The organism is Micromonospora sp. CA-240977 (genome assembly GCF_050942285.1).
Taxonomy (GTDB): domain Bacteria; phylum Actinomycetota; class Actinomycetes; order Mycobacteriales; family Micromonosporaceae; genus Micromonospora.
The window spans coordinates 4,318,711-4,376,381 of the sequence record NZ_CP192055.1 but is presented as its reverse complement, the minus strand read 5'-3'; the positions used below and the strand labels follow the sequence as shown (position 1 = coordinate 4,376,381).

At 70.9% G+C, this 57,671-nt stretch carries 49 protein-coding genes and 1 pseudogene (2 of these 50 only partly in view); 27 read left to right on the top strand and 23 right to left on the bottom strand.

Going from position 1 to position 57,671, the window contains the following annotated elements; translation table 11 throughout:
- Together ACQPWW_RS20195 and ACQPWW_RS20190 are read left to right on the top strand one after the other, a co-directional pair.
- Positions 1-2,666: the 3' portion of a S8 family peptidase gene (locus ACQPWW_RS20195; RefSeq protein WP_433124668.1), read on the top strand. Its footprint begins 688 nt before the window's first position; only the last 2,666 of its 3,354 coding nucleotides appear in the window; the start codon falls outside the window, past its left edge; it ends in the stop codon at positions 2,664-2,666.
- 133 nt (positions 2,667-2,799) lie between these two features.
- A pseudogene (locus ACQPWW_RS20190) lies at positions 2,800-3,216 on the top strand (DUF998 domain-containing protein); the annotation flags it as partial.
- Between the two features lie 262 nt (positions 3,217-3,478).
- On the opposite strand, the gene ACQPWW_RS20185 reads toward ACQPWW_RS20190, so the two are convergent.
- From ACQPWW_RS20185 to ACQPWW_RS20165, 5 genes are all read right to left on the bottom strand, one after another.
- Positions 3,479-3,979 carry a DUF2231 domain-containing protein gene (locus tag ACQPWW_RS20185; RefSeq protein WP_433124666.1) on the bottom strand — a complete coding sequence of 167 codons (501 nt, stop codon included), beginning with the start codon at positions 3,977-3,979 and terminating at the stop codon, positions 3,479-3,481.
- A 154-nt stretch (positions 3,980-4,133) separates the two neighbouring features.
- Entirely contained in the window at positions 4,134-5,405 is a 1,272-nt protein-coding gene (locus tag ACQPWW_RS20180) for an SGNH/GDSL hydrolase family protein (RefSeq protein WP_433124665.1), read from the bottom strand.
- Positions 5,406-5,430: 25 nt separating this feature from the next.
- Positions 5,431-6,180 (bottom strand): hypothetical protein, encoded by a 750-nt coding sequence (locus ACQPWW_RS20175; protein WP_433124664.1) that lies wholly within the window; start codon positions 6,178-6,180, stop codon positions 5,431-5,433.
- A gap of 43 nt (positions 6,181-6,223) precedes the next feature.
- Entirely contained in the window at positions 6,224-7,264 is a 1,041-nt protein-coding gene (locus tag ACQPWW_RS20170) for an SEC-C domain-containing protein (protein WP_433124663.1), read from the bottom strand.
- A 76-nt stretch (positions 7,265-7,340) separates the two neighbouring features.
- Complete coding sequence (locus ACQPWW_RS20165) at positions 7,341-8,171, bottom strand: NAD(P)H-binding protein (RefSeq protein WP_433124662.1); 831 nt, start codon at positions 8,169-8,171, stop codon at positions 7,341-7,343.
- 103 nt (positions 8,172-8,274) lie between these two features.
- On the opposite strand from ACQPWW_RS20165, the gene ACQPWW_RS20160 reads away from it, so the two are divergent.
- On the top strand, positions 8,275-9,195 hold the full coding sequence (locus ACQPWW_RS20160) for an AraC family transcriptional regulator (protein ID WP_433124660.1): 921 nt from the start codon (positions 8,275-8,277) through the stop codon (positions 9,193-9,195).
- A 79-nt stretch (positions 9,196-9,274) separates the two neighbouring features.
- Complete coding sequence (locus tag ACQPWW_RS20155) at positions 9,275-11,344, top strand: phosphocholine-specific phospholipase C (RefSeq protein ID WP_433124659.1); 2,070 nt, start codon at positions 9,275-9,277, stop codon at positions 11,342-11,344.
- A gap of 103 nt (positions 11,345-11,447) precedes the next feature.
- On the opposite strand, the gene ACQPWW_RS20150 is transcribed toward ACQPWW_RS20155, so the two are convergent.
- The 6 genes from ACQPWW_RS20150 to ACQPWW_RS20125 form a co-directional block, all read right to left on the bottom strand.
- Entirely contained in the window at positions 11,448-12,284 is an 837-nt protein-coding gene (locus tag ACQPWW_RS20150; RefSeq protein WP_433124658.1) for an aldo/keto reductase, read from the bottom strand.
- Between the two features lie 57 nt (positions 12,285-12,341).
- Complete coding sequence (locus ACQPWW_RS20145) at positions 12,342-14,141, bottom strand: glycoside hydrolase family 15 protein (RefSeq protein WP_433124657.1); 1,800 nt, start codon at positions 14,139-14,141, stop codon at positions 12,342-12,344.
- Between the two features lie 27 nt (positions 14,142-14,168).
- Positions 14,169-14,645, bottom strand: a complete 477-nt coding sequence (locus ACQPWW_RS20140) for a hypothetical protein (RefSeq protein WP_433124656.1) — start codon at positions 14,643-14,645, stop codon at positions 14,169-14,171.
- Positions 14,646-14,878: 233 nt separating this feature from the next.
- A complete protein-coding gene (locus ACQPWW_RS20135) occupies positions 14,879-15,226 on the bottom strand; it encodes a nucleotide pyrophosphohydrolase (protein WP_433124655.1) in 348 nt (115 codons plus the stop codon).
- Positions 15,227-15,259: 33 nt separating this feature from the next.
- Positions 15,260-15,466, bottom strand: coding sequence for a DUF397 domain-containing protein (locus tag ACQPWW_RS20130; RefSeq protein ID WP_433124653.1), 207 nt, complete (start codon positions 15,464-15,466; stop codon positions 15,260-15,262).
- The gene (locus ACQPWW_RS20125) at positions 15,459-16,346 is read right to left on the bottom strand and encodes a helix-turn-helix domain-containing protein (RefSeq protein WP_433124652.1); all 888 of its coding nucleotides are present in this window, start codon (positions 16,344-16,346) and stop codon (positions 15,459-15,461) included. The genes ACQPWW_RS20130 and ACQPWW_RS20125 overlap by 8 nt, the downstream gene beginning before the upstream one ends.
- 230 nt (positions 16,347-16,576) lie before the next feature.
- On the opposite strand from ACQPWW_RS20125, the gene ACQPWW_RS20120 reads away from it, so the two are divergent.
- From ACQPWW_RS20120 to ACQPWW_RS20100, 5 genes are all read left to right on the top strand, one after another.
- On the top strand, positions 16,577-16,885 hold the full coding sequence (locus ACQPWW_RS20120) for a DivIVA domain-containing protein (RefSeq protein WP_433124651.1): 309 nt from the start codon (positions 16,577-16,579) through the stop codon (positions 16,883-16,885).
- Positions 16,882-17,133: a hypothetical protein gene (locus ACQPWW_RS20115; RefSeq protein WP_433124649.1), complete on the top strand. Its 252-nt coding sequence runs from the start codon at positions 16,882-16,884 to the stop codon at positions 17,131-17,133. The genes ACQPWW_RS20120 and ACQPWW_RS20115 overlap by 4 nt, the downstream gene beginning before the upstream one ends.
- 159 nt (positions 17,134-17,292) lie before the next feature.
- Positions 17,293-17,709 (top strand): DUF2267 domain-containing protein, encoded by a 417-nt coding sequence (locus ACQPWW_RS20110; RefSeq protein ID WP_433124647.1) that lies wholly within the window; start codon positions 17,293-17,295, stop codon positions 17,707-17,709.
- A gap of 139 nt (positions 17,710-17,848) precedes the next feature.
- Positions 17,849-18,052, top strand: coding sequence for a hypothetical protein (locus tag ACQPWW_RS20105; RefSeq protein WP_433124645.1), 204 nt, complete (start codon positions 17,849-17,851; stop codon positions 18,050-18,052).
- Positions 18,053-18,097: 45 nt separating this feature from the next.
- Complete coding sequence (locus tag ACQPWW_RS20100) at positions 18,098-24,070, top strand: DUF4011 domain-containing protein (RefSeq protein ID WP_433124644.1); 5,973 nt, start codon at positions 18,098-18,100, stop codon at positions 24,068-24,070.
- A 59-nt stretch (positions 24,071-24,129) separates the two neighbouring features.
- Here ACQPWW_RS20100 and ACQPWW_RS20095 read toward each other — a convergent pair whose 3' ends face one another.
- Positions 24,130-24,645, bottom strand: coding sequence for a Uma2 family endonuclease (locus ACQPWW_RS20095; protein ID WP_433124642.1), 516 nt, complete (start codon positions 24,643-24,645; stop codon positions 24,130-24,132).
- Between the two features lie 171 nt (positions 24,646-24,816).
- Here ACQPWW_RS20095 and ACQPWW_RS20090 point away from each other — a divergent pair, with 171 nt between their 5' ends.
- Positions 24,817-24,990, top strand: coding sequence for a hypothetical protein (locus ACQPWW_RS20090; RefSeq protein WP_433124641.1), 174 nt, complete (start codon positions 24,817-24,819; stop codon positions 24,988-24,990).
- Positions 24,991-25,069: 79 nt separating this feature from the next.
- Here the strand turns inward: ACQPWW_RS20090 and ACQPWW_RS20085 are convergent, their stop codons facing one another.
- A complete protein-coding gene (locus tag ACQPWW_RS20085) occupies positions 25,070-25,477 on the bottom strand; it encodes a hypothetical protein (RefSeq protein ID WP_433124639.1) in 408 nt (135 codons plus the stop codon).
- Between the two features lie 154 nt (positions 25,478-25,631).
- On the opposite strand from ACQPWW_RS20085, the gene ACQPWW_RS20080 reads away from it, so the two are divergent.
- Entirely contained in the window at positions 25,632-26,099 is a 468-nt protein-coding gene (locus tag ACQPWW_RS20080) for a hypothetical protein (protein ID WP_433124637.1), read from the top strand.
- 20 nt (positions 26,100-26,119) lie between these two features.
- Here the strand turns inward: ACQPWW_RS20080 and ACQPWW_RS20075 are convergent, their stop codons facing one another.
- The 4 genes from ACQPWW_RS20075 to ACQPWW_RS20060 are packed head-to-tail and all read right to left on the bottom strand — an operon-like array spanning position 26,120 to position 28,182.
- Entirely contained in the window at positions 26,120-26,317 is a 198-nt protein-coding gene (locus tag ACQPWW_RS20075) for a DUF4926 domain-containing protein (RefSeq protein WP_433124636.1), read from the bottom strand.
- A gap of 11 nt (positions 26,318-26,328) precedes the next feature.
- Positions 26,329-27,480: a WXG100 family type VII secretion target gene (locus tag ACQPWW_RS20070; RefSeq protein ID WP_433124634.1), complete on the bottom strand. Its 1,152-nt coding sequence runs from the start codon at positions 27,478-27,480 to the stop codon at positions 26,329-26,331.
- Positions 27,477-27,797, bottom strand: coding sequence for a type VII secretion target (locus ACQPWW_RS20065; protein WP_433124632.1), 321 nt, complete (start codon positions 27,795-27,797; stop codon positions 27,477-27,479). The genes ACQPWW_RS20070 and ACQPWW_RS20065 overlap by 4 nt, the downstream gene beginning before the upstream one ends.
- Entirely contained in the window at positions 27,784-28,182 is a 399-nt protein-coding gene (locus tag ACQPWW_RS20060) for a YbaB/EbfC family DNA-binding protein (protein ID WP_433124631.1), read from the bottom strand. The genes ACQPWW_RS20065 and ACQPWW_RS20060 overlap by 14 nt, the downstream gene beginning before the upstream one ends.
- A gap of 184 nt (positions 28,183-28,366) precedes the next feature.
- On the opposite strand from ACQPWW_RS20060, the gene ACQPWW_RS20055 reads away from it, so the two are divergent.
- From ACQPWW_RS20055 to ACQPWW_RS20035, 5 genes are all read left to right on the top strand, one after another.
- Entirely contained in the window at positions 28,367-30,286 is a 1,920-nt protein-coding gene (locus tag ACQPWW_RS20055; protein ID WP_433134445.1) for a Na+/H+ antiporter NhaA, read from the top strand.
- 160 nt (positions 30,287-30,446) lie between these two features.
- Entirely contained in the window at positions 30,447-34,481 is a 4,035-nt protein-coding gene (locus ACQPWW_RS20050; protein ID WP_433124630.1) for a discoidin domain-containing protein, read from the top strand.
- A 178-nt stretch (positions 34,482-34,659) separates the two neighbouring features.
- Positions 34,660-36,243: an alkaline phosphatase D family protein gene (locus ACQPWW_RS20045; protein WP_433124629.1), complete on the top strand. Its 1,584-nt coding sequence runs from the start codon at positions 34,660-34,662 to the stop codon at positions 36,241-36,243.
- 202 nt (positions 36,244-36,445) lie between these two features.
- Positions 36,446-37,663: an MFS transporter gene (locus ACQPWW_RS20040; RefSeq protein WP_433124628.1), complete on the top strand. Its 1,218-nt coding sequence runs from the start codon at positions 36,446-36,448 to the stop codon at positions 37,661-37,663.
- Positions 37,664-37,737: 74 nt separating this feature from the next.
- A complete protein-coding gene (locus tag ACQPWW_RS20035; RefSeq protein WP_433124627.1) occupies positions 37,738-39,528 on the top strand; it encodes a gamma-glutamyltransferase family protein in 1,791 nt (596 codons plus the stop codon).
- 9 nt (positions 39,529-39,537) lie between these two features.
- On the opposite strand, the gene ACQPWW_RS20030 is transcribed toward ACQPWW_RS20035, so the two are convergent.
- Genes ACQPWW_RS20030 through ACQPWW_RS20015 form a run of 4 tightly spaced genes read right to left on the bottom strand, consistent with a single transcriptional unit; the run spans position 39,538 to position 42,777 of the window.
- Positions 39,538-40,164 carry a response regulator transcription factor gene (locus ACQPWW_RS20030; RefSeq protein WP_433124625.1) on the bottom strand — a complete coding sequence of 209 codons (627 nt, stop codon included), beginning with the start codon at positions 40,162-40,164 and terminating at the stop codon, positions 39,538-39,540.
- On the bottom strand, positions 40,161-41,396 hold the full coding sequence (locus ACQPWW_RS20025) for a sensor histidine kinase (protein ID WP_433124624.1): 1,236 nt from the start codon (positions 41,394-41,396) through the stop codon (positions 40,161-40,163). The genes ACQPWW_RS20030 and ACQPWW_RS20025 overlap by 4 nt, the downstream gene beginning before the upstream one ends.
- 5 nt (positions 41,397-41,401) lie before the next feature.
- Complete coding sequence (locus ACQPWW_RS20020) at positions 41,402-41,854, bottom strand: ABA4-like family protein (RefSeq protein ID WP_433124622.1); 453 nt, start codon at positions 41,852-41,854, stop codon at positions 41,402-41,404.
- On the bottom strand, positions 41,851-42,777 hold the full coding sequence (locus ACQPWW_RS20015; protein ID WP_433124621.1) for a hypothetical protein: 927 nt from the start codon (positions 42,775-42,777) through the stop codon (positions 41,851-41,853). Before ACQPWW_RS20015 ends, ACQPWW_RS20020 begins: the two co-directional genes overlap by 4 nt.
- 168 nt (positions 42,778-42,945) lie before the next feature.
- Between ACQPWW_RS20015 and ACQPWW_RS20010 the strand changes: the two genes are divergently transcribed.
- Both ACQPWW_RS20010 and ACQPWW_RS20005 read left to right on the top strand, forming a co-directional pair.
- Complete coding sequence (locus ACQPWW_RS20010; protein ID WP_433124619.1) at positions 42,946-43,695, top strand: glyoxalase; 750 nt, start codon at positions 42,946-42,948, stop codon at positions 43,693-43,695.
- Between the two features lie 204 nt (positions 43,696-43,899).
- Complete coding sequence (locus tag ACQPWW_RS20005) at positions 43,900-45,072, top strand: lactonase family protein (RefSeq protein ID WP_433124617.1); 1,173 nt, start codon at positions 43,900-43,902, stop codon at positions 45,070-45,072.
- A 64-nt stretch (positions 45,073-45,136) separates the two neighbouring features.
- On the opposite strand, the gene ACQPWW_RS20000 is transcribed toward ACQPWW_RS20005, so the two are convergent.
- Complete coding sequence (locus ACQPWW_RS20000) at positions 45,137-45,481, bottom strand: DUF1330 domain-containing protein (protein ID WP_433124616.1); 345 nt, start codon at positions 45,479-45,481, stop codon at positions 45,137-45,139.
- Between the two features lie 121 nt (positions 45,482-45,602).
- Between ACQPWW_RS20000 and ACQPWW_RS19995 the strand changes: the two genes are divergently transcribed.
- From ACQPWW_RS19995 to ACQPWW_RS19975, 5 genes are all read left to right on the top strand, one after another.
- Positions 45,603-46,421: a helix-turn-helix domain-containing protein gene (locus ACQPWW_RS19995; RefSeq protein WP_433124615.1), complete on the top strand. Its 819-nt coding sequence runs from the start codon at positions 45,603-45,605 to the stop codon at positions 46,419-46,421.
- Between the two features lie 190 nt (positions 46,422-46,611).
- On the top strand, positions 46,612-47,409 hold the full coding sequence (locus ACQPWW_RS19990) for a CDP-alcohol phosphatidyltransferase family protein (protein WP_433124613.1): 798 nt from the start codon (positions 46,612-46,614) through the stop codon (positions 47,407-47,409).
- A 98-nt stretch (positions 47,410-47,507) separates the two neighbouring features.
- On the top strand, positions 47,508-49,157 hold the full coding sequence (locus ACQPWW_RS19985) for a sulfatase-like hydrolase/transferase (protein ID WP_433124612.1): 1,650 nt from the start codon (positions 47,508-47,510) through the stop codon (positions 49,155-49,157).
- Between the two features lie 43 nt (positions 49,158-49,200).
- Positions 49,201-49,995 (top strand): FkbM family methyltransferase, encoded by a 795-nt coding sequence (locus ACQPWW_RS19980; protein ID WP_433124611.1) that lies wholly within the window; start codon positions 49,201-49,203, stop codon positions 49,993-49,995.
- Positions 49,996-50,074: 79 nt separating this feature from the next.
- The gene (locus ACQPWW_RS19975) at positions 50,075-50,494 is read left to right on the top strand and encodes an ASCH domain-containing protein (RefSeq protein WP_433124610.1); all 420 of its coding nucleotides are present in this window, start codon (positions 50,075-50,077) and stop codon (positions 50,492-50,494) included.
- 78 nt (positions 50,495-50,572) lie between these two features.
- Here the strand turns inward: ACQPWW_RS19975 and ACQPWW_RS19970 are convergent, their stop codons facing one another.
- Entirely contained in the window at positions 50,573-51,277 is a 705-nt protein-coding gene (locus ACQPWW_RS19970) for a permease-like cell division protein FtsX (protein WP_433124609.1), read from the bottom strand.
- A 109-nt stretch (positions 51,278-51,386) separates the two neighbouring features.
- Here ACQPWW_RS19970 and ACQPWW_RS19965 point away from each other — a divergent pair, with 109 nt between their 5' ends.
- From ACQPWW_RS19965 to nrfD, 4 genes are all read left to right on the top strand, one after another.
- On the top strand, positions 51,387-52,184 hold the full coding sequence (locus tag ACQPWW_RS19965; RefSeq protein WP_433124607.1) for a PrsW family intramembrane metalloprotease: 798 nt from the start codon (positions 51,387-51,389) through the stop codon (positions 52,182-52,184).
- A 145-nt stretch (positions 52,185-52,329) separates the two neighbouring features.
- Entirely contained in the window at positions 52,330-55,605 is a 3,276-nt protein-coding gene (fdh, locus tag ACQPWW_RS19960) for a formate dehydrogenase (RefSeq protein ID WP_433124606.1), read from the top strand.
- A 3-nt stretch (positions 55,606-55,608) separates the two neighbouring features.
- Entirely contained in the window at positions 55,609-56,658 is a 1,050-nt protein-coding gene (locus ACQPWW_RS19955) for a 4Fe-4S dicluster domain-containing protein (protein WP_433124605.1), read from the top strand.
- Positions 56,655-57,671, top strand: the 5' portion of a protein-coding gene (gene nrfD / locus ACQPWW_RS19950) for an NrfD/PsrC family molybdoenzyme membrane anchor subunit (RefSeq protein WP_433124603.1). It continues 60 nt past the right edge of the window; the window shows 1,017 of its 1,077 coding nt (coding positions 1-1,017); the start codon lies at positions 56,655-56,657; the stop codon falls past the right edge of the window. Before ACQPWW_RS19955 ends, nrfD begins: the two co-directional genes overlap by 4 nt.

Below are 57,671 nucleotides of genomic sequence, written 5' to 3'. Positions count from 1 at the left end.
TCGACACCGGCGCCGACTTCACCCACCCGGACCTGGTCGGCCGGGTCGCCGACCGGTCCGACTTCACCGCCGAGGGCGGTGACGCCGTCGACCACAACGGCCACGGTACGCACGTCGCGTCGACAATCGCGGGCACCGGCGCGGCCGCACACGGCCAGCGTCGCGGCGTGGCGCCGGACGCCAAACTGGTGATCGGCAAGGTCCTCGACGACCACGGCTCGGGCGACGACTCCGGGATCATCGCGGGCATGGAGTGGGCCGCCACCCGGGCCGACGTCATCAACATGAGCCTCGGCGGCAGTGACCCGGACGACGGCAACGACCCGCTGTCGCTCGCCGTCGACGGTCTGAGCGAGCAGACCGGCGTGCTGTTCGTCATCGCCGCCGGCAACACCGGCGGGGCCATCTCCTCACCCGGCTCCGCCGCCAGCGCGCTGACCGTCGGCGCGGTCGACAGCGACGACAAGCTCGCCGACTTCTCCAGCCGCGGACCGCTTGTCACCAGCAACGTGGCAAAGCCGGAGCTGGTCGCGCCGGGCGTCGACATCGTCGCCGCGCGGGCCGCCGGCACCAACCTGCAGGACCCGATCGACAAGCACTACGAGGCGATCAGCGGCACCTCCATGGCCAGCCCACACGTCGCGGGCGCCGCCGCGCTGCTCGCCCAGCGGCACCCGGACTGGACCGGCGCGCAGCTCAAGGCCGCGCTCGTCGGCGCAGCCGACCCGCTGACCGGCGTCGACGCGTACGCCGTCGGTGCCGGCCGGCTCAACGCGGCCCGCGCCCTCGGCGGCCCGACCAGCAACCAGCCCGTGGTCAACCTCGGCACCTTCGCGTACCCGCAGTCCGGGACCAGCGAGGCGAAGCTGAGCTGGACCGGCGCATCCACGCCCGCGACGACCGTTCTCGACCTCGACGTGTCGGTGGTCAACCACGACGGCCAGCCGGTGCCGCGCGGCGCGGCGTCGCTGTCGACGAACCGGCTGACGCTCAAGCGTGGCGCCACCGCCGGGGCGACAGTGCGGGTCAACCGTGCGGCGCTGGCCGCCCGGCCGGGCTTCTACCTGGCCACCGTCACCGCCCGGACCGCCGGCCGCACGCTTGTCGCGACGACACCGGTGAGCTTCTACGTCGAGCAACCCAGCTATGACCTGACGATCCACACGAAGCCGTTGTCCGGGCTGAAGGACGGCGCGCAGAGCTGGATCAATCTCGCGATCACCAACCTCACCGACCCGGTGATCTTCTACGGCGGGGCCGGCGGTGCGCCCGGAGACGACTTCACGCTGCGGGTGCCGGCCGGCCGGTACTCGGTGCTCGGCGCCTCGGTCGCCTACTACGTCGACAACGACGTGCTGGAGACGACGCTCGTCGGCGAGACCGACCTGAACGTCACGGGCAACCGGAGCGTGACGCTCGACCCGGCGCGGGCCAAGCCGGTGACGGCGACTGTCGACGGAGTCGCCACCAGGGCCACCAAGATCGATTTAACGAACGTCCAGACGTCGGTGAACGGTCTGTCCTGGTGGAACCAGATCAGCGGGTACGGGAACGCGACCGCCGTCCGCACCTCCGCACTGCCGAAGCCCGGTGTCGGATCACTGCGCAGCTGGGCCGCCGTCAACCTCGACTCACCGGCCGGCACGGCCACGCCGTACCGCTACAACCTCGTCCACGAGTACCCGAAGGGCGTACCGGCCGATCCCGCGTACCGGGTGAACGCGGCCGAGCAGGCGGAACTCGCCCGGATCGAGGAGCGGTTCCACCAGACCGACTCGGAGGGGATGGTCACCCAGCTGGTCCGCAGCGGCTTCACGCCGGACGGGGTGTGGCTGACGGAGACCCACGAGGGGAACCTGCCGCCGTACCGCACCGACTACCTGTCGCCCGGCTACCTCTGGGCCGACGAGGGCGTCTACGGTGGCCTGTCGGCCCAGGAGGCGCCCCGCAGCTACCAGCCGGGCAGCCGGCAGTCCAAGGTCTGGGCGCGGCAGCCGCTGCACTCCGGCTGGTACGACGACCCGGCCGGCGCCGACTACAGCTGCGCCACCGCGCCGTCGCGGACCCGGGGCAACCTGCACATCGACCTGGTGACCCTCACCGACAAGCACCAGCGGGCCGACTGCCTCCAGGGTGACTCGATCGGTGTGAACCGCAAGCTGTCGTTGTACCGCGACGGCAAGCTTGTCGACGAGCGGAACCGGCCGCTCGCCGACTTCACGGTGCCGCAGCAGATGGCGGACTACCGACTGACCCTCGACGTCGACACGAGCCTGATCCTGCCGATCTCGACAAAGGTCAACACCTCCTGGACGTTCCGGTCCGCCGGGCCGGACGGAACGGAGAGCGTGCCGTTGCCGCTGCTCGCCGTGGACTACGCGCTGCCCATGGACACCGCCAACCACGTGACCGGCACGACGGCCGAGGTCGCCGTCCGGCAGGCGCACGGCGTCAAGGCGCAGAAGGTGACGTCGTTGCAGGCCTGGACCTCGACCGACGACGGCGTCACCTGGACGTCGGCCCGGGTCACCGCGAGCGGCGACAGCTACCGGGTCGCCCTGCCGAAGGCCACCACCGGGCAGGCCGTCTCGCTGCGGGTGAAGGCCGCCGCGAACGGTGGTAGCGGCATCGACCAGACCATCATCCGGGCGTACCACGCCGGCTGACGGTCACCGTGCTGGTGCGGCCCGACCGGGCCGCACCAGCACCCCGCCAGATTCGCAGCCGGGCGGTGTCGATCCGGGCTCGCCTCGTTCGTCGTGACGGGTAGAGCGTGACGCCGACCCGAGAGGTACGCCCATGACGTCCCGGACGACAGTCCCCGAGACCCACCTCCGTCGAACCGAGCTCCTGCTGCGCTGCGGCACGATAGCCGGCGTGCTCTTTCCCGCCCTGTCGTTCGGGCAGGCGTTCACCCGACCCGGGTTCGACCTGCGCCGGCACGCGGTGAGCGCACTCACCCTCGGTGACCTCGGCTGGCTGCAGTTCATCGCGTTCGTGGGCACCGGCGTGCTGGCCGTCGCGTTCGCGGTGGGCCTGTGGCGGGCACTGCGTCCGGGCCGGGCCGCGACGATGGTGCCGGTGCTGGTCGGCGTCTACGGGGTGGCGATGGTCGGCGGCGGAGTCTTCGTCCCCGATCCCGCGCTCGGCTGGCCACCCGGTGCACCGAGCGGGCTGCCCGTGCAGGCCAGCACGGGCAGCATCCTGCACACGGTGTGCGGCGCGGCCGCGTTCCTGTCGCTCATCGCGGTTCCTGTCGCTCATCGCGGCCGAACTGCTGATCGCCCGACGCTTCGCCGGCCAGGGCCGCCGGGGATGGGCGCTCTACAGCGCGGCCAGCGGTGCCGTCGCGTTCGTGCTCACCGCCCTGCCCTGGAGCGAGGAGAGTGCGAGCATCCGCTTCGCCGTCGGAGCGGTGCTCATCTCCGGCTGGCTCGTCGCGCTGTCCTGGTGGGTACGCGACGAGGTGGCCTGAGCGTCACTGCCCCTCCCAGACCGCCTTCGCGCCGGAGTCGCCGGTGCGGATCACGTAGTACACGACGATGCCGGCGGCCACCACCGACAACACCTGCAACGCCACGGTCAGCGCCCGACCGGGTCGCCCGTCGTCGGTGGTGCCCGCCTCGGCGGCCCGCGGCGGGACGAACCGGACAAGCGCCAGCGCCACGATCGCCAACCCGAGGGTCGCCCACAACGTGATGTCGCCGAAATCCTGATGCGCCTCGATCTTCGGGACGAACTCGGGGGTGACTCGGTTGGCGGCACGCATCCGCTCGAAGAAGGCATCCCCGGACAGCTTCGCCAGCAGGGCGGCGACCGGCGCGCCCACGGCGAGCAGGCCCAGCACCCAACGGGTGTGCGGCCGGATGGGCGCGACGAACGCGTAGCCCACCGTCAGGAGGGCCAGCAGCGGCACGAACACGACGGCGGCGTGCAGCACCAGAGGGTGGGCGGGGAGGCCCATGAACTCCTCGAACATCGACGGTCTCCTCCGGTGGCGTCTGGTGGACGTCAATCGTCCAGAGATGGACGGTATCGGTCCCGCCGGGGCATGTCAGCCCCCGAGATCATCAGCAGCGCCCCGCCCGGCCCACCACGCCGGCGACCGGCCTGGGCCGGGGACGCCACAGCGTTCAGCGGTCGCAGCGCAGCACGGCAAGGTCGACGGCATCCGCCATCGCCTGCATGCCCCTGTCATTCGGGTGGAGATGGTCACCGCTGTCGAAGGACGGCAGGAGCGTGCGCGGGTCGTCCGGACTGCGGGTGATCTCGTCGAAGTCGACAACGGCGTCGAACACGCCGCTGTGCCGGATCCAGTCGTTGACGCCCTGGCGCACGGCCTCACCGGCGTCGTCGTACTCGGGCCAGCCCTGGTAGGGCATGGCCGTGGCGCCGACGACGCACGTGCCCGCCGCGTGCGCCCGGTCGACCAACTGCCGGTAGCCGGCGGTCAGGTCGTCCACAGTGACGCCGGTGTGGGCCTTGATGTCGTTGATGCCCTCGTGGACGAACACCGTGTCGACACCGGAGTGGGAGAGGACGTCGCGATCGAACCGGCGCAGCGCGGCCGGTCCGGCGCCGCCGGCGAGCACCTTGTTGCCGGAGATGCCCTCGTTCGCCACTCCCCGAACCGGGTTGCCGGGCGCGGCCTGGAGTCGGCGGGACAGGTAGTCGGGCCACCGACGGTTGGTGTCCGTGCTGGAGGCGAACCCGTCGGTGATGGAGTCCCCGAGGACGACCACCGAGCTGATCGCCGTGGACGTCCGCACGCTGACGGCGTCCAACCAGTACCAGGAGGTCAGGGTCTCGGTCCAGTTGGTCGCCGCCTCCTCGACGGCGTGATCACCAGTGGTGGCGTACGACGTCTGCAGGGCCAGGAGGTGGCCGCTGCGCATGCCCAGCGCGCCGGTGACGTGGAGGCTGACGACGAGATCGCTCTCGGGGGCCACCTCGCCGGGCAGCGGGTCGCTCAGAATGATCTCGCCCGCCGGCACGGTGACCGAGGCCTGCCCGCCGAACGTCAGCGGCCGGTTGCTGCCCGGGACCAGCTCCGCACCCTGCCGCCGCAACCCCGCGTAGGCGCTGGCGAAGGTGACCGAGTGCTCGCCGAACGCGTTTGTCAGCCGGATCCGCAGGGCGTCCCCACCGACACTGGTCCGGACGACGAACCGGTAGCTGCGCTCGGCCGGCCCGGCGCCCTGCCGCTCGGCACTGGCGGCCCAGGTGACAGCGAAGTGCTGCTGGTCGTGGCTCGCCGTGGCCGCCGGGGTCCGCGGCGCCCGCGCCAGCGCCGGGGCCCTGTCGTGCCGCTCCCGCGCCAGGTGCACGACCAGGGGTACGCAGAGCGCCGTCAGCAGCGCCGCGACGGCGGACGCCGCCACGCGCCGGGCCGGCCCGGCCCGCATCAGCGGGCTCCCGGGACAGCGAGGCTCACCGAAGTCCCTTACCGAAATTGCTGCTCAGGGCGACCCGCGCGGCGCACGACAGCTCGCCCGGGGCCAACTGGGTGTGCGCCGGCCGCCACAGCTCCGCGCCGTTTCCGGTGACCCGGGCCAGGATGCAGTCGTACTGCGCCGCCCGCAGGGCCACGCCGACCCTGCCGTCCTGTGCGGTCACGTCCACAGCGATGGCAGGATCCAGCTTCAGGCCGTCGATCGCCGTACGAACCGCGGCCCCGTCCGGGTCGACGGCCTCCAGAGCGGTCTTCAGCCGGTCGTCGACCCCGTCGAGCGACGGGTCCTCGGCAACCTGGACGGGATCGTCCGGTGGGCACTCGATGTCGTCGTCGCGGCTGTCGTCGCGCGGGCCGAGCTGAAGGCGAAAGCAGATCGCCTCGTCACGTTCGTCGATGACCGAGCCGTCCGCGCCGATCTCGACGCCGTGCCCCGTCACCCGCAGCACCAACGTCACGCCGGTCTGCCAGTGCGTGTCACCGCTGACAGTGAGAACCGCGACGTCGGGGTCCTGGCTGGCCGAGTGCACGTACTTGTCGGCCTGGTAGAGGTGGTCGTACTCGAATCTGGACTGGACCCGGTCGACCTTCTTCGCGGCGTCGACCACGGCACTGTCGTGAGTCGGGTCGTCCGGTTCGTGGACATGGCGCCACAGACCGGCACCGACAAGCGCCACCACCAGCAGCGCGACCCCGCCCAAGATCCCCCGCCGTTTTCCCTTCCCCACAGACGGGATTATGTCGCAGCCGGGACCACGGCGATGCCCCCGCTTACCGGGAGCGCGGCAGGCAGTCCTTCTTGTACTTCAGACCCGAGCCGCACCAGCAGGCGTCGTTGCGCTCCGGCGGCCAGGGGATCCGCGCGCTGGGTCGTGCCTGCACCTCGGCCGCGTACCCCGCCCGGACCGGCGTGTCGGTCGGGTCGCCGTCACGTCGACCGGCGAACGCGTGCAACCCGTCCACGGTGGCGCGGAACACGCCCAGCCCGGCCTGACCGGCGCCCCTCAGCCGGACCAGTTCCGTCTCCAGCCGGCCCCGGTGCGCGTCCCAATCCGACCCGTACACCTCGCTCAGCGTCGCGTGCTCGGCAAGCAGCCGGTCGAACTCGGACCGTGGCCAGAAGAGCAGGTCCGACTCGGCGTCCCGGCGCTCTCCGGCCCGGCGCACCAACTGAGTTTCCAGCCGGTCCGCCAGGTCGTCCTGCCGATCGTGCGGCAGGTTCAGATTCCGGCGTACCCGGTGTCGCTGTTGCAACAGGAAGAAGAGGACACCCGGCGCGTCCGGCGGACCGAGATCCGCCACCGGGTCGATCGCGGTGCTCGCCGCCCCGGACGCCGCTGTCGCGCGGTCGCCCAGCACTGTGTCGACCGCCTCGCTCAGCCACGTCTCGGCGGTCGCCGAACGACCGCCCGCGTCCAGCGCGGCACTCACGTAGGCGGGCGCGTCGGGCTGCACGAGCAGCAACGGGCGCAGCGCTGTCAACTCGGCCATCGCCTCGTCGTCGCGACCGCCGGCCCGGAACAGGGCCCGGGACCGCAGCGCCCGGGCGAACCCGGCGCGCGGATCATCTCCGGACGGGTACGCCGCCAGGGCCCGCTCCGCGTACCGCAGGGCGGCCTCGGGCCTCGCCCGGATCTCGGCGATCTCGGCGGCCAGGGTCAGGGCGTCCCCGGCGTCGTCCGGATCCTCCAGCCGGCCCTGCTCGGCCGCCTCGGCGACGTCGGCGGCGACACCCAGCGGGTCGGCTGTCCCGAGCGCCGAGCGGCGCAGTTCGGCGAGGTCAGCCTTGGTGAGTACGTCTCTCGTCGGCACGTTCTCACGGTACGTCGGGGGGCTCGCGATATGCGGGCAGATCACCCGTTACGCCGCTCGTGCGCTCCCGGAGGGGCTACGCCCAGGCCCCGGCCGCCGCGGCCCGGGCGGCGTAGCTGTCGAAGTCGATCGGGTCGCGTCCGAGAACCCGACGCACCCCGTCGGCCGGCTCGGCGAGATGGCCCGCCCGCATCCCGGCGAACAGGATGTTCAGCGCGGTGGCCGCCTCCTCCGGATAGCCCTCGGCCAGCAGCTCGGCCCGGTACTGCTCCGGGGTGAGTTCCACGTAGCGCATCGAACGGCCGGACGCCGCCGCGATCGTCGCCACCGCCGCCGCGAAGGTGAGCCCGCGAGGACCGGACAGGTCGTACACCTGTTCGTGGTGACCGGGTGCCGTCAGCAGCGTCGCGGCCACGTCGGCGATGTCCTGGGCGTCGACGAACGGCTCCGGGGTGTCGTCCATCGGCAGGGCCAGCCGACCGTCGAGCAGTGGTTGGCGAAAAAGGTCCTCGCTGAAGTTCTGACTGAAGTTGTTCGGCCTGATGATCGTCCACTGGACGCCGGACTTCCGTACCGCCTCCTCGGCGGCGACCATGCCCGGGGAGAAGTCACCGACCCGGTCGATCCCGCGCCCGGACAACGCCACGAAACGACCGACGCCCGAGTCGACCGCCCGCGCCACGAAGTCGCCGGCCAGCGCCGGGTCCTCCGGTGCCAGCAGATAGACCGCCGAGACTCCCTCCACCGCCGGTCCCCAGGTGGCCTGCCGCGACCAGTCGAACCGCACCTCACCCGAGCGGGAGGCGGCCCGCACCTGCTGACCCGCCGCCCGCAGCGTCCGGACCAGCCGACGACCGGTCTTCCCGGTCCCGGCCAGAACGAGTATCGAACCTGCGTCTGTCGTCATGACAACGAGTCAACCGACCCGGTCGCGGACGGTACATGTGCCGTCGTACGCCGCGCATGTCCGATCGTCCGGGCACTGTCGTCGGCGATCTATCCTCGATGTCATGGACCCGTTCGACAGTCTGCTGCGGGGCGTGCACGCCGACGGCGCGGCCTTCGGTCGGTCGGTGCTGACGCCGCCGCGGGCGCTGCGGTTCGTCGACGGCGCCCCGCTGACGCTCTGCGTCCCCATGCGCGGCGAGGGGTGGATCTTCCATCCCGAGAGCGACAAGCCCCGCCTGGTCCGGGTCGGGGAGGCCGCCACCGTGCGCGGTCCAGCGCCGTTCGTCTTCTCCGCCGAGCCACGGTCGAGCTTCGCGCCCGGGGAACTGCGCGACGTTCGGCGTGGGCACACCGGCCCGGCCGACCCCACGGACCACGCCGACCACCTCGTGCTGCTGGTCGGGGTGTACCACGTTCGAGGTCTGGTGCCCCAACGGCTGCTGGGCGCGCTGCCGCCGGTGCTTGTCGTACCGGACGACCAGGACTGCGCCGCGCTCCGCGACTACCTGGACGCGCAGCTCGACGCGGGTCGGCCCGGCCGGCAGGTCGTGCTGGACCGCCTCCTGGACTGGCTGCTGGTGTGCACGGTGCGCGACTGGTTCGACCAGCCGGACACCGAGGCTCCCGGCTGGTACCGCGCGTTGAGCGACGACACCGTCGGTCCCGTGCTGCGCGCCATGCACGACGCGCCGGGCCGGCCGTGGACCCTGGCCAGCCTGGCCACCCGGGCCGGAGTCTCCCGATCCACACTGGCCAAACGGTTCACCTCGTTGGTCGGCGAACCACCGCTCACCTACCTGACCGACTGGCGCATGACACTGGCCGCCGACATGCTTGCCGAATCCACGGCGACCGTCGCCGCCGTGGCACGACACCTCGGGTACGCGGACGCCTTCGGCTTCAGCGCCGCCTTCAAACGGGTGCACGGGATGAGCCCGAGCGCGGCCCGCAGCCGGTCGTCGAGTGGCCGCAAAACCAACTAACCACGGTCATCTGCCGTCAACCCGCCCTCGATAGCGTCCGGTCGCCAGTTTCTCGACCAGGTCGCACAAAGGCGGAGTTATGGGCACGGTAGATCGACGTACCTTCCTCAAGGCGATGGGCGTTCCCGCGATCGGCGCGGCGCTCCCGCTGGACCTCAGCAAGGCACTCGCCATCCCGGCGAACAACCGGACCGGCACGATCAAGGACGTCGAGCACGTCATCATCCTGATGCAGGAGAACCGCTCCTTCGACCACTACTTCGGCACCATGCGCGGCGTACGCGGCTTCGGTGATCCGCATCCGGCGACCCTGCCGTCCGGCAAGGACGTGTGGCACCAGCCCAACGGGGCCGGTGAGCTGCTGCCGTTCCGCCCCGAGGTGCAGGATCTCGGCCAGACCTTCCTGCCGGACCCGCCGCACGGCTGGAACGACGGCCACGCCGCCTGGAACGACGGCCGGTTCGACAAATGGGTGCCGAACAAGGGCGTCACGGCGATGACGTACCACACCCGCCAGGACCTGCCCTACCACTACGCGCTCGCGGACGCCTTCACCGTCTGCGACAGCTACCACTGCTCGCTGATGGGCCCGACCGACCCGAACCGCTACCACATGTGGAGCGGCTGGGTCGGCAACGACGGCAAGGGCGGCGGCCCGGTCATCACCAACGCGGAGGCCGGCTACGACTGGTCGACCTACCCGGAGCGGCTGGAGCGCAACGGCATCTCCTGGAAGATCTACCAGGACGTCGGCACCGGCCTCAACGCCGCCGGCTCCTGGGGGTGGACGAACGACCCGTACATCGGCAACTACGGCGACAACTCGCTGCTCTACTTCCACCAGTACCAGAACGCGCAGCCCGGCACGCCGCTCGCGGACAAGGCCAAGACCGGCACGGAGATCCGGACCCAGGGCCGCGACCCGGAGGCGCTGCTCGCCGACTTCCGCGCCGACGTCGAGGCGGGACGCCTGCCGGAGGTCTCCTGGATCACCGCGCCCGAGGCGTACTCCGAGCACCCGAACTGGGAACCGGCGTACGGCTCCTGGTACATCTCGCAGGTCATCGACATCCTCGCCGCGAACCCCGAGGTGTGGAGCAAGATGGCGCTCTTCATCACGTACGACGAGGAGGGCGGCTTCTTCGACCACGTGGTCCCGCCGACGCCGCCGCAGACCCGCGAGCACGGGCAGTCGACGGTGCCGACCACCAACGAGATCTTCCCGGGCAACGCCGACCACCCGGCCGGCCCGTACGGCCTCGGTATCCGGGTGCCCATGGTCATCGTCTCGCCGTGGACGCGCGGCGGTTACGTCAACTCGCAGGTCTTCGACCACACCTCACTGATCAAGTTCCTGGAGGCGCGGTTCGGGCACGGTCGTCCGGACCTGATCGAGAAGAACATCACCCCGTGGCGGCGGGCCGTCGTCGGCGACCTGACCAGTGCCTTCGACTTCCGGCACCCGAACCGCTCGCGCGACGTCAGGCTGCCCGACACCGACGACTTCAAGCCCGAGGATCTTATCCGGCATCCCGACGAGGTGCCGGTTCCGCCGGCGGACCAGCGGCTGCCGAAGCAGGAGCACGGGGTACGCCCGGCGCGGCCGATCCCGTACACACTGCACGCCGACGCCCGGGTCGACGGCGACGCGCTCCGGATCGACTTCCGCAACTCCGGTGGGGTCGCCGCGGTCTTCCAGGTCCGCCAGGTTGGCAGCGCGGACGCCCCGCGCAGCTTCACCGTCGAGCCGGGCAAGCAGCTCACCGACACCTGGCGGGTCGAGTCCTCCTACGACCTGTCGGTGCACGGCCCGAACGGGTTCTTCCGCCGGTTCACGGGCGGCCGCTCCCACCTCGACGTCACCCCCTCGTACGACGAGCGCGGCTACCAGCTCGCCCTCACGCTCACGAACCGTGGGTCGAAGCGGGTCGAGGTGACCGTCCGGGACGGGTACAACGCTCGTCCGGTCACGCTGTCGCTGCGCCCCGGCGGCACCGAGCGCGCGACGTGGGCGCTGGCCCGCTCCCACGGCTGGTACGACCTGACGGTCGCCGTCGCCGGTGACGGCGACTTCGCGTACCGCTGCGCGGGTCATGTGGAGAACGGCAAGGACAGCATCAGCGACCCGGCCCTCGGCGGGCTCGTGTAGGTGCCCAGGCCGGCGTGCCGATGACGCTCGGCGGTCGGCGGCGGACGTGGTGGTGAGCGTTATGACTCAGCGGTATATCCATACCCCGGAGTCATAACGCTCATCAGAACTCCTCGTACACCGCCGGGTCCTGGTCGGCGAGCCGCCCGTCCGGGCGGCCCAGCGCGGTGATGGCCTCCACCTCGGCGTCGGTGAGCTTGATGCCGAAGACGTCCAGGTTCTCGGCCTGCCGCTGCGGGGAGGCGGCCTTGGGCAGCGGGATCACCTGACGGGCCACGTGCCAGGCGAGGATCGTCTGCGCCGGACTGACGCCGTGGGCGGTCGCGATCTCCGTGATGACGGGGTGCTCCTGGAGGTCGTTGCCGTGGCCGAGCGGGCTCCAACCCTGCACCAGGATGCCGTGCTCACTGTGGTAGTCGAGCGCCTCCTGCTGCGGGAAGTACGGGTGCACCTCGATCTGGTTGACCACCGGGGTCACCCCGGTCTCGGCCACCAGCCGGTCGATGTGCTCCGGCAGGAAGTTGGACAGACCGATGTGCCGCACCAGACCGCGCTCGCGGGCCTCGATCAGCGCCCGCCACGCCTGCACGTACAGGTCGACCTTCGGGTTCGGCCAGTGGATCAGGTACAGGTCGACCCGGTCGAGGCCGGTGCGGAACACACTCTCCTCGATGGTGGTCAGCGCCTCGTCGTGGCGGTGGTGCCGACCCGGCAGCTTCGAGGTGACGACCAGCTCGTCCCGCACGTCGCCCGCCGACCGGGCCGCGCGGCCAACGGCGCCCTCGTTCTCGTAGTTGACCGCCGAGTCGAGCAACCGGTAACCCGTTCGGATCGCCTGTCCGATCGCGTCGACGCCCGCCGAGCCGTTCAGCTTGTACGTGCCGAGCCCGATCGCCGGCAGCGTGGTGCCGTCGGCAGCCGTCAGATGGGGAATCGTCATGATCGGAACCCTACCCGCGCGAGCCGTCGCGCAGGCCGTGTCCGCCGCCCGAACGGTTCAGGCAGACCCGTCACCGGCGGGGGCGTCCCGGATGGCGAGTGCGGCCTGGATGAGTGCGGCGTGGGTCAGCGTCTGGGGGTAGTTGCCGAGGTGGGCGCCCGTCGCGGGGTCCACCTCTTCGGGGTAGAGGCCGAGAGGACTGGCGTGGCCGACCATGGCCTCGAACAGCTCGACTGCCTCACGGCGACGCCCGGTGCGGGCGAGGGCCTGAACGAGCCAGAACGAGCAGGGCAGGAACGCGCCCTCGGTGCCCGGCAGGCCGTCACGTCCGGGCGGGTAGCGGTAGAGCAGTGCACCGCCGGCGGACAGCCGGTCCCGGACGGCGTCGACAGTGCCGCGTACCCGCTGTGACTCGGCCCGGTCCATGCCCAGCAGCGGTAGGACGAGCAGCGCCGCGTCGAGGTCGGACGAGCCGTAGGTGCGGACGTAGCTGACCGCCGTCGGGTCGAAGCCGCGCGTACGGACCTCGGCGGCGATGGCAGCACGGGCGTTCTGCCATCGTCGACGTTGACGCTCCGGCAGGTGGTGCGTGTCGGCGATGGCCAGGGCGCGGTCCAGCGCGAGCCAGCCCATGAGCTTGGAATGGACGTGTTGGGCGGGCTCCCGCACCTCCCAGATACCGGCATCGGGCTCCTGCCAACACTCGGCGACCACGTCGGCGAAACCGCGCACCGCCCGCCACGTCTCGGCGTAGAGGGCGTGTCCGGCCTGGGCGAACGCCCAGGCGGCGTCGATCACCCAGCCGTACCCGTCGAGCTGATGCTGACCGGCGGCGCCGTTGCCCATCCGCACCGGGACGCTGTCGAGGTAGCCGGGCCAGCCGGACAGTTCTCGCTCCGCCGGCACCTGCCTGCCGTGCAGGGTGAGCAGCGCCGGCAGGCGTGGCCGTTGCAACCGGCTCGCGTGCAACAGCCACGCGAGGAAACCACGGGCCTCGTCGGTCTTGCCGACGCTGAGGAAGGCGCTGACGCCGATGCTGGCGTCCCGGGGCCAGACATAGCGGTAGTCCCAGTTTCGTCCCCCACCGGGATCCTCGGGCAGTGACGTGGTCGGTGCGGCCACCGGCGCTTTGCAGGGCGAGTAGGTCAACAGCCGCAAGGTGAGCAGGCTTCGTACGACGTGTTCCCGGAACGGCAGCCGCTCGTCGATCTCCGCGGTCCAGGCCCGCCAACGGCTCTCGTCCTCGACCAGCAGGTCCCAGGCGGCCGTCGGCTCGACGTGGATCAGCGGTTCGCGGTGGGCCACGGCCAGCACGAGAGTGACCGGACGGCCCGGCCGGACCGTGATCGAGCTGGGCCGACCCGGTTCGATCCTGAAGGTTGGCGTGCTGTCCAACGCGACAGCGAGCGCCCCCCACTCACACACCAGACCACGGCGCCGGTGCTGCGCTCGGGGTCGGCGGTGCCGTACGCCGAGACGCGGATCGAACTCCACCACCGCCTCGACGGCCGCCCGCTCGGCCGACAACCGTCGCACGATCAGCGTCGCGGGCAGCAGGCGACCGCTGACCTCGGCCACCATCGCCTCCGTGAGGCGCAGTCTGCCGCCGCCCACCGCCCAGGTGGTCTCCATCGTGGCGGTGTGCTGCCGGTACCGCCGTTCCACGACAGTTGCCGGCCCGGCCGGACCGACCCGGAACGTTCCGGCGTCCGGGCCCCCGACCAGTCGGCCGAACAGGGGATCACCGTCGAAGCGTGGTACGCAGAGCCAGTCCATCGCGCCGTCACTCGCCACCAACGCGGCGGTGCGCGTGTCGCCCAGCAGCCCGTAGTCGCTGATCGGTGGCCCGTCAGTCATGGAGATCGCTCCCCGCCGAGCAGCCTGTCACCGGGCTTGCAGAAGCAGCCCGAGGAAGACCCCGTAGACGACGTGGACGACAGCAGTGACCAGGGGAGTCTGGATGCCGTAGTTGACGGCGAACAGGCCGGGCGGCTCCAACACCGCCGTACTGGCCGGCCCTGCCCGCTGCGAGGCCATCCGCGGGTGCGCACCAGGAAGCAGCGGCAGGATCACCGTCAACGCGATCCCGACGTGCACGATCCCGAGCAGCGCCCCGATCCACCAGGAGGCGCGGTGCAACAACGCGAACGTGGCCGCGTAGCCGAGGGCGAAACCCTGGCCGGCGCAGAGGTGCAGGAAGAACCCGACGACCCGGGCCCGATCGGGGTCCTCGGTGACGAACGCCCCGAGCACCAGGGGAAGGTCGAGCCGGGTGAGACCGGCCAGTTGGGCGGTGATCATCGCCGCGGTGAGCGCCGCGGTGGCGACCAACCCGAACAACGCCCATCCGGCCCAGTCCATCTCAGCAGTCGTCGACGCCGCGGGCGTACTCGGTCATCGGTCCACCCTCCGGCTGAACAGTGTGAATCCCACGGCCCGGACCGGACACCCGCGCACCGGGTGCCCGATTTATCACCATAGGCCACTGGAGCCGTCGCGCTGACCTGCTCGCCCAGACGTCCCTTGACGGGTCTCCGAGGGCCGTCTCGTAGACTGTCTCGACGGGCCGGATCACCTGATGACGCTGCTGACGGCTATCGCTTCGCGGCCGACCCGCGAGCCTGGTCGACCGGGTAGCGACGAGCCACCTCCTCGAGTTTGGTCGAAGCCGCCTCGACCAGGTCGATGCCGAGGACATCGGCGAGCCGGGTCAGATAGATCATCACGTCGCCGATCTCGGCCTTGACCCGGTCGCCGGCTTCTCGGTCGGACATGACGGCCGCGGCCTGCTCAGGTGTGAGCCACTGGAATTCGGCGATCAGCTCACCGACCTCACCGGCGAGAGCCATGGCCAGGTTCTTGGGCGTGTGGAACTGTTGCCAGTCCCGTTCTTCGGCAAACGCCCGCACGCGGCCTGTCAGATCATCCATGGCGGGGAGCATCGCAGACGTCAGGTACCAGCCTGCGTCGTGCTCTCACTTGTCGGGGAGGCTGACCGACTTCACGGCGGCTGTGAACATGAGCCAGGCACGGTGCTCGAAGCGGAGAGCTGGACCGTCAACATGCTTGGAATCGCGTACGGCGACCAGGTCAGGGATGTTGGTGGCGACCTCGACGCACGCGCCGCCGTTGTCGCCGCTGCGGGTGCTCTTGCGCCAGACGGCGCCGGTCAGGTCAGTCATGCCGCATCTCCCCAGCGATCCGCTTGATCATGTCGGTCGATTCTGCCTCGCCGAGGGCCAGCGCATCCAGCCCTCTCCAGACGCGGTCGTAGGCGGTCAGTTCGTCGGGCTTGTCGAGGTAGAGCGCTCCGGTCAGCGACTCGCTGTAGACGACGGACGGCTCGGGGGCCGTTCGACCGCCCTTGGTGGCGGGAAAGTCGAGAATCATGAAGGTGCCGGCGACAGCGCCGGGCTGTGGCCCGGCGGCCAGCGGCAGCACCCGAACGGACACGTTCGGCAGCTGCGACAGCTTGAGCAGGTGGTCAAGCTGTGCGGTCATGACGCTCGGCCCGTCAACCGTGCGCCGGAGCACCGCTTCCGACAACACCGACTCCAGCCGAGGTGCGGGAGGAAGCCGCCGGCTGAGGAGCGCCTGTCGTTGAAGCCTCACCTGGACGGCACGTTCCCGTTCCTCATCGCTGAGCATCCTGCCGAGCCGAAAGAGAGCGTCGGCGTAGCCCTTGGTCTGCAGGATGCCAGGGATCAGAGTCTCGTCGAAGCCTCTGAGGCGCGAAGCGGCGGACTCCAGGCCGACGTACAGCTCAAACCAGTTCGGCACCGCATCGCCGTACGCGTGCCACCAGCCCTTCGACTTTGTCTCCGCGGCCAGGCCGCGCATCGCCTCGGTCATCTCGGGCGACACCCCGTACAGCTCGCACATCGCCTTGACATCGAGCACCCGAACCGACCCTTGGCCGCATTCGAGGCGCCAGATCTTCTGCCGGCTGTATTCGAGGGCTTCGGCGGCGGCGTCGAGCGTCACCCCGGCCTCGTTGCGGAACTGTCGCAGCAGCCGACCGAGTTGCCGGCGCGGCACTGTCGATCCGATGTCGTCGGGCATCGCACACTCCCTGGTTCCAGGACGCAACGCTGCGTGACCTGCTCCTGCAACTCCTACGGGTTTCAACAAAGAAAGTCAATGCACAACAGCGAAATTGCGGTTTAGAACGTTGCGTTTCCACTGCGGACTGTCGCAGGCTGATCACAGCGCGGCGGCCGGCCGGTCCCCCCGAACGGCCGCCGTGCTTCCCCACACACTCCTCGCCCCTCCGGCTCGGAAGGCAGGCCGACATGAACGTGAACGCCAGAAACCAGCGACCAGAAACGGCGAGCAGTGGCGCGACGTACCGCTCCGCTGCGTACACCAGTCTGCTGCCGTGGCAGGTGCGCGAGCGCCGGTTCGCGCTGGTCGGGCTCGGACGTCGCGGTCTGAACCCCGACGACGTGTACGCCTTCCTCGACCGGGTCGCCGGCGACATGGCCGCCGTCTACTCCGCGCTCGCGGAGAGCCGCCGCGAGACGGCCCGGATCAAGGCCGGGCTGCGTCGCTGGCAGGCCGATCAGGCCGGCGCCCGCAACGAGCGGGGCCAGGCTCGATGAGCCAGCGGTACGTCATTCACCTGCCGGTGGCCGCCGCCGACCTGCCCGCCGCGCAGCGCCTGGCCCGGGTGATCGGCCGGTGGCTGCTGGTGCTGCCGCAGACCGACCCCGGGGAGACCACCCTCTCCGCCGAGGACCTCCAGAACGTACGTCATCGGGTCTTCTGCGACCTGCTCATGCCCGGCGGTCGGCGCTGCCTGCTCCGCGCCGACCACGACGGCCCCTGCGCCCGCCGCCTGCGCCGCTGACCCGGATTCGCCCGATGGGGATGAGGCAGGGTCACCCCCCGCCCCAGGAGGCTGTCGAGGTACCAGTTCGCTCGGCACCCGAGCGGTTGAAGTGTGCGACAGCGGCACAGGGCTCGTAACTGGCGGTTCGACGGCGATCGGGCCGGAGAGGAGAATCAGGTGGAATACGAGGATTTCATCAACCTAGTGGCCACGCGGGCGAAGGTGTCGACCGATCAGGCGGCGACACTCACCCGCGCGACGTTGGAGACATTGGCAGATCGGATCAGCGCCGGCCAGGCTGAGGACCTTGCCTACCAGCTTCCCGACGGGCTTGACGATCACCTGCGCAAACCGCCACCGCTTAACAGGCAGGAACATGCCCAGCCGTTCGGGCTCGAAGAGTTCGTGCGGCGGGTGGCGGACCACCCGGCCATCGACCGTGCGCTCGCCGGCACCGGGGTCCGCGCCGTGCTCACCACGCTCCGTGAGGCTGTTTCCCGTGACGAGTTCGAGGATGCGATGGCCCAGCTTCCAAAGGAGTTCCGGCAGGTGATCGAGCCGGTGGGTGCCGGTGGCGGGCAGCGCCCCAGGTAGCAGGCACGGACCCCGCGACGCACCCCAACTGGTCACCGGTGAACTACGCCGAATTTCTCGAAGCGGTGGGGAAGCGGGCCCGAATGCCGGCGGCGGAGGCGGCGAACGTCGTCGGAGCCACGCTGACGGCCTTGGGGAAGTGGCCAGTGGCGGCGAGGGGCGGTTGCTGGCCAACCAGGTGCCCGAGGAGTTGCGGGGGTACCTGCACAAGGATATGGACGTCGCCGGACGGATCGACCTCGTGGAGTTCCTCAATGAGGTAGGGGTGCGGTGGGTGTCCTCGGCCGGGGGTGAGGGGGAAGGTGTCCGTCAGGCGGCCGGGCCCTCTCCGCCGGTCGGGTGACCGCTAGGCTGGCCCTCCGTGGTCTCCCCACCTGGAGAAACGCCCATGTCCGACAGCGTCTTCGCGCAGTTCACCGCCGACGACGACCAGCTCGAGGTCGGGTTGCTGGTGCAGCCGGCGATCAACGCCGCCCTGGTGCACAACCGGGTGCCGCTGGTCCGTCACCTCACCCTCGTCAACCGGGGCGCGGTGCCGCTGACCGACGTGACGGTGACGCTGGAACTGCGCGGCCCGGACGGCGCGCTGACCGAGCCGTGGGCGCGTACCCTCACCGCGCCGTTGCGACCGGGGGCGAGCACGAGCTGGGACGACTTCCGGGATTTCACGCCCGACCGGGTGCTGCTGTACCGCACCGACGAGGCGTTCCCGGTCGACTACACCCTCCGGGTGCAGGCGCAGGAGCAGATTCTGCGGCTGGTCGCCCCGTCCAGGGTGTTGGCGCACAACGAGTGGTTCAACAGCCCCGCCCTGTACGACAGCCTGGCGGCCTTTGTGCAGCCGAACACCCGGGCGGTGGAGGCGGTCCTGCGGGCGGCGGCCCAACTCCTGCTCGCAAAGACCGGCTCCGGCTCGTTGCAGGGCTATCAGGAGGGTTCGGAGCGGGCGGCGCTGATCGCCGGCGCGGTCTACGAGGCGCTGCGCCAACTGGAGATCACCTATCAGACGCTGCCGGCGTCGTTCGAGAACACCGGCCAGAAGGTACGGACGACAGCCGCCGTCCTGGACGGACGACTGGGCAACTGCCTCGACCTGTCCGTCACGTACGCCGCGTGTCTGGAGGCGGCGGGCCTGCATCCGCTCATCTTCGTCAGCGCGGGGCACGCCTTCGGTGGTTTCCTGCTGGAGGAGGAGCGGCTGGGCTCGGCCGCGGTGACCGAGACCAACCTGCTGATCTCGATGGTGGACTCCGGGCGGGCCGTGCCCGTGGAGCTGACCCGCATCGGGCCGGGCGCGCAGTCGGCGACGTTCACCGAGGCGGTACGCGTCGGCCTCGGCCACTTCCGTGGCGACGGCGAGCGCATGCAGGGCGTCGTCGACGTGCACCTGGCCCACCGCTCGGGGATCCGCCCGCTGCCGTCGGCCGACGAACTGGTCGCGCCCGCCGCGGTCGACGCCGAGGCGACGCCAGAGATAACAGCGTCCCTCGCCCTTCCACCCGGCGTCGCCGCCGCGAAGCTGCGTCAGTTCGCCGACGACGGCGAGGAGGTGCCGCAGCAGTCCGACGGGTCGCCGGCCCGGATCCAGCAGTGGAAGAAGTCGCTGCTCGACCTGAGCCTGCGCAACCCGCTGCTCAACCTGCCAAAGCGCGGGCGTGGCCTGGACCTGCACGTGCCGGCGGGTGCGCTGGCGCTGCTTGACGACCTGATCCACGACGGCAAACAGGTGCAGGTCATCCCGCAGGACAACATCAGCCACGTCCACGAGCTGGCCGGGACCCGCCGGGCGCAGGACCTCGACGCCGAGATCCTCACCCGGGAGCTACGCACCGACCGGCGGGTGTACGGCGCGGTCACCGACGCCCGGTACAAGACGGCGATGCGCGCGTTGCAGCGCGAGGCCCGCACGATGGAGCAGGAGACCGGCAGTAACTACCTCTACCTGACCATCGGCACCCTGGTGCACACGAAGACGGCCGGGGGAGAGGCGTACGCGCCGCTGTTCCTCCTGCCGGTGCGCATCGAGGGTGGTAGCGGTCGTCGTCCGTACGCGATGGTCATCGACGGCACCGAGGTCGCCAGCCCCAACTACTGCCTGATCGAGTGGTTGCGGGTCAAGCACAGCGTGCGGATCCCGGAGCTGGAGCGGCCGGTCCTCGACGAGCACGGCATCTACATCGCCAAGACCCTGGCCGCGATCAACACCGGGTTGCTCGACAACCGGCTCAACTACCGCATCGACGAGACCGCCAGCCTCCGCCTGTTGCAGTTCTCCACCTTCCAGATGTGGCGGGACCTGACCGACCACTGGCCGCGGTTCATGGAGAACCCTGTCGTCCGGCACCTGGTGGAGTCGTCCGGTGCCACCTTCGACGACCCGGCCCGCCCCGACGACGCCGAGATCATTGTCGACGAGGCGGACCTGCACCTGCCCATCCCCGCCGACGGGTCGCAGATGCAGGCCATCGTGCGCGCCGAGCGCGGCCACTCCTTCGTCCTGGAGGGCCCGCCCGGCACCGGCAAGTCCCAGACCATCACCAACATGATCGCCCGGGCGGTCGGCACCGGCCGGTCGGTGCTGTTCGTCGCCGAGAAGCAGGCCGCGCTGGAGGTGGTGAAGCGTCGCCTCAAGCAGATCGGCCTCGGACCGTTCGCCCTGGACCTGCACGGGCGCAAGCAGTCCCTCAACGCGATCCGCCAGCAGCTGCGCGACGCCCTGGACCAGTACGACCAGGGCGGCGACGGCACCTGGACGGCTGTCGAGACGGCCTACCGGACGCGGCTCGCCCCGCTGACCGAGTACCCGGCCCAGGTGCACACCACAAACCCCGTCGGGATGTCGCTCTGGTCGGCCTACGAGCAGACCCTGGCGTACGGGGACGGCCCGGTCGCCCCGATCCCGGTGGCGTACCTGCACGCACCGGCCGAGGCACGCGCCCAGGTCGAGAAGACACTGCGGGAGTTTCCGGCGGCAGCCCGGTCGGCGCGGCTTCGGGCCGCGCACCCATGGGCGCTCAGCGGCTGCCGCACCCTGGACGGGCTGCACGGCGCCGCGGTCACCGAGATCGCCGGTGAGCTCGAACGCCTCCGTGCCGACCTCGCCGCGTACCCCCGCCTGGTCGAGCTTCTGCGGACGCTGCCCGCCCCGGAAACCGTGAGCGAGCTACAGGCGGGCGCCTGGCTCGCCGTACGCGGACTGCTGCCGGACCGGCCGACCACAGTGCACGCCAGCGACCGACGCTGGGACGAGGCGATGGCCCGCCTCCAGGCGGACCTGGCGACCTTCCGGCAGGGCTTCGCCGGTGAGCTGGCGACCTTCCGGCCGGACGTGTTCGCCCGACCGGAGCTGACCGCCTGGCACGGCGAGGCCCAGGAGGCGGCGAAGCGCCTGTTCGGCAAGCGCAAGCGCCGCCAGGCCATCGTGGACCGGTTGGCGGTGCATGTGGTCGCCGGTGCGACGCTCGACGTGGAACAGGTGGAGGTGCTCACCGGCCGGCTGGTCGCCGCCCAGGCGCAGGCCGCCGCGCTGCACCAACACCTGCTGGGGCTCGGTGGGCTGCGGCTGTCGCGGTGGCTGCCCACGGACCCGACCGCGCAGGAGCGGCTGACCGAGGCCATCGAGGCGACCCGGGTTGGCCGGACGCTGCTGAGCCAGCACCCGCAGGCCTGGGAGCTGTTCCAGAGCGGGTTCACCGATGTCGACGCGACGGTGCTCGACCGGTTCGCCGCGCGGTGGCGGGCCTGGCGTGGGGTGTTGCGCTCCGGCGGGCCGGAGCTGACCCGGTGGGCCGCCGGTTCGCACTGGATGGACGCCTGGCAGCGCGACGGCGCGGTCTGGCTCCAGGAGCTGCGGGCCGAGGAGCTGTTCCCGCTGCGCCGATGGGCGACCGTCCTGACCCATGCCGACGTGCTGGCCTCGGCCGGTCTCACCGACTACCGGGACCAACTGCTGCGCGCCGAGGTGTCCGCGCAGGTCGCCGAGGAGGTCTACCGGCGGGGAGTAGCGACGGCGTCCCTCGCCGAGCGGGTACGCGCCGGCGGGCTGCAGTACTTCGATCCCGAGCTGCACGACGACGAGATCAGCCAGTTCGAGGCGGCCGCCGGTGAGCTACGGTCCGCGCTGCCGACGCAACTGCCGTCGGTGCTGGTCCGTCGCCGCCCCTTCAGCCCGACCGACCGGCGGGGCCGCTTCGCCGACTTCGCGGCGGAGCTTCGCCGCAAGCGGGGCGGACGGTCCTTCCGGGAGCTGTTCGAGCAGTACCCGGACGCGGTGCTCGCACTGACTCCGTGCGTGCTGGTCAGCCCCGCGTCCGCGGCGAACTTCCTGGCCCCGGGGAGCCAACGCTTCGACCTTGTCATCTTCGACGAGGCCTCGCAGATCCGGGTGGCGGAGGCGATCGGCGCGATGGGTCGGGGCAGCGCCGTGGTGGTGGTCGGCGACTCCCGGCAGATGCCGCCGAGCAGCATCATGCAGGCCAGCCACAGCACCGACGAGGTCGACGAGGGCAACGGCCCGGTGCCGGAGGACCTGGAGAGCATCCTCAGCGAGGCCGTCGAGTCGGGGCTGCCGCAGCGGTGGCTGTCCTGGCACTATCGCAGTCACGACGAGTCGCTCATCGCCTTCTCCAACCGCTACTACTACGACAACAAGCTCTCCAGCCTCCCGTCGCCCGGCGCCGCCAGCTCGGCGGGCGTCAGCTGGCGGCGCGTCGAGGGCCAGTACGACCGGGGCGGTTCCCGCACCAACGAGGTCGAGGCGCGGGCGATCCTCGCGGACATCACCCGGCGGTTGCACGACCCGGCGACCGCCACCCAGTCCGTCGGCGTGGTCACCTTCAATATCCAGCAGCGGGACCTCATCCTCAATCTGCTGGAGGAGAGCACCGATCCGATCATCCGCGAGCAGCTCTCCGGTGCGGTCGCGGAGCCGATCTTCGTGAAGAACCTGGAGAACGTGCAGGGCGACGAGCGGGACGTCGTCCTGTTCTCCCTGGCCTTCTCCACCAACCTGGAGACCGGCCAGCTCCCGCTGAACTTCGGCCCGCTGAGCCAGGCCGGTGGCGAACGGCGGCTCAACGTGGCCATCACCCGCGCCCGCCGCCAGGTCGTCCTCTATTCGTCCTTCGACCCGTCCGACATCGACCTGTCCCGTACGTCCGCGCTGGGCACGCAGCACCTGCGGGCGTACTGCGAGATGGCCGCCGCCGGCGCGGACCGCCTGGGCGACCTCGCCACCGACCGCACCGAGCGGCGCAGCCGGATCCGCGAGGAGGTGGCCGCGGCGCTGCGCGAGCGCGGCCACGAGGTCCACACCTCGCACGGCCTGTCCGACTTCACGGTGGACATCGCGGTCCGCAGCCCGGGTTCAACCCGGTGGCAGGTGGCAGTCATGCTCGACGGCCCGGACTGGAGCGCACGCCCGACGGTGGCCGACCGGGACTCGGCGCCCGCGCTCCTCCGCTCGATCATGGGCTGGCCGGAGGTCGTGCGGTTCTGGCTGCCGGCGTGGATCCACGACCGGTCGGCGCTGCTCGACCGGGTCGACGAAGCGGTCACCCGGGCCGACGCCCCCACGACCGCCGAGCCGGAGCCCGAGTCGTGTGCGGTCACAGAGGGCATCGACCTGCCGCAGCCGCGTCCCGTAACGGACGTGGAGCAGCCACGGTCGGCACCGGCCGCCGAGGTGCCACAGCCGCGTCTCGGGGCTGACGAGGAGCGGCTCCTGAGCGCGTCGGCGCCACCCGTCACCGCACTCGCCGCGCTGCCGGTCACGGCGACGTCGGCCGCTGACACCATCACGGTGAGCCCATTCGTTCCGTACGTCCCGACCTCGCTCGGCGACCAGGCCGACCTCGACCTGCTGGCCACCGATCGGCGGGTACGTGATCTGATGCGGAACGCGCTCCGCGAGATCATCGAGGCCGAGGGGCCCATCGAGCAGCACCGGCTCGCACGCCTCGCCCTCGCCCGGTTCGGGTTCCTCCGGACCCGGGAGGACCGGCGCATTGCCGTGCTGTCGCTCGTCGACTCCCGCCGCCTGTACCCGCACCCGACAGTGAGCCGGTACGCCTGGCCCGAGGGCGTCGACCCGCTGACGTACCGCGCGTACCGGGTCACCCAGGCGAGCAACGACCGCGCGTTCGAGGAGGTGCCACCCGAGGAGGTGGCCAACGTCTTCGTGCACGTACTACAGGGCGTGCCGAGCATGGACGAGGAACGGCTGCTGCGCGCCAGCCTGGAACGGCTCGGCTACCGCCGCCGCACCGAGAAGATCGACAAGCTGCTCCGGTACGGGCTGCACGTCGCAGTGACCGGCGGTCGCGTCCGCTTCGACAAGGACGGTCGCCTCACCCTCGGCTGACGAAGTCACCAGTAGCGAGCTGAGGCGGTCGCACCAGCGTGGGCGAGGTCTGGGCCGATTTAGCCGAGGCCGTGCTCGTCCGGCCGGGTGTTGAGGACCCAGGCGAGCGGCATGGTCGCACGGACGACGTACCGGTCGCCGTCGAGGCGGTGCATGGTGACGGTCTGCGCCGCGTCCTGGTCGACCACCCAATATTGGGGGATGCTGGCGGCGGCGTATTCACTGCGTTTGGTCACGGTGTCGACACCCTCCGAACCAGGTGAAACGATCTCGATAACAAGCAGCACGTCCGCGACCGACAGCCACACACCGTCTGCCTGAGCCTTGCTCCACACGACCAGGTCGGGGATGCGCCCGCCGACACCGCCGTCACGGCCCGGTATGCGTAGCCCGACTGCTTGGGCGATGTGTTCGGCTGGGACACCGCCCTGAGCGAGCCACACCATGAGCCGGGTCGCGATGATCGCGTGGTTGTAGCCCGGCGGAGGCTTGATCGAGACGACTCTCTCGGGGCTGATCTCGTATCGGTGATTCTCGTCTGCGGCCATCATGGCCGTCAGGTCATCGAGCGTCACGACCGGGGGGCATGTACCTGCCAACCGCCTCTGAGCTCATGGCTGCATCGTACCGGTTCGCAGCCCAGCCCCTCTGATGATGGGACCGCTCAGCGTCATCGACTACCAGGATTGCTCGAGCCGGGGAATCCGGCTGAGTAGGTGGCGTCGACGAGCTCCTGAAGATGGCGGATGACGTCGACCTTGTGCTCGGTCTCGGGCAGTTGCCGTTCGCCAGTCGTCACCAGGTCGTTCCGCCAACGCCGTACCGAGAAGATCGACAAACTGCTCCGGTACGGGCTGCACGTCGCAGTGACCGGCGGTCGCCTCCGCTTCGACAAGGAAGGTCGCCTCACCCTCGGCTGACGAGAGTCACCAGTAGCGAGCTGAGCACCTAATCGGGAACGGTGGGACAAGTCAGGTCGGTGCTGCCTCAGCGTCCGGATCAGACGTGACCGCCGTGGATTGCGTGGGCGTGGATGCCGGCGACAACGTTGCTGTTGTGTCGCTCGACGCCACGGGCCGCGAGGAGAGGACCGAGGACCAGGTACGCGATCCAGGTCAGGGGCATCGTCACGAGGCCGACGACGGCGAAGATGAGCAAGAAGTTGATCCAGAAGAGCCCCCAGAAGGACAGCATCAGAATCACACCGTGAGCCGTCCGGCCGGCGTACAGGTTGCCCACACCGAAGATGCCGAAGAGGCCCAGGACCAGCTCAAGGGCGATGGCCGCACCGGCGGACTTCTGCGATACGAGCACCGCCTGAGGCCCGACGTACACCGGCTGTACCAGAGCCGGCAGGCGCTCGGTCGGCGGCAGCTGCCACTGTTGGTAGGGATCGGGATGAGTCACCGCACGAGTCTCGCGTGGGGACGGTCGATGAGTCACCCGCCGTTTGGTCCCGTGCACCGACTGCAAGGGCCGGCCGCACGTCCATGTGGCCACGAGGACATCCGACTTCAGCGGGTCGGCATGTCGCTGAAAACCCGCCGACGGGAGATAGGCGTTGCGCTATCAGATCCACTTCGAGCAGGAACTACCCGCCGAGGCGCTACGCCGATTTCTGTACGAGGGCTACGGCGTCGCGCCGCACGCGGTCTACGTGGGGCGGATGGAGGACCGGGCGGTCGACGACCCTCGGCCTGTCGTCATGCTCAATCCTCCGGACGAGGACGAGGAATTCGGCTGGATCCTGACTGGTGACAGCGAACTCGCCGACGCCACGGGTCAGGACGAACGAGAGCTGGCGGCAACCCTGGCCCGGACCTTCCGGGTGCGGGCGTTCATTGACGACGGTGGCATCTACCCCGATCGGTGGGTGTTGGTCAGCACCGACGGCAGCAGTGGTCGGGTCCTGACCGACGAGAGCGCTGCGGCCGACGGGAGCCTGCGGGTCGTGCACGCTCTCGAACCGATAAGTGGAGAGCCGCATCTCGCTGTCGTACCGCCGCCGGACTGGGCACGCGACTGGTGACCAACTGACGGAACGACCAACTATCCGCCTCGGTGAACTACCTGGTCGGCGCGGAGCGTGACCATTGCGACGGTACGGCCATCGGGGTCGGCGAACTCGACTTCGTAGGCGATCGGGGGGCCGTTGAAGACATCAACGACGGTCCCCACCGCCCCGGCGGGCAACTGTTCCTCCGGAATTGCTTCGCGAAGCTCAACCACGTCGTACAACTCCAACATGTCGTCCTTGTCTAGGGCGGGAACGAGATGGTCACCAGCCGAGGCGCAGATGCCCCGCTCTCCAGTATCCAGGCTGTGCGGACGGTGACCGTGCCACTGGGCCCGGTCAGGGGAAGGTCCACGGACCACCGCTGGCCGAAATTGTCAGCCTTGCCCAGCAGGGGCTCGCCAGCTCGTACACCGTCGCGGATCTGCTGCATGATCAGGTCTGCGTCGTCGGGTCCGAGGCCGGTGGAGGAGTTGATGACGCGGTACTTGTTCTTGCCCACCGGGTGATCGGGATTCATGGCGTAGGCAGTGATTTTTCGGGGATCGATTTCGGCCTTGGTGAAGTCCGGTCGGCCGGGATCTATCGAGGTTCTTGGTGGCTCGGGGCCGTCGCGCCGCTGCGGGGCGGGCGCCTGATTGCGGAGCCGCCCCAGCGTCTGCTTGAGCTTTTCGATGAGGTCGCCGAGGCGGCGTACCTCCGGGATCAACCGGCGCAGGCTGGCCAGCAGCCCGCGCAACAACCGCGCGATCCGCGCCCCCCACGACGCCACCAGCGTCGTGACCTGCTCCACGACCAGCGGCGCGGCCAGTCCGCCGGTGACGACGAGTTCGCCCGCGTACGTGATGAGGCGGGAGACGCAGGTGGCGATGGCGTCGCGGACCAGGAGCCGGACGGCGGCCACCAGGCCGGCGGCGCCCTCGGTGATCGCGGCCATGGTGTCGGCGCCCTGGGCGAGGCCGGTGATGGCCTGCTGTTGTTCGGCGGCCCAGGCGCGGTAGGCGGGTCCGGCGCTGCCGCCCCAACTGGCGACGTCGTTGCGGACGGTGCGGGTCAGCTCGGCGGCTTCGTCGCGGAGCGAGGCGGCGACGTTGCGCCAGGTCTGGGCGTGTGCGGTGATCTGTGCCGGATCGCCGGCGAGCCAGTCGAGTCCCTCACTGAGCGGCTTGACGTGCTCGATGAGCCAGGCGATCCCGTACTGGAGCAGGGCGCCGACCGGGTCGGAGACGAAGGCGAGGGCGTCGAGGCCGGCACTCACCACACCGAGGCTGCCGTCGATCCAACTGCCGTTGCGGACGCCCTGGGCGATGAGGTCGATGTCCTCGCAGATCCACACACCCGCCCAGGCGCTGGGCGGGGTGTCCGCCGCGGCGGCGACGAGCGGGTTGGATGTCACGGGCGCTGCCGCACCCCGTCGAGCAGCTGCTTGGCGTGGGCGTCGGATCGTCGGTAGCGATCCGCGCTGGTGCGCAGCTTCCCGGCGGTGTCCCGTACCGAGCCGGCGGCGGCGCCGACGCCGTCGACCAGGGTCCGTTGCAGGTCGCCGAGCAGCGTCGGCATCATCGCGCAGAGTTGCCCGTAGGCGTCGGCACCCAATCGGACGTGTTGGCCTGCCTGCTGGGCGGTGGCGAGGCTGTCGGCGCAACTGTCGAGGTGCGCGGCGTGGGTGGTCAGGTCGTCCGGGACGACCCGGATGCCGTCACCGGCCGGCATCGCTCGGCCCCGGGTCGCCGACCAGGCGGCTCCGGTACGAGTCGACGATGGCGCGGGCGCTCACGTCGTCGCCGAACGTATCCGCAGCGATTTCACCTATCTGCCGGAGCAGGTCGGCGCGCGCGGCTCTGGTGGTGTCCATGATCTGCCGGGCGGTGTGCGCCGCGGCCTGTTGCCGGATGCGCTCGTCGAGCCGCAGGTCGGTCAGGAGGCCAGCCGAGTCGACGGTGACTGCGACGCTGCGGTCGGCGTTGTGGGCGGTGCCGGCGAGCGCCTGCATCCGTGCCGACAGCGTCCTGGCCCGTTCGGCCCGTTCGACAAGCGACGACTCCCACTCGTCGAGCCGGCGTCCCGCCGCGTCGAGCGCGGCCTCATCCGCCCACATGGTGACCCTCCCCAGGGGACCACCGCCGGCGGCGACCGGCGGGATCACCGGTACGTTATCAACCGGTGGCACAACGTGTACGTCCCGATCGCCGCCCAGATGCTCGGACATCGCACCCCGACGGAGGATTCAGCGCCAAATCGGTAGCAGATCGACAAGGATTGTCTCCGTGACGAGCGACAACATGCACCGGGGATGGACCAGCCGAACCGCCTGGGAGGGGCGGCTCAACGCTCCGCTGCGCGCGTTCCTGCGCACCGAGACCGGCGGCGCCCGGGTGGTGCTGGTCGCCGCGGTGGCCGCGCTCGTGTGGGCCAACCTGCACCTGTCGTCGTACGAGTCGGTGTGGGGCACCTCGCTCTCGGTTCGGCTCGGCGACTGGTCCCTGTCACACGACCTGCGTACCTGGGTCAACAGCGGCCTCATGACCTTCTTCTTCCTGGTAGCCGGGTTGGAGTTGCGCCGCGAGTTCGACATCGGCGAGCTGCGGGAGCGGCGTCGACTGGCGTTGCCGATGTTGGCCGGGTTCGGTGGCATGCTCCTGCCGGTCGGGATCTATCTCGTGATCAACGCCGGGCACCCCAGCGCAGCGGGCTGGGGTGCGGTGATGGCCACCGACACGGCGCTCGCTCTCGGTGCGCTGGCCGTCTTCGGGCCGCGTTTCTCGGATCGGCTGCGGGGTTTCCTGTTGACCGTCGCCGTCGTCGACGACGTGGTAGCGATCGCGGTGCTGGCCATCGCGTACCCGCATCATCCCTCGCTGTCGGCGCTGCTCATCGCGGTGGTGATCTTCGGTGTCGTGCTGCTCGTCCGGGCCTTGGGTGTGCGGTTCGGGCAGGTCTACGCGCTGCTGGGGGTGGCCGCCTGGGTGGCGGTCTCGGAGTCCGGCGTCGACCCGGTGGTCGTGGGTCTGGTGATGGGGTTGCTGAGCTACGCCTACGCTCCCGGCCGCGGCGACCTCCAACGGGCGAGCGACCAGTTCCGTCTCTTCCGGGAGCAGCCCACCCCGCAGCTCGCCCGGATGGCGCGGGCCGGGCTCATCTCGGCGGTGTCGCCGAACGAGCGGCTCCAGAGCATCTACCACCCGTGGGCGAGCTACGTTGTCGTGCCGCTCTTCGCGCTGGCCAACGTGGGGATCGTGATCGACGGCGACCTGCTGGCCCGGGCCGTGGTCTCGCCGGTCACCATCGGCGTCGTGGTCGCGTACGTCGTCGGTAAGCCGGCCGGGATCGTGGCCACCTCGTGGTTGGTGGCCCGGCTGAGCGGTGACCGGTTCCGACCACCCGTCGGCTGGCTCGCCGTCGTGGGGGTCGGCACGGTCTCCGGCATCGGGTTCACCGTCGCGCTGCTCATCGCCACCCATGCCCTGAGCGGCCCGGCCCTGGACGAGGCGAAGCTCGGCATCCTCGTCGCGACAGTTGGCGCGTCCCTCGTCACCTGGCTGGTGTTCCGTACCGTCGGGCGACTGTCGCCGGCACGGCGGGCGCGGGGGCTGCTGGGCGTCACCCAGGGGATCGTCGACCTGATGCTGCCTGTCGACCCGGAACGCGACCACCTGCGCGGATCGCTGGACGCGCCGGTGACGGTCGTGGAGTACGGCGACTTCGAGTGCCCCTACTGCGGGCAGGCCGAGCCGGTGGTCCGGGAACTGCTTGCCGACTTCGCCAACATCCGGTACGTCTGGCGGCACCTGCCGCTCACCGACGTCCACCCGCATGCCCAACTCGCCGCCGAGGCCGCCGAGGCGGCGGGGGAGCAGGGCGCGTTCTGGGAGATGCACGATCAGCTGCTCGCGCACCAGGACGCCCTCGGCCCCGACAATGTGGTCGGCTATGCCGAACAGCTCGGCCTGGACCTCGACCGGTTCCGGGAGCACATGGCGAAGCGGAAGGGCGTCGACCGGGTCGCCGAGGACGTCGACTCCGCCGATCTCAGTGGTGTCACAGGCACCCCGACCTTCTTCATCAACGGCCAGCGCCACCATGGCGCGTACGACATCGCCGCGCTCTCGGCGGCGGTGAAGGGGGCGTTCGCCAGCGCGAAGCTCCGCCCGGAGTACCACCCTCGGCCGCCCGGACGGCGCGAGGGCGGGCCGCCGAGCTGACCGCCCGCACCCTCGGCCTGAAGGTGGCAGACGCAACGGCGGGACGTGTTCGTGGAACCACGCTGGACCCAGGGTCTTGACTCTCACGAAACATCGGGCCACGATCTGACAACGTTGTCACGGACCCTCATCTGACAACGTTGTCCTGTCTGGAGGCACGATGTCCGAGCTCCCGCCCCTCTCGCGGCGTACCTTCCTCTCCGCCGGCGCCACCCTGCTGGCCTCCGTCGGGGTGGCCGCGGTCCTCCCGGACGGCGTCGCGGCCGCCGCGCCGGCGACGCCGGCCGCCACGCCGCCGGCCACCGACCTCGCCCGGTACCGCCCGGTGGCGGTCTCCTCCACCGACTACGCCCCGACGCCCGGCACCTTCGCTGTGGACGGCCTGCCGCAGGTCGGCGTGCGCGGGACCGGGTGGCGCGCCGCCACCGGCGATCCGCAGTGGATCTCGGTGGACCTCGAGGCCCCGTGCCGGATCGAGGCCGTCACCCTGGTCTTCGAGGCCACGCTCGCCGACGGGCCGTTCGACGGCAACTACACCGACACCGACGGCGACGAGATTCTCTCCAGCGCCGCTACCGCGTACCGGATCGAGGTCTCCACCGACGGCCGGGACTGGCGGTCGGTGTACGAGACGACCGAGGGGCGGGGCGGCGTGCAGGCCGTCACGCTGCCGGAGCCGGCCACCGCCCGGTGGATCCGCATGACGGTCACCAAGCGCTCGAACAGCAACCCGGTGGGCCTCAACGGCTTCCAGGTGTACGGCGTACCCCTGGCGGACCGACCGAAGGCCGAGGGCTGGACCAGCTGGGAGGGCGGCAACACCGGTCCGGCCCCCGAGCTGAGGGTGGCCGCCGACGGCACGGTGCCGCTGGAGTCGGGCTGGTCGCTGACGATTGACGACTTCGCGGGCACCGCCAACGGCGCCGACCTCTCCCGCGCCGGCGTCGACGTGCGGTCCTGGTTGCCGGCGACGGTGCCCGGCACCGTGCTGGGCACCCTTGTCGAACAGGGGCACCTGCCCGACCCCGTGGCCGGGTTCAACAACATGCGCATCCCGGAGGCGCTGTCGCGGCACACCTGGTGGTACCGGCGCGCGCTGCGGCTGCCGCGCGGCCTGGACACCTCGGCCGGCCGACGGGTCTGGCTGGAGTTCGACGGGATCAACCACGAGGCCACCGCCTGGGTCAACGGCGTCCAGGTCGGCAGCGTCGAGCACCCGTTCGCGCGGGCGGCCTTCGACATCACCGACGCCCTGGCCGGTCACCGCGGCGAGCACGTCCTCGCCGTCCGGGTCACGCCGATGCCGCACCCGGGCACCCCCGGCGACAAGGGCGCCGACGGTCGCACCTTCCTCCAGTCGGCCCACCACTACCTCGACGCGCCCACCTACCTGGCGGTGTCCGGGTGGGACTGGATGCCCGCCGTCCGCGACCGGGTCACCGGCCTCTGGGACCACGTCCGCCTACGCGGCACCGGTGCCGTGGTGATCGGCGATCCGCACGTGCAGACCACGCTGCCCGACCTGCCGGACACCGGCGCCGCCGAGGTCACCATCCGGGTGCCGGTCCGCAACGCGACGGCCACCGCCACCACTGTCACCGTCCGCGCGGAGTTCGACAGGGTACGCGTCGAGTCCACGGTCACCGTCCCCGCGAACGGCAGCGCCACCGTCACCTTCGCACCGGAGCGTTTCGGTGGGCTGCGCCTGCGCAACCCCCGTCTGTGGTGGCCCAACGGCTACGGCGAGCCCCACCTGTACGACCTGACGCTCACCGCCACCGTCCGGCGCGCGGTCAGTGACCGGCGTCAGTTGCGCTTCGGCATCCGGGAGTTCGCCTACGACTGGCACCAGCCGATCGTCATCTCGCCGCCCGGTAGGCCTCCGCTGGAGTTCGTCGACGGCGCCGCGGCCCAGACCGTCACGTTCGACAGGCAGCACGCCCGGCACGTGCGCATCCAGGCCGGCCAACGCGCCACCGGCTGGGGCATCTCGATGTTCGCGTTGTCGGTGGCCGACGGGACCGGCCCGGATCTCGCAGTGCGCCACGACGCGACAGCGTCGACCTCGGAGAGCGACAGCAACGGGCCCGACAAGGCCGTGGACGGTGATCCGGCGACCCGCTGGGCCTCGCAGGCCGAGGACAACCAGTGGATCCAGGTCGACCTCGGCGCGGCTGTCGACTTCGACCGGGTCACCATCGTGTGGGAGCAGGCGTACGCGCTTGACTACCGCGTCCAGGTCTCCGTCGACGGCGACGCCTGGAGCGACGTGCAGGCGGTGAACAACGACACCCCGCTGGGCAGTCGTGCCACCCAGGTCGAGACGTTCGCCAGCCAGACCGCACAGCACCTGCGCATCCAGACCGGCGCGCGGGTGACCTCGTGGGGTGTGTCCATGTGGGCGCTGTCCGTGCAGCGGCAGGCCGAGCCGGACGTCGACCTGGCGCTGGGCAGGACCGCCACCGCGTCGTCGTCGGACAGCGACTCGAACGGCCCGGACCGGGCCGTCGACGGCAACCCGCGGACCCGGTGGTCGTCGAAGTTCGAGGACAACCAGTGGATCCAGGTCGATCTGGGTGCCCCGGTCGCCTTCGACCAGGTCACGATCGTGTGGGAGCAGGCGTACGCCCGCGACTTCGTCATCCAGGTCTCCGACGACGGGCAGCGGTGGATCGACGTGAAGTCGGTGAGCAACGCCGTCACCCAGCTCAAGATCAGCGTGAACGGTGTGCCGGTGTTCGCCCGGGGCGGCAACTGGGGCTGGGACGAGCTGCTGCGTCGGGTGCTGCCCGACCGGTTGGCCGACACGGTCGAGATGCACCGCGACATGAACTTCACGATGATCCGCAACTGGCTGGGCAGCAGCAACCGCGAGGAGCTGTACCAGGCCTGCGACGAGCAGGGCATCCTGGTGTGGAACGACTTCTGGCAGGCGGGCGCGTTCCTGCCGAACCCGCCCGGCTACGTGGACATCGCCGCCGACACCATCCGGCGCTTCCGCCACCACCCCAGCATCGTGGTGTGGTGCGGCGCCAACGAGGGTGACCCGCCGCCGATCGTGGACGCCGGGCTGAAGCAGGCCGCCGCGACCGAGCACCCGGAGATCCTCTACATCCCCAACTCGGCCGGTGGCATCGTCAGCGGCCACGGCCCCTACCACTGGGTGGAGCCGGCGACCTACAACAACAAGAACACGTACGACACCGGGGCGTTCGGTTTCCACACCGAGATCGGCATGCCGGTGGTGTCGGTGGCGGAGAGCATGCGCAACCTCGTCGGCGACGCCCCGGAGTGGCCGATCGGCGAGGTGTGGAACTACCACGACTGGTCGACAATCGGCAACCAGCGCGTCGGCACGTACCAGGCGGCGATCGACGCGCGGCTTGGTGAGTCCGGCTCGCTCGACGAGTTCGCCACCCGGGCGCAGTTCGTCAACTACGAGAGCCACCGCGCCATGTTCGAGGCGTGGAACGCCAACCTGTGGCAGGACGCCACAGGTCTGCTGCTGTGGATGTCGCACCCGGCGTGGCACAGCACGGTCTGGCAGACCTACGACTACGACCTCGACGTCAACGGCGCCTACTACGGCGCCCGGAAGGGTTGCGAGCCGGTGCACGTGCAGGCGGACCCGGGCACCTGGCAGGTGCGGGTGGTCAACCACACGGCGGCGGCGCTCACCGGCGTCACCGTCACCGCCCGCCGGTACGACCTGAGTGGCCGCTCGCTGGGCTCGCCCCAGCGCCAGCGGGTGGACGTCCCCCGGTCGGCCACGACGCCGGTCTTCCCGCTGGCCGCGGCGGACGGTGGCGGGCTGCACCTGGTCCGGCTGGAGCTGCGGGACAGCCGGGACCGGCTGCTCACGGAGAACACCTACTGGCGCTACGACAAGGCCGAGCAGATGCGGGCGCTCAGCGACCTGCCGAGCACCCGACTGTCGACGTCGTCGAATGCGGTCCGCGTCGTGGACGGGCGGAACACCCTCACCACGACGGTCCGCAACCTGGGCCGGACGGTCGCCGTGTTGGTCCGACTCGCCGTCCGCGACAAGGGCGGTGCCCGGGTCCTCCCGGCCCGCTTCGACGACAACTACTTCTGGCTCCTGCCGGGGGAGACCCGTCAGGTGGGGATCTCCTGGCCGGCGCGGTCGGGCCTCGCCCGGCAGGTCACGGTGACCGCGCAGGCGTACAACTCCTAGGGGTACGCGGTGGGAAGCGGCGTCCCGATCGCCGCTTCCCACCGCGGCCGGGCCGGTCCGCCGTCGTCAGTGGATTGCCCCGGCCCTGTTCACGGGGTGTTCCGGCGGGCGTCATGTCGGACAGTTGGGATCAGGAAAGCACAGGCAACACCGTCTGCTTTCCGGAAGGTATCCCTCCATGTCGCAGTCACCCCGGACGCTGCCGCGTCGTCACTTCCTCGCCCTGGGAGGTGTCGCCGCCGGCGCGACGATCCTCGCGGCGGCCGAGCCCGCGTCGGCGAGCTCCGGCGCGTCGAACGACCACCTCACAGTGCCCGGCTACGTGTTCACGCTCGGTGTCGCCTCCGGCGACCCGTCGTCCGACGGCGTCGTGCTCTGGACCCGCCTGGCGCCGGACCCGCTCGCCCCCGACGGGCTCGGCGGCATGCCGGACCGCACCGTCCCCGTGCAGTGGGAGGTCGCCGAGGACGAGAGGTTCCACCGGGTGGTACGGCGCGGCGTGGAGCACGCCACTGCCGACTGGGCGCACTCGGTGCACGCCGAGGTGCACGGCCTGCGGCCGGACCGCGGATACTGGTACCGCTTCCGTGTCGCGGGCCAGATCAGCCCGGTCGGCCGCACGCGTACCGCCCCGCGGCCGGGGGCCAACCTGCACTCGATGACCTTCGCGTTCGCGAGCTGCCAGGCGTACACGGACGGCTTCTTCACCGCCTACGAGCACCTGGCCCGGGAGGACCTGGACCTGGTGGTCCACCTCGGTGACTACATCTACGAGGGCGCGGGCGCCGGCACGATCGGCCGCCCGCACGTCCCGGCGGCGGAGACGTTCGCCCTGACCGACTACCGGATCCGGTACTCGCAGTACAAGCTCGACCCGGCGCTCCAGGCGGCGCACCGGGCCGCTCCCTGGGTGGTCGCCCCGGACGACCACGACGTGGAGAACAACTGGGCCGGCGACCACTCGCAGCCGGACACCGAGCCGGACCAGGACCCGGCGGTGTTCCGGCTGCGTCGGGCCGCCGCCTACCAGGCGTACTACGAGAACCTGCCGCTGCGCCGCTCGTCCATGCCCAGGGGGCCGGAGATGCAGGTCTACCGACGCCTGACGTTCGGTGACCTGCTCCAGCTCGACGTGCTCGACACCCGACGCTTCCGGGACCAGCAGCTCACCGACCAGTCGCTGCGGTGGGACCCGAACCGGCAGATCCTCGGAGCGAAGCAGGAGGCCTGGCTGTTGGCGGGCCTCGGCGCGTCGCGGGCCCGCTGGAACGTCCTCGGCAACCAGGTCTTCGCGATGGAGGCCGACCACACCGACGGTCCGACCGAGACGTTCGGCATGGACACCTGGGACGGGTACGCGGCGGCGCGGCAGCGGCTCTTCGACGGTCTGGCGACGCGGAACGTGGAGAACTTCCTCGTCGTCACCGGGGACGCGCACCGCAGCGTGGCCGCCGACCTGAAGCTGAACTTCGCCGACCCGGCGTCCCGCACGATCGGCACCGAGTTCCTCGGCACCTCGATCAGCTCGGGCGGCAACGGCACGGACATGGACGCGCTCGGGGTGACCTGGCTGGCCGAGAACCCGCACATGAAGTTCCACAACTCCCAGCGCGGATACCAGGTGGTGCACCTCGGCCGTAGCGAGATGCGCACCGACTACCGCGTCGTGCCGTACGTCGACGTGCCCGGCGCCCCGGTCGCGACGCGGGCCAGCGTCTACGTGCAGAGCGGCCGGCCCGGGGTGGCGCACGTGTTGGCGTAGGCGGGCGTGCGCCCGGCGGTTGGCCACCGACACCGCGGAAGCGGCTCGGTGGCCAACTGCCGGGTGGCGCGGCGGGCGCCACCTGATGAGGGGCGTTTAGGGCAGTTGCCGCACCCGCACGGCGGGCCAGGACCCATGCTGCACGGGGGGACAGGAGCGCGATGGCCCACGGCAGGGGCGTCCGAGCCCGAAGGGACCGATCATGTCCAACGCCAGCCGTGCCGATGGCGCAACGACGCGGTCGGGTTCCACGTCCGGCGCGGCGCGGGTCACGTTCGCCTTCTGGATCACGCTGGTGGGCACCACGGTGCCGACCCCGCTCTACCCGCTCTACGAGATGGAGTTCGGCTTCTCGTCGTTGACAGTGACAGTGGTCTACGCCCTGTACGCGTTGGGCGTGGTCGTCGGGTTGCTGGTCTTCGGTCGGCTCTCCGACCAGATCGGCCGACGCCCTGTCATCCTCGTCGCGCTGCTGCTCTCGGTCGCCGCGGACGCCGTGTTCCTGGCTGCCGTGGACCTGGCGATGATCGTTGTGGGTCGGATCCTGGCCGGTCTCTCCGCCGCGCTGATCATCGGCGCGGCGACCGCGGCGCTGGCCGAGTTGATCAGCCCACGGCATCCGAAGCGTGCCGCCACCGTGTCGATCTTCGCGAACCTGGGCGGCCTGGCCACCGGCACCCTGCTCTCCGGGATCGTGGCGGACGTGGCGCCCGGCCCGCTGCGGCTGCCCTGGGTGATCGTGCTGGTCCTGGCGGTGGTCGCGATCATCGCGCTGCGCGGCGTCCCGGAGACGGTGCGGGAGCGCTCGCCGGTGACGTTGCGGGTGCAACGGTTGCACGTGCCGGCGAACATCCGCGGCGCCTTCGTCCGCTCGGCGATCACCGCCGGCGCGGGGTTCGCCGCGCTCGGGGTGCTCACGTCGGTGAGCGGGTTGTTCCTCGGCATGGTCCTGCACGAAACCTCGCACACCCTGGCCGCGCTGGTGGTCTTCGTGGCGTTCACCGGTGCCGCGTTCGGGCAGTTGCTGACCCGCGCGCTGTCCTCGCGCGCCGCGCTGGCCAGCGCCGCCGTCGGTCTGATCATGGGGGCGGGCCTGCTCGCGTTCAGCATGTGGATGGCGTTGCTGGCGACGCTTGTCATCAGCGCGGCGATCATCGGCGTGGCGTCCGGGGTGGCGGTCGGCGACGGCATCGCGACGATCACGACGAAGACCGAGCCGCGGCATCGGGCCGAGGCGGTGTCGACCTTCTTCGCCATCCTGTTCGCCATGCTCGGTGTGCCCGCCGTGGGGGTGGGCCTGCTGATCCAGGGCGCCGGTCTGCGTCCCGCCGGCGAGATCTTCAGCGCGGTCGTGGCGGTGCTCGCCCTGGTCGTCCTGCTCAGCCTCGTGCGGGGCGGCCGGGCCCGGCCCGCGCACTGAGCACCGGTCGGGCCGGTGCGCGGGCAGCCCGGGAGGTCTTGCGTTCGCACCGCGGATCCGAGTGAGGTGTGGTCATGACCTTCACCACCCGGCCCACGCTGCGGGGCACCTTCGGCATGGTCTCCTCGACGCACTGGCTCGCCAGCCAGTCGGCGATGGGCATCCTGGAACGCGGCGGCAACGCCTTCGACGCGGCGGTCGCCGCCGGGTTCGTCCTGCACGTGGTCGAACCGCACCTCAACGGGCCGGGCGGCGAGGTGCCGGCCATCGTGGCCACCGCGCAGGACCCCACGCCGAAGGTGCTGTGCGGGCAGGGTCCAGCGCCGGCCGGCGCCACCATCGCGCACTTCCGGTCCCTCGGAATGGACCTCGTCCCGGGCGCCGGACCGCTCGCGGCAGCCGTACCCGGCGCCGTGGACGCCTGGCTCCTGCTGCTGCGTGAGCACGGCACGCGCACCCTCGCCGAGGTGCTGGAGCCGGCCATCGGCTACGCCGGCGCCGGACACCCGCTGGTGGGCCGGGTCGGTGCCACGGTGGCGGCGGTCCAGTCGCTGTTCGAAGAGCACTGGCCCACGTCCGCCGCGCTCTGGCTGCGCGGCGGCCGGCCACCGACGGAGGGGGAGCTGGTCGCCAACCCGGCGTACGCGGACACCCTGCGCCGGCTGGTCGAGGCGGGACAGGCGGCCGGCGGGGACCGGGAGGCGCAGATCGAGGCCGCCCGCCGGGCCTGGAGCACGGGGTTCGTCGCCGACGCGATCGACGCGTTCAGCCGGAAGCCCTTCCAGGACTCCAGTGGACGGCCGCACGCCGGGCTGGTCACCGGCGACGACCTGGCCGCGTACTCGGCGACCTGGGAGGCGCCCGTCACCCTCGACTGGCACGGCTACTCGGTGGCGAAGACCGGTTTCTGGGGCCAGGGCCCGGTGTTGCTGGAGGCGCTGGCCACCCTGGACGCGCTCGACGATCCCGGCGCGTTCGACCCGGCGACCGCGGCGGGTGTGCACGCCCAGGTCGAGGCGCTCAAGCTCGCCTTCGCCGACCGGGAGGCCTGGTACGGCGACGGCGTCGAGGTGCCCGCCACGGCGCTGCTCTCCCGGGGGTACGCGCGCGAGCGGGCCGCCCTGATCGGCGATCGCGCGTCGGCGGAGCTGCGGCCGGGGAGTCCCGACGGGGCGCGGCCACGCCTGCCGGCCCACGTCCGACCCGAGGCCGCGCGGCGGGCGCCCGCGACGGATCCCACGACGGGGGAGCCGACGGTGCGGGCCGACGGGGTGACCCGGGGCGACACCTGCCACGTGGACGTTGTCGACCGCTGGGGCAACATGATCTCCGCGACCCCCAGTGGGGGCTGGCTGCAGAGTTCGCCGACCATTCCGGAACTCGGCTTCCCGCTGGGCAGCCGGTTGCAGATGTGCTGGCTGGAGGAGGGACTCGCCTCCTCGTTGGCGCCGGGCCGTCGCCCGCGTACGACGTTGAGCCCGACGATGGTGCACCGCGACGGCGAGCCGGTGCTGGCGTGCGGCACCCCCGGCGGCGACCAGCAGGACCAGTGGCAGTTGCCGTTCCTGCTGCGGCATCTCGTCGCTGGTCAGTCGCTCCAGGAGGCGATCGACGCGCCGGCGTGGCACACGCTCGGCCTGCCGGGGTCGTTCTATCCACGCGACATGGAGCCCGGCGTGCTGGTGGTGGAGGACCGGCTCGACGAGGGCGTGCGGGAGGCCCTGCGGGCGTACGGGCACGAGGTGCGGGTCACCGACGGGTGGAGCCTGGGTCGGCTCTGCGCGGTGACCCGTGATCCGGCGACGGGCGTGCTGTCCGCCGGCGCGAATCCGCGGGGGATGCAGGGCTACGCGTGCGGTCGTTAGGCCGGGCCGTCAGACGCCGCGGGCGAACAGGGCGAGGCGGACCCGGTTGGGGCTGTCGGTCTTGGTCATCAGGCTGGTGATGTGGGTCTTGACCGTGGTGACACCGATGTGCAGCCGGTCGGCGATCTCGGTGTTGGACAGGCCCTCGGCGACCAGGTCCAGCACGTCATGCTCGCGGGCGGTCAGACCCCGCACCGGCAGTGGCGTCTCGGGTCGGGCGTGCACCGCGCGCTGGACGAGACGCCGCAGCACCTCCGGGCTGAACGGGCTGTCACCGACGGCGGCCCGCCGGATGCCGTCGAGCAGTTCGGTCGGGGGCGCGTCCTTCAGCAGGAACCCGCAGGCGCCGGCGGTCAGGGCGGGGTAGAGGTGGTCGTCGTCGCCGAACGTGGTCAGCACCAGGATGCGGGTGCTGGGGCGTTCGGCGAGGATCCGGCTGGTCGCGGTGATCCCGTCGACACCGGGCATCCGCAGGTCCATGACGACGACGTCGGGCAGGAGCCGCCCCGCCAGCGGGATCGCGTCGCGGCCGTTGTCGGCCTCACCGACGACCTCGATGTCGGGTTGGGCGTCGCAGAGCATGCGCAGCCCGGCGCGGATCAGGTGCTGGTCGTCGACCAGCAGCACCCGGATCACGCCGGCTCCGGCGCGGGCGACCCGGCGGGGGCCGTGCGGTCCCGGGGCACCGGGCGGCCGGGCTCGGCGGCGGAGGCCGGGAGCACGGTACGCACCCGCCACCCCGTCGGGGTCGGGCCGGCCTCCAGCCGACCGCCGAGGACCTCGACGCGCTCGCGCATCCCGGTGATGCCGTGCCCACCGCCGGTCGGCATCCCCGCCGGCACCCCGCCGGGTCCGGTGTCGGCGACCTCCCAGTGCACGCACCCGTCGCGGACGGCGATCACGAGGCGCGCGAGCGCGGACGTCCCCGCGTGTTTGGCCACGTTGGTCAGCGCCTCCTGGGTCAGTCGCAGCACTGCCATGCCGCGTACCGCGTCGAGCGAGCCGATCGCCGGGTCCAGGTCGGCCTCCACTGTGACGCCGGCCTGACGGGCCCGGTCGATGGACGCGCCGATCGCCGCCGGCAGCGCGGACGGTTCGATCGCGGTCAGCGCCGCGTCACCGCGTACCCCGTCGGGGTCGCGCAGCACCGCGACCAGCCCGCGCAGCTCGGCCAGGGCGGCGGTGCCGGTGCCGTGCACGTCGTCGAACACCTCGCCCACCCGGGGGTCCAGGTCGGTGAGCACGTGCCGGGCCACGCCGACCCGCAGCACCATCGACGCCACGTGGTGAGCGACGACGTCGTGCAACTCGCGGGCGATGGCGCTGCGTTCGTCGGCGCGGGCCGCGCGGCTCTCCGACGCGTGCTGGCGTTGTTCGGCCACGGCTCGCTCGACGGCCTGTCGGCTCAGCTCCCGGTTGGTCCGGATGACGAGGCCGAGCAGCACCGGCACGCCCACCTCCAGGGTCAGGCCGACCACACCGGGTCCCACCTGGCTGAGCGTGTCGCCGATGGAGTCGGTCAGGTCGACAACGACAAGCAGGGCGGTGGCCAGCCAGATGACCCGGGGGCGGTGGACCCGCATGGTGACCTCGAGCAGCGCCCAACTGGCGCCGACCTGGTTGATCGTGAAGTCGTCGACGAGGCCGATCGCGACCGCCAGCAGGGCGGCCTGAACCACCAGGTTGGCCACCGGCCGACGGTGTGCCGCAAGCGCCACCGCGAACGCGAGCACCGCGAGGATCCACTGTGTCGCGGTGGTGGCGCGGGCGTGCGGGACGAGGAGCAGGAAGCCCAGCCCACTCAGGTCGAGCAGCACCATCCGCACGAGCGTGTCCCGCAGGTCGAACAGTCGCCCCAGCCATCGCACGGTGGTCAGCCTAGGTGCTGGGGGCCGGTGGCGGCGCCCGACGGCGGCCGCCACCGGGTCCGGACCGCGAGGTACGCGGCCAGGCCGAGCGGCCCGAGCAGGATGGTCAGCAGCAGCACCGGAGCCATCACCAGCGCCGGTACCCCCCGTTCCCTGCTGTCCCACCACGCCCAACGCCCGACGAACAGGTCGAACGCGATCATGTGCGCCCAGCCCGCCGCCGCCCCGACGGAGGTGCCGAGCAGGTCCCGTACCCCGGCCAGGGTCGGCGACGTCACGGCCGGCAGCACGTCGCCGAACGCCGGCAGCACCAGCAGCGCGTAGATCACCACGACCGGCAGCACGATCAGCGGCGAGGCGATGATCCGGGCGGTCCACGACCAGCGCGGCAGCAGGATCATCAGCGCCCAGAACGGCGCGGCCACCGCGAACGTCAGGGAGAACAGCGTCGCGGTCACGCGGCCAACGCCAGTTCCGGGCGGCGTCGCCGGGCCAGCACCAGCCCGCCGGCGGTCGCCGTCGCGACCACCAGGGCCGTGACCGCGATCAGCGTGCCCGCGTCCGGGCGCAGCAGCGGCTGTCCGCGCAGCGCCTGCCAGGTCAACAGCACGGTGAGGACGCCGTACGCGCTGCCCGCGACGACAAGCAGCCGAGCCCGGGTGCGCTCGTCCAGCCGGGTCGCGAACCGGCTCAGCAGGATCGCCAGGATCGGCAGCGCCTGGAGGGCGTGCAGCCCCACGAAGTGCCCGATCCGCAGGTCACCACCGGTGGTGCTCCAGCCGAGAACGGGCAACCCCGGCCCGCCGTCGGGCACACCGACGCTGTGGGCGCCACCGATCCCCTCGATTCCCGGGTCCTGCATCGGCAGCGCCATGGGCACCGCCGCGAGCATGCCCAGCAGGGACAGGCCGAGACCCCACCCGACGGCGGTCGCGGCGACCCGGTCGGGGATCCGCTGGATCAGGACCACGACCCCGATGACGAGATGGGCGAAGAACAACAGCATGATCGCCGCGCCCATCGACGCGAACAGCGCGGTGTTCAGGGGGGTGCTGTCGTTGAAGTGGCTGGTCTGCCCGCGGAGCACCTGGGCGACGATGATCGCGTTCTCGACGACCGCCACGGCGACGATGACGATGACCGCCCCCTCGACGGCGCGGCTGCGGCGGGGCAGCAGGGAGAGCATCCAGGCGAGGGTCGCGCCGTACAGCACGAAGGACACCCCGAACTTCAACGGCTTGAGCCAGATCGGCGCCCCGGTGAGGACGCGTGCGTCGACGAGGATGCCGACCGCGGCGACGACGGTGAGCACCGTCATCGCGGCTACCAGGAGCATCAGGGGGCGGTTCCAGTGTGTCGCCCGGCGCAGGAAGGTAATCATGTCTGTAGATGCTGGTGGTCGGTCCGGTGCAAAGCGTCCGACCGCGAGCCCCGGTTGCGGCCGACGGTCGGAGCGGCCCTCCTCCCTGGGTAGGAGACGAAAACCGGGCGGCGCTCGTCGCCGCTGCTGGCAGAATGGCCGACCTGCCGAGCGGACGGGGGACGACAGGTGTCGACACATGAGGACCGGGTCCAGCCGAACGAGACGACGGTGCCGCTGCTGCACTGCGCGGCGCCGCAGGAGACAGTGGCGTTCTGGCGGGCCCTTGGCTTCGAGGTGGCCTACGAGCAGCTCAAGCCGTACGTGTACCTGGCCTTCACCTGGAGTGGGTTCCAGCTGCACTACGGGCCGGCGCCGAAGGACCTGGACCCGGCGAAGGAGGTGTCCGGCGGCTGCCTGGTGATGGTCGACGCGGTCGCGGCGTACCACGCGGCGTTCACCGAGGCGATGCGGCGCGGCTACGGCAAGGTGCTGGTCAAGGGCCTGCCCCGGATGACCCGCTACCGCGCCGGGGCGTCCCGGTTCAGCATCGTCGACCCGTCGGGCAACACCATCATCTTCATCCAGCGGGACGAGCCGAAGGATCTGGAGTACGGCGGATCGATGGAATTGGCCGGTCTCGCGCGGGTGCTCGACAACGCGCGCATCCTGCGCGAGTTCAAGATGGACGACCGGGCGGCCTACCGGGCGCTCGACTCGGGAATGCGCCGCCGCGCCGAGGACGCGCCGGTCGTCGAGCAGGCGATGGCGTTGGCCGCCCTGATCGAGTTGTCGATCGCGCTGGACAAGGCCGACCGGGTGCCCGAGTGGGGAGCCCGCCTCCAGGCGCTGTCCCTGACCCCGGAGCAGCGGACGCGGGTTGAGCAGTACGTCGCCGATCCGGCCCTGCTCACGCAGTGGATGCCGCCAGCGCGTTGATCACCGGGCCGCCGCGTTTCGCCCCTGTCGGGTCGGGCGTCCGCTTTGCGATATGCCATCCGAGCGCGTACGTCTGCTCATTCCACGGAACGGCACAAAATTACCGCTTTAGGGTAAGGGTGCCCATCACGACTACATCCTCCGATAGCTTTCGAAGCAGAGGAAAACTCGTATTCCTCCCTTCGTGTGCGTAAGGAGTCAGTGATGAAGCGCAGCGTTGCGCTCGCGGCAGCCCTCCTGGCGGGTCTGACCAGCGTCGGATCGACCCCCGGAACCGCTCTCGCCGACGGTGGCGGCCCTGGACACCACGACGACCGCAAGGGAGGTGAATACCACCACGGTGACGAGGGCGCGCTCTTCGTCCAGACCAACAAGGCCGAGGGCAACACCATCAAGGTCTACGACCGCGACGAGGACGGCCGTCTCACCAAGGCGGGTGAGTACGAGACCGGTGGGCTGGGCGGCTTCACCATCGGCGCGCCGCTCGACGCGCTGGCCTCGCAGGGGTCCCTGATCTACCACAAGGGGTTGCTCTTCGCCGTGAACGCCGGCAGCAACACCGTGACCGTCTTCCGTGTCGAGGGCACCAAGCTGCACAAGCTCCAGGTCATCTGGTCCGGGGGTCTGCTGCCGGTCAGCATCGCGGCCCGTGGCGACCTCGTCTACGTCCTCAACGCCGGCGGCGAGGGTTCGGTGCAGGGCTTCGAGCTGCACAAGGGCCGCCTGTCGCGGATCGAGGACGCCAACCGGTCGCTCGGGCTGCACAACGGCAACCCGCCCGCCTTCGGCACCGCCCCGGCGCAGGTCAAGATCGACCCGGACAGCGAGTTCGTCCTGGTGTCGACAAAGGGCGCCAACGTCATGTTCAGCTACGAGATCGGTCGCCACGGCGAGCTGGCCTCGAACCCCGTGATCAGCGACGCGGGGAACACCCCGTTCGGCTTCACCTTCGACACCGAGGACTCGCTGCTGGTCACCGAGTCGGGCGCGAACGCGGTCAGCCGGTTCGAGCTGGAGGACGACGGCACGCTCGACCAGGTCGGGCCGTCGGTGCCGAACGAGCAGCAGGCACCGTGCTGGATCCAGCGCGTCGGCGACTACTTCTTCGTCGCCAACGCCGGCACCTCCACCATCAGCTCCTACCGGGTCAACGACGACGGCAAGCTCGAACTCGTCAAGGCCGTCGCCGCCGACACCGGCGGCGGGTCGATCGACATGACCACCAGCGACGGCTTCCTGTACGTACAGAACGCCACCGCCGGCAACGTGCAGGGCTACGAGGTGAACGAGGACGGCTCGCTGAAGCTCGTCACCACAGTGGAGGGTCTGCCGAAGTTCGAGAACGGCATCGGCATGGAAGGCATCGCCGCCTCCTGAGCCGTGTCACCCAGCTGGTCCCGGTCGTCCGCCGACCGGGACCAGCTCTTTGTGGTGCGCGGCGCTAGGAACCATCGGCCCGTCGGATCGCGGCAGCCATCTCCGCCGAGCTGTGGCCGGCGTCGACCCCCTCGACGAGGATCACCTCGCCGGCCAGGTGCCTCGTCCGCAAGGGCTTGATCTCCTGGTACGCGCCGGAGTGATACCAGGAGCGGGCCTTGGTCGAGTCGGGAAACTCGATGACGACCAGATCGCCCGGCCAACTGCCCTCCAGCACCTCGATGGATCCGCCGTGGACGATGAACCGACCTTCGAAGGGCGCCAGGGTGGCATCGATGCGCTCCAGATATTCGAGCACCTCGGCATGGACGGGGGCCCTGCGCAGATGAGCAAGCGCGTACGCGGTCATGATTCTCCGATCGTTGCGGACGGCTCGTTGCCGTCGAGGAGATGATCGCGAACGCTGGCGCCCGCTGTCGATTACGTCGCAGGTAATGGGGCGTACCCGGTGTGGTCACTAGACTCGGGGGGTGACGACCAGGACCAGGCCGGGCCGACCGGTGGGGCAGCTGCTGCGTGACTGGCGTCGACGTCGCGGTGTGAGCCAGCTCGACCTGTCGATCGAGGCGGGCGTGTCGGCCCGGCATCTGAGTTTCGTGGAGACCGGGCGGTCCCGGCCGAGCCCGGACCTGATCCTGCGGCTGGCGGAGCGGCTGGACATGCCGCTGGCCGAGCGCAACACGATGTTGCTCGCCGGCGGCTACGCCCCCGCCTACCCCAGCCACGAGCTGACCGACCCGGAACTCGCGCCGTTCCGGGCCGCGGTACGGCAGATTCTCGACGGGCACAGCCCGTCCCCCGCAGTGCTCGTCGACCAGCACTGGCAGCTCGTCGAGGCCAACCCCGCCGTCGCCCTGTTCACCGCCGACGCGAAGCCTCACCTGCTCGCCCCACCGGTCAACGTGCTGCGGCTCAGCCTGCACCCCGACGGCATGGCCCCGCGAATCCTCAACCTCCCCGAATGGCGGGCCCACCTGCTCGCACGGTTGCGCCAGCAGGCAGCGACGACCAACGACCCGATCCTGTCCGACCTGCTCGAAGAGCTTCGGGGCTATCCCAGTGGCGACGACGTCGTGGCGCCGACCAGCCACGACCTGTCGCGTGTCGTCATCCCACTGCGGTACCGCCACGGCGACCGGGAGCTGTCCTTCATCAGCACCACCACGCTCTTCGGCACTCCGCTGGACGTCACCGTCTCCGGGCTGGCCGTCGAGGCGTTCTTCCCGGCCGACCCGGTGACCACCGACACGCTCCAGGCCCTTGCCACGCCCACAGCCGGCACCGGCTGACCGCATCACCCACCGTCGCGTCCGTGGTGTCGGTCGACTGCGACGAGCTGCGGTCACGGTGGACGATTAACCGACCACTGAAGGGGCACGTCCCTCCGCAGCGCCCTGCGAGGTCGTGTTCAGAATGAACCGATCGGTCATATTTTCCGTGATGACGGTCAGGGTCACCCACCAGAGTCGCGGAGGCACGATGTCAACGGTTCGAACTGGTCCGGTCATCGGACTGATCGTGCAGGGCGCTGTGCTGGCGGCGCTTGCCGGGACGGTCGGCCTCGGCGCCGCCGGGTGGGTGGCGGGGCTGGCGTACGGGACGGTCCTGTGCCTCCTGCTCGGCCGGGGGTTGTCCCGCTCGGGTGCGCGTGGGCTGGGCCCGGCCGACCGGGTGACCCTGAGCCGGGCGATCCTCGTCGGCGGCGTGACGGCGCTGGCCGCGGACGCGTTCACCCGGCCGGCGCCGATCACCTTGATGGTCGTGTTGACCGCCGTGGCGCTGGCCCTCGACGCGGTCGACGGGTACACGGCCCGCCGCACCGGGACCACCAGTGAGCTGGGCGCCCGCTTCGACATGGAGATCGATTCCTTCCTTGTGCTGGTGCTCTGCCTCCACGTCGCGCCGGCGGTGGGCGGCTGGGTGCTCGCGATCGGCGCGATGCGCTACGTCTTCGTCGCCGCGAGCTGGGTGCTGGGATGGATGCGCGGGTCGCTGCCGCCGCGCTACTGGCGCAAGGTCGTCGCGGCGGTCCAGGGTGTGGTGCTGATGGTGGCCATGGGAGACGCGCTGCCCGGACCGCTGACGACAGTCGTGCTGATTGCCGCACTGGCGCTGCTCGTCGAGTCGTTCGGCCGCGACGTCACGTGGCTGTGGGTGACCCGGCACCGTCGCCGCACCCCGCTCCACGGCACTCCGGGCGTACCGGCCACGATGGTCCACGTGAGCAGCCACCGCCCGGCGGTCGCTGCGGCCCGCGGCGGCATCGCCCGCGTCTGAACCGCCCCTACGCCGCACTCCCCAGTGACCACGGAAGGATGCCCGGGTTGTCGCTCTTGACGCGAGTACGTGAGCTGCCGAGCCAGAGACGAAAGGCGATGGGGGACGGACTCCCGGGTGCTGCCGCCGACGACGGCACGGGTCGGGCGAGGCGCTCCGTCGCCACCCGGCTGACGACCGTCCTGGCCGCGCTGCTCGTGCTACTCGTCCTCACCATGCCGTACGACTTCGGTCACCTCACCGCGACGGCGTTCGTGCGGATCCCCCTGGAGGCGCTGCTGGTCGTGGCCCTCCTGCTCGCCCTGCCGCCGCGTGGCAGCCGGCTGGTCGCCACCCTCGCGGGCGTGGCCCTCGGCCTGCTCGGCCTGCTGAAGCTGCTCGACCTGGGCTTCTCCGCGGCGCTCAGCCGGGCGTTCGACCCGGTGCTCGACTGGGCGTTGCTCGACGAGGGGTTCGCCTTCCTCAGTGAGTCGTACGGCCGGCCCGCCGCCATCGGCGCCGCGACCGTCCTGGCGGTGGTGCTCGTGGGCCTGCCCGTCCTGGTGACGCTGTCGGTGCGGCGACTGCGACAGCTGGTGGTCCGGCACCGCGGCGGGACCACCCGGACGGTGGCCGCGCTGGTGGTCGTCTGGGTGGCCTGCGCCGCGTTCGACGTGCGGGTGGCGTCGGCGGTACCGGTGGCTGACACCTCCGCGACGACCCTGGCCAACGGCCACGGCTTCCAGGTGCGCGTGCGTCTCGACGACCGGAGGACGTTCTCCACCCTCGTCGACGCCGACCCGTTCCGCGACACCCCGGGCGACCAGTTGCTGACCGCGCTACGGGGCAAGAACGTGGTCATCTCCTTCGTGGAGAGTTACGGCCGGGACGCGGTCGAGGACCCGGAGTTCGCCCCGCAGGTCGGCGCGGTCCTCGACGGCGGCACCAGCCAGCTGGGCGCGGCGGGGTTCGGCGCGCGGAGCGGCTTCCTCACCTCGCCGACCTTCGGCGGCGGCAGTTGGCTCGCGCACGCCACGCTCCTCTCCGGCCTCTGGATCGACAACGACCAGCGGCACCGCACCCTGCTGGCGAGTGACCGGATGACCCTCAACGGCGCCTTCCGGCGCGCGAGCTGGCAGACAGTGGGCGTGATGCCCGCCGTCACCAAGGCGTGGCCGGAGGGGTCCTTCTTCGGCTACGAGCGGTTCTACAACGCCAAGGCGCTCGCGTACCGGGGCGAGAAGTTCAGCTTCGGCACCATGCCCGACCAGTACACCCTGGCCAGTTGGCGGCGGTTGGAGCAGGCCCGGCAGGTCGACGCGCCCACGATGACGGAGCTGGCGTTGGTGTCGAGCCACGCGCCCTGGACGCCCGTCCCACAGATGGTCGACTGGGCCGGCATCGGCGACGGCGCGGCCTTCCACCGGCCGGGCGGCGAGTCGGACGACAAGCGGCGCACCACCAAGCAGATCCGGGCCGACTACCGGACCTCCATCGAGTACACGCTGAGCACGCTCATCTCCTACGTGCGGACCTACGGTGACGACGACCTGGTGTTCATCTTCCTCGGTGACCACCAGCCCGCCGCCGTCGTCACCGGCGAGAACGCCAGCCACGACGTCCCCATCACGATCATCGCGAAGGACCGGGCCGTCCTGGACCGGATCTCCGGGTGGGGCTGGCAGGACGGGCTCAAGCCGGGGCCGCAGGCGCCGGTCTGGCGGATGGACACCTTCCGGGACCGGTTCCTGACCGCCTTCGGACCGTGACCCGGCCCCCGTCGCACCCCTCTCACGAACTGGACCCAGACGCATGACGGCTACCACCGACACCCGGATCGCCGCGCTCCGCAGCGATCCGGGAATGTCCCTGCTGCACCGGTCGCTGGACGTCTACTACGGCGACCCCGAGCGGGACGCGCGGATGGACGCCTTCTACTCCCGATTCGTCAGCGATGGGGATCTCGTCTTCGACATCGGCTCCCACGTGGGCGACCACATCGGCAGCTTCCGTCGCCTCGGAGCCCGGGTCGTCGCCGTGGAGCCGCAGCCGCTGTGCCTGCGCGCCCTGCGGGCGATCTACGCCGACGACGAGCAGGTGACGCTCGTCGACGCCGCGTGTGGCGCGCTCCCCGGCAGCACCCGGCTGCACGTGAACTCCGCCAACCCCACGGTGTCGACCGCCTCGCCCGACTTCGTGCGGGCGGCCCGGGGCGCGGGCGGCTGGGAGGGCGAGGTGTGGGACGCGGTCATCGAGGTTCCGGTGGTCACCGTCGACGCGCTTATCGACGAGTACGGCACGCCACGCTTCACCAAGATCGACGTCGAGGGTTTCGAGGACGAGGTGCTGGCCGGCCTGAGCCGGCCGCTGCCAGCGCTCTCGTTCGAGTTCACCACCATCGCGCGCGCGGTCGCCGATCGGTGTCTCGACCGCCTGACCGTGCTCGGGTTCGACGGCTTCGACGTCGCGCTCGGCGACAACAAGTCGATGACCTTCGAGAGGTGGCTGGCCGCGAGCGACATGGCGGCCCACCTGCGCGACCTGCCGCACCGGACGAATTCCGGCGACGTGTATTGCGTGACCGGTCGGCACCCGACGGGCGCCTGACCGGCGGTCGGGTGCGGCGCCGGCGGCGGGGCGGATCAGGACCCGGGCCCGCGGACATCGGATCGCGTACCCTCCGTGGATGGCACTCGATGATCTTCCGCTGGCCGAGTTCGCGTTTCCGGGACCGCTGCGCGACAGCCTCGTCGCCGCGATCCTGTCCGGTGCGAAGACGTCGACGACCGGCCTGCTGATCGGGTACGAACGCGCGAACGACCCGCTACCCGAGGTGGGACAGCGCTCCGCCGTGGTGGACTCCGCCGGCCGGCGCGTGGCGGTCATCGAGCTGACCGACGTACGGGTGGTCCGGCTCGCCGACGTCGACCTGCCGCACGCCGTGGCCGAGGGCGAGGGGGACGAGTCGGTGGCGCAGTGGCGGGCGGGGCACGAGACGTTCTGGCACAGCCCGGAGGTGCGCGCCGAGCTGGACGATCCCGGGTTCACCGTCGACGACGACACCCCGGTGGTCACCCAACGCTTCCGGCTGGTGCACGTCGTCTGAGTGCGCGATCAGTCCGCAGCGGAATGACGGGTTCCCTGTGCTCGGCGCGTGAACACCGCTCACCGGGTCGGCTGAGCGTTACAGCATCGCCAGCGGCGCCAGGGGGGTGACGTCGACGCCGTCGAGCTTCATCAGCTCGGACACACCGGACCCCTCCTTGGTCAGGGGCATCTCGAACCGCCACGACTCGTGCGTCATCTGCGGTTGGAGTTGGGCGGCGAGGTCGCCCTTGCCCTGGCACCGCTTGCGCAGGCGCTCGTATGCGGCGTCGCGGTCCTCGAACGTGACCGACTTCGCCGTCGGCAGTGCCCGGACGGCCTTCTCCGCGGCGGCTCGTTGCTCGCCGGTCGCCGACGGTTCGAGCTGGACGATGACCCCGATCCGGGATGGCAGCGGGTCGACATCCGCGATCCTGAGCACCACCTCGTCCACGCCGTCAACCTCAGTCAGCACCAGTTCGACCGCCTCGGCGATCGAGGCGTCGGTGACGGTGGCGCGGAAGAGCTCGGGCATGTGCTCCGGCTTGAGGGACGCCAGCAGGTCGGGCTGGTCCTGCAGATCCGCCTTCTGGCGCTCGAACGTCTGCTCGCGGGATTCGAAGGACACCTCGGTGACGCTCGGCATCGATTCGAGTCGCTGCCGCACTGTGCTCTTCTGCGTCACCGTCACGTCGTTGTCGAGGAAGACCGACAGGGCGACGTCCGCGGTCTCCTCGGGCTTCGAGGTGCAGGCGGAGAGGGCCAGGAGGGCTGCGAGTGCCAGGGACGACGCGGTGCGACGCATGATCGGAGATCGTAGTTGTCGTTCCCGGCCTTCGCGGCCCGTGCGGGGGTCGTCAGGATCTCCGGGCCGTGGCTGGTGTTCGTAACCTGGATCCGCCAGACTCCGCGGTATGGGTGATCGTTGGCGCCGGTGGGCGTGGGCCGGGGTGCTCGTCGTCGGGCTGATCCTCTACCTGGCGGTGCTGCGGACCCTGGTCAGCACCAAGAATCCGAACTTCGTGCCGGCGTTGATCCTGCTCGGGGCGACGCTTGTGCCGTTGACGTTCCTGACGTTCGCGCAGGCGCGTACCGGTCGGTGGCAGGTGCCGGCGTCGGCGCTGGTGACGTCGGCGTTCTTCGGCGGGGTGATCGGCACGGTGGTCGCCGGCACGCTGGAGTACGACACCCTGCGCGGCCTCGGCGCCCTGCCCATGCTGTTCGTGGCACTGATCGAGGAGTCGGCGAAGCTGATCGTCCCGGTGGTGCTGCTGTTCACGGTGGTGGCCCAGCATCGTCGTCGGGTGCCCTCCGACGGGTTGGTCATCGGTGTCGCCGCCGGCATGGGTTTCGCCGCGCTGGAGACGATGGGCTACGCCTTCACCGCGTTGCTGAGTTCGCAGGGCAACATCGGCGCGGTGGAGCAGACGCTGTTCATCCGTGGTCTGACCGCGCCCGCCGGTCACACCGCGTGGACCGGGCTCACCGCCGGCGCGCTGTGGGCGCTGTTGGCCAGCCCGAGCGTCCGCCGGCTGGTCGGCTTCCTCGGCACGTTCCTGGGCGTCGTCGTCCTGCACACCCTCTGGGACACGTTCACCGGCTCGCTTGTCTTCGTCGTGGTCGCGCTCGTCAGCATCGGCTGGCTGTTCTGGGAGCTGCGCCGCTACCGGACGTTCAACGACCGTCCGGTCGGCCAGCTCCAGCCGAGCTGACCCTCGCCGTACCCCATGCCTTTCCCGGCCCGCGTGAGAAGGCCGGGGAAGGCATGACTCTTTGTGATCTCGCTGCGATCGGGCCGGCGCCTCGTCTACTGTCAGGCTGTTCACATTTGGTGTGATTAGTCGGGAAGGTGCGGCGATGGGGGTGCGGACCTGGATCGAGGGCTGGCCGGTCTACCGCCAGCTCACCGGCACCGACCCGCTCGGCCGGGGCACGGCGGCCGAGTCCGACGGGTCCCGGGCGCTCACCGCCCGCACCGAGACGGCCGACTCGATGGCCCGGTCCGTCTGTCCGTACTGCGCCGTCGGCTGCGGCCAACGGGTGTACGTCAAGGACGGGCAGGTCAGCCAGATCGAGGGCGACCCGGACAGCCCGATCTCGCGGGGTCGGCTCTGTCCCAAGGGTTCGGCCAGCAGGAGCCTGGTGACCAGCCCGCTGCGGCAGACCACGGTCCGCTACCGCAGGCCGTACGGCACCGAGTGGGAGGACCTCGACCTCGACACGGCGATGAACATGATCGCCGATCGGGTCCTGGCCGCCCGGGACGAGACCTGGGAGGACGTCGACGCCGAGGGTCGACCGCTGAACCGGACGCTGGGCATCTCCAGCCTGGGCGGTGCGACGCTGGACAACGAGGAGAACTACCTCATCAAGAAGTTGTTCACCGCGATGGGGGCGCTCCAGATCGAGAACCAGGCCCGCATTTGACACTCCGCCACCGTCCCCGGTCTGGGGACCAGCTTCGGTCGCGGCGGCGCCACCCAGTTCCAGCAGGACCTGTCGAACTCCGACGTGATCGTCATCCAGGGCTCGAACATGGCTGAGGCGCACCCGGTGGGCTTCCAGTGGGTGATGGAGGCCAAGCGCCGTGGCGCGAAGGTGTTCCACGTCGACCCGCGGTTCACCCGGACCAGCGCGCTTGCCGACTCGTACCTGCCGATCCGGGCCGGCACCGACATCGCGCTGCTCGGCGGGGTGATCCGCTACATCCTGGACAACGAGCTGGACTTCCGGGAGTACGTCGTCGCCTACACCAACGCCGCGACGATCGTGACCGACGAGTTCGTCGACACCGAGGACATGCACGGGCTCTTCTCCGGCTTCAACGACGACAACGCCACCTACGACCAGGCCAGTTGGCGGTACGAGGGCCACAGCCAGAACCAGACGACCCGTGACAGCGAGACGCAGCGGGAGACCGCCGCCGGGCTGGAGAACGAGTCGCACGGCGCGCCGGTCGGCGGCCAGACCCAACGCGACGAGACGTTGCAGGACCCGCGCTGCGTCTACCAGATCCTCAAGCGGCACTTCTCCCGCTACACCCCGGAGATGGTGGAACGGGTCTGCGGCATCCCGCAGGAGAAGTTCCTCGAACTGGCCCAGGCGTGGACGGAGAACTCCGGTCGGGACCGCACCGGCATGCTCGTCTACTCGGTGGGCTGGACGCAGCACAGCGTCGGTGTGCAGTACATCCGTACCGGCGCGATCATCCAACTGCTGCTCGGCAACATGGGCCGCCCTGGTGGCGGGGTCATGGCCCTGCGCGGGCACGCCAGCATTCAGGGCTCCACCGACATTCCGACGCTGTTCAACCTGCTTCCGGGCTACCTGCCGATGCCGCACCACGCGGAGCACCCGACCCTGGACAAGTGGGTGGACAGCATCGCGCACCCCGGGCAGAAGGGCTTCTGGGGCAACGCGCGCACCTACGGCGTCAACCTGCTCAAGGCGTACTGGGGTGATGCCGCCACCGCGGAGAACGACTACTGCTACGGCCACCTGCCGCGGATGACCGGTGACCACGGCACCTACCAGCAGGTGCTCGACATGATCGACGGGAAGATCAAGGGGTACTTCCTGCTCGGGCAGAATCCGGCGGTCGGTTCGGCGCACGGCCGGGCGCAGCGCCTCGGCATGGCCAACCTGGACTGGCTGGTGGTCCGGGACCTGTTCGAGATCGAGAGCGCCACCTTCTGGAAGAACGCTCCGGAGATCGAGACCGGCGAGATCATGACGGCGGAGTGCCGGACCGAGGTGTTCTTCCTGCCCGCCGCCTCGCACGTGGAGAAGGAGGGCACGTTCACCCAGACGCAGCGGTTGTTGCAGTGGCGGGAGAAGGCCGTCGAGCCGCCGGGCGACGCCCGCTCCGAGCTGTGGTTCTTCTACCACCTCGGGCGGATCATCCGGGACCGGCTGGCATCCTCGACCCGGTCGCGCGACCGCGGGCTGCTCGAACTCAGCTGGGACTACCCCACGCACGGTCCGCACGCGGAGCCGAGCGCCGAGTCGGTGCTCTATGAGATCAACGGGTACGACGTGGCGTCCGGCCGCCCCCTGTCGTCGTTCACCGAGATGAAGGACGACGGCTCGACCGCCGGCGGTTGCTGGATCTACACCGGCGTGTACGCCGACGGCGTCAACCAGGCCGCCCGCCGCAAACCCGGTGCGGAGCAGTCCCTGGTCGCCCCGGAGTGGGGGTGGGCGTGGCCGGCGAACCGGCGGATCCTCTACAACCGCGCCTCCGCCGACCCGGACGGAAACCCGTGGAGTGAGCGCAAGAAGTACGTCTGGTGGGACGCGGAGAAGGCCGAGTGGACCGGCTACGACGTGCCGGACTTCGAGAAGACCAAGCCGCCGTCGTACCGACCGGCCACTGACGCCTCGGGAGTGGCGGGCATCGCCGGCGACGACCCGTTCATCCTCCAGGGCGACGGCAAGGGCTGGCTGTACGCGCCCACCGGCGTGCTCGACGGCCCGCTGCCCACGCACTACGAGCCGGTGGAGTCGCCGGTGCGCAACCCGCTCTACCGGCAGCAGGCCAACCCGACCCGCAAGGTCTACACCCACCCGATCAACACGCTCAACCCGAGCCCACCGGAACCGCACAGCCAGGTGTTCCCGTACGTGTTCACGGTCAGTCGGCTCACCGAGCACCACACCGCCGGGGGGATGAGCCGGACCGTCCGGACGCTTGCCGAGCTGCAACCGGAGATGTTCGTCGAGGTGTCACCGGAGTTGGCGGTCGAGCGCGGGCTCACCCATCTGGGGTGGGCGCACCTGGTGACCGCCCGCGCGGCCATCGAGGCGAAGGTGCTGGTGACCGACCGGCTCACCCCGCTGCGCGTGGACGGTCGGATCATCCACCAGCTGTGGTTGCCGTACCACTTCGGTTTCGAGGGTCTGGTGACCGGCGACTCGGCGAACGACCTGTTCGGCATCAGCCTGGACCCGAACGTCCTGATCCAGGAGAGCAAGGTCGGCACCTGCGACATCCGTCCGGGGCGACGCCCCCGCGGACTCCAGCTCCAGGAACTCGTCGTCGACTACCGACGGCGGTCCGGGGACCTCAACCCGCACTACCCACCGCAGGTCACGACCGACTCCGCCGACGGCGGCCCGGACCAGGAGGTCTGACCCATGGCCCACGCCAACGCCCTGTACGGCCCGTTGGATCCGGCGCCGGACGCCGGTTACGAGAACCCGCCGCCCCGGATGGGGTTCTTCACCGACACCAGCGTCTGCATCGGCTGCAAGGCCTGCGAGGTGGCCTGCAAGGAGTGGAACCTCGTCCCGGAGAGCGGTCTGGACCTGCTCGGCATGTCCTACGACAACACCGGCGCGTTGACCGCGAACTCGTGGCGACACGTCGCGTTCGTCGAGCAACCCCGCCGGGCCGGCCTGGCGACCCCGGCGTTCGAGCAGGACCCGGACGGACCGGCGGTCAGCCCGGCAACGGCGGCGCTCGGCGCGCTGACCAGCGTCGACACCGGAACTGACCCGGGGCTGCCCACCGGGTCGCCAGCGGCGGCGGCGCGGATGTCGGCCGGCCCGAAACCGGAGTTCCTGGGGATGCCGGGCGCGCAGCCGCCGGGGCGGGGCTCCGGTGTGGAGGGGCGTTCGGATTTTCGGTGGTTGATGATGTCGGACGTTTGTAAGCACTGCACGCATGCGGCGTGTCTGGATGTGTGTCCGACGGGTTCGTTGTTCCGGACGGAGTTCGGGACGGTGGTGGTGCAGGAGGACATCTGCAATGGGTGTGGTTACTGCATTTCGGCGTGTCCGTACGGGGTGATCGATCAGCGTAAGGATGACGGTCGGGCGTGGAAGTGCACGCTGTGTTACGACCGGTTGGGTGCGGGGATGACACCGGCGTGTGCGCAGGCGTGTCCGACCGAGTCCATCCAGTACGGGCCCTTGGACGAGTTGCGGGAGCGGGCGGCCACGCGGGTGGCGACGTTGCGGGGGCGGGGGGTGCCGGAGGCGCGGTTGTACGGGCACGACCCGCACGACGGCGTGGGCGGTGACGGGGCGTTCTTCCTGCTCCTCGACGAGCCCGAGGTGTACGGGCTGCCACCGGACCCGGTCGTGGCGACCCGGGACCTGCCGGCCATGTGGAAACGCGCCGGACTGGCCGCCCTCACCATGGCGGCGGCCACCGTGTTCGCGTTCCTCGGGGGGCGGCCATGACCGACCTGCCACCGAACGAGCCGGCCGGCGCCCGGTTCCGCGAGTTCCAGGCCCGCGTCGACGAGGCCGTCGGGCAGCGCCGGCGCGGCCGGGGTCGCGGCCACGACGGTGAGCAACTGACAGTGCCGGTGGCCGACTTCACCTCCTACTACGGCCGGCCGATCCTCAAACCGCCGACGTGGAAGCACGACATCGCCGGTTACCTGTTCACCGGGGGTCTCGCCGCCGGGGGCGCGCTGATCGGCGCGGGCGCTCAACTGACCGGGCGGCCCGGCCTGCGCCAGGTGGGGCGGTGGACGGCCCTCGGCGGCGTCACCGCCAGCACGTACCTGCTGGTGCACGACCTCGGGCGGCCGGCCCGGTTCCACCACATGCTCCGGATCGCCAAGCTGACCTCGCCGATGTCGGTCGGCACCTGGATCCTCGCCGTGTTCGGGCCACTGGCCGGGGTGGCCGCGATCGCCGAGATCGCGCCGCGACTTCCCCAACACGGCGTGCTCGGCCTCGCCCGCCGGCTGGCGCCCCCGGTCGGCAACGTCGCCGGCCTGGCCGCCGCGGCCGCCGCCCCGGCGTTGGCCACCTACACCGGGGTGCTGCTCGCCGACACCGCCGTACCGTCCTGGCACGACGCGTACCCGTCGCTGCCGTTCGTCTTCGCCGGCAGCGCGCTCGCCGCCGCGTCCGGGGTCGGACTGATCGCGGCGCCCGCCGCGGAGACCGCCCCGCTGCGGCGACTCGTCCTCGCCGCCGCGAGCACCGAACTGGTCGGCGGTCGCCGGCTGGAGCGGATGGGTCTGACCGGTGAGCCCTACCGGCACGGCCGCAGCGGCCGACTGGTCCAGGCGGGCCGGGCGCTGCTGGGTGTGGGCGCCGTCGCCGCGTTGTTCAGCCGGCGCAGCCGGATGCTGTCCGCGCTCTCCGGCGCCGCGCTCGTCGCGTCGTCGGTCGCCACCCGGTTCGGCGTCTTCGAGGCGGGCATGGCATCGGCGCGCGACCCGAAGTACACGGTCGTG

Coding starts and splice junctions, on each gene's coding strand:
- ACQPWW_RS20185 (WP_433124666.1), bottom strand. CDS start 3,979: ATGTTCGAGGAGTTCATGGGCCTCCCCGCCCACCCTCTGGTGCTGCAC.
- ACQPWW_RS20180 (WP_433124665.1), bottom strand. CDS start 5,405: ATGCGGGCCGGGCCGGCCCGGCGCGTGGCGGCGTCCGCCGTCGCGGCG.
- ACQPWW_RS20165 (WP_433124662.1), bottom strand. CDS start 8,171: ATGACGACAGACGCAGGTTCGATACTCGTTCTGGCCGGGACCGGGAAG.
- ACQPWW_RS20160 (WP_433124660.1), top strand. CDS start 8,275: ATGGACCCGTTCGACAGTCTGCTGCGGGGCGTGCACGCCGACGGCGCG.
- ACQPWW_RS20155 (WP_433124659.1), top strand. CDS start 9,275: ATGGGCACGGTAGATCGACGTACCTTCCTCAAGGCGATGGGCGTTCCC.
- ACQPWW_RS20150 (WP_433124658.1), bottom strand. CDS start 12,284: ATGACGATTCCCCATCTGACGGCTGCCGACGGCACCACGCTGCCGGCG.
- ACQPWW_RS20145 (WP_433124657.1), bottom strand. CDS start 14,141: ATGACTGACGGGCCACCGATCAGCGACTACGGGCTGCTGGGCGACACG.
- ACQPWW_RS20140 (WP_433124656.1), bottom strand. CDS start 14,645: ATGGACTGGGCCGGATGGGCGTTGTTCGGGTTGGTCGCCACCGCGGCG.
- ACQPWW_RS20135 (WP_433124655.1), bottom strand. CDS start 15,226: ATGCTCCCCGCCATGGATGATCTGACAGGCCGCGTGCGGGCGTTTGCC.
- ACQPWW_RS20130 (WP_433124653.1), bottom strand. CDS start 15,466: ATGACTGACCTGACCGGCGCCGTCTGGCGCAAGAGCACCCGCAGCGGC.
- ACQPWW_RS20125 (WP_433124652.1), bottom strand. CDS start 16,346: ATGCCCGACGACATCGGATCGACAGTGCCGCGCCGGCAACTCGGTCGG.
- ACQPWW_RS20120 (WP_433124651.1), top strand. CDS start 16,577: ATGAACGTGAACGCCAGAAACCAGCGACCAGAAACGGCGAGCAGTGGC.
- ACQPWW_RS20115 (WP_433124649.1), top strand. CDS start 16,882: ATGAGCCAGCGGTACGTCATTCACCTGCCGGTGGCCGCCGCCGACCTG.
- ACQPWW_RS20100 (WP_433124644.1), top strand. CDS start 18,098: ATGTCCGACAGCGTCTTCGCGCAGTTCACCGCCGACGACGACCAGCTC.
- ACQPWW_RS20090 (WP_433124641.1), top strand. CDS start 24,817: ATGACGTCGACCTTGTGCTCGGTCTCGGGCAGTTGCCGTTCGCCAGTC.
- ACQPWW_RS20075 (WP_433124636.1), bottom strand. CDS start 26,317: ATGTTGGAGTTGTACGACGTGGTTGAGCTTCGCGAAGCAATTCCGGAG.
- ACQPWW_RS20065 (WP_433124632.1), bottom strand. CDS start 27,797: ATGCCGGCCGGTGACGGCATCCGGGTCGTCCCGGACGACCTGACCACC.
- ACQPWW_RS20060 (WP_433124631.1), bottom strand. CDS start 28,182: ATGTGGGCGGATGAGGCCGCGCTCGACGCGGCGGGACGCCGGCTCGAC.
- ACQPWW_RS20055 (WP_433134445.1), top strand. CDS start 28,367: ATGCACCGGGGATGGACCAGCCGAACCGCCTGGGAGGGGCGGCTCAAC.
- ACQPWW_RS20050 (WP_433124630.1), top strand. CDS start 30,447: ATGTCCGAGCTCCCGCCCCTCTCGCGGCGTACCTTCCTCTCCGCCGGC.
- ACQPWW_RS20045 (WP_433124629.1), top strand. CDS start 34,660: ATGTCGCAGTCACCCCGGACGCTGCCGCGTCGTCACTTCCTCGCCCTG.
- ACQPWW_RS20040 (WP_433124628.1), top strand. CDS start 36,446: ATGTCCAACGCCAGCCGTGCCGATGGCGCAACGACGCGGTCGGGTTCC.
- ACQPWW_RS20035 (WP_433124627.1), top strand. CDS start 37,738: ATGACCTTCACCACCCGGCCCACGCTGCGGGGCACCTTCGGCATGGTC.
- ACQPWW_RS20015 (WP_433124621.1), bottom strand. CDS start 42,777: ATGATTACCTTCCTGCGCCGGGCGACACACTGGAACCGCCCCCTGATG.
- ACQPWW_RS20005 (WP_433124617.1), top strand. CDS start 43,900: ATGAAGCGCAGCGTTGCGCTCGCGGCAGCCCTCCTGGCGGGTCTGACC.
- ACQPWW_RS20000 (WP_433124616.1), bottom strand. CDS start 45,481: ATGACCGCGTACGCGCTTGCTCATCTGCGCAGGGCCCCCGTCCATGCC.
- ACQPWW_RS19990 (WP_433124613.1), top strand. CDS start 46,612: ATGTCAACGGTTCGAACTGGTCCGGTCATCGGACTGATCGTGCAGGGC.
- ACQPWW_RS19985 (WP_433124612.1), top strand. CDS start 47,508: ATGGGGGACGGACTCCCGGGTGCTGCCGCCGACGACGGCACGGGTCGG.
- ACQPWW_RS19980 (WP_433124611.1), top strand. CDS start 49,201: ATGACGGCTACCACCGACACCCGGATCGCCGCGCTCCGCAGCGATCCG.
- ACQPWW_RS19975 (WP_433124610.1), top strand. CDS start 50,075: ATGGCACTCGATGATCTTCCGCTGGCCGAGTTCGCGTTTCCGGGACCG.
- ACQPWW_RS19970 (WP_433124609.1), bottom strand. CDS start 51,277: ATGCGTCGCACCGCGTCGTCCCTGGCACTCGCAGCCCTCCTGGCCCTC.
- ACQPWW_RS19965 (WP_433124607.1), top strand. CDS start 51,387: ATGGGTGATCGTTGGCGCCGGTGGGCGTGGGCCGGGGTGCTCGTCGTC.
- ACQPWW_RS19955 (WP_433124605.1), top strand. CDS start 55,609: ATGGCCCACGCCAACGCCCTGTACGGCCCGTTGGATCCGGCGCCGGAC.